The 57,671-nt window shown below is 61.2% G+C and carries 46 protein-coding genes (1 of these 46 only partly in view); 18 read left to right on the top strand and 28 right to left on the bottom strand.

Annotation, left to right across the window (positions count from 1 at the left end):
* Nucleotides 1-35: 35 nt before the first annotated feature.
* The gene (locus tag HNQ36_RS03195) at nucleotides 36-947 is read left to right on the top strand and encodes an alpha/beta fold hydrolase (protein ID WP_347339938.1); all 912 of its coding nucleotides are present in this window, start codon (nucleotides 36-38) and stop codon (nucleotides 945-947) included.
* Between the two features lie 117 nt (nucleotides 948-1,064).
* Here HNQ36_RS03195 and HNQ36_RS03200 read toward each other — a convergent pair whose 3' ends face one another.
* The 4 genes from HNQ36_RS03200 to HNQ36_RS03215 all read right to left on the bottom strand — a co-directional run bounded on the left by HNQ36_RS03200 (nucleotide 1,065) and on the right by HNQ36_RS03215 (nucleotide 7,912).
* The gene (locus HNQ36_RS03200; protein ID WP_184082483.1) at nucleotides 1,065-4,307 is read right to left on the bottom strand and encodes a bifunctional cytochrome P450/NADPH--P450 reductase; all 3,243 of its coding nucleotides are present in this window, start codon (nucleotides 4,305-4,307) and stop codon (nucleotides 1,065-1,067) included.
* A 130-nt stretch (nucleotides 4,308-4,437) separates the two neighbouring features.
* On the bottom strand, nucleotides 4,438-5,439 hold the full coding sequence (locus tag HNQ36_RS03205; RefSeq protein ID WP_184082777.1) for an alpha/beta fold hydrolase: 1,002 nt from the start codon (nucleotides 5,437-5,439) through the stop codon (nucleotides 4,438-4,440).
* Between the two features lie 14 nt (nucleotides 5,440-5,453).
* On the bottom strand, nucleotides 5,454-6,995 hold the full coding sequence (locus HNQ36_RS03210) for a WS/DGAT/MGAT family O-acyltransferase (RefSeq protein WP_184082484.1): 1,542 nt from the start codon (nucleotides 6,993-6,995) through the stop codon (nucleotides 5,454-5,456).
* A gap of 116 nt (nucleotides 6,996-7,111) precedes the next feature.
* Nucleotides 7,112-7,912 carry an esterase/lipase family protein gene (locus tag HNQ36_RS03215; RefSeq protein WP_184082485.1) on the bottom strand — a complete coding sequence of 267 codons (801 nt, stop codon included), beginning with the start codon at nucleotides 7,910-7,912 and terminating at the stop codon, nucleotides 7,112-7,114.
* Nucleotides 7,913-8,189: 277 nt separating this feature from the next.
* Between HNQ36_RS03215 and HNQ36_RS03220 the strand changes: the two genes are divergently transcribed.
* On the top strand, nucleotides 8,190-10,892 hold the full coding sequence (locus tag HNQ36_RS03220; protein WP_184082486.1) for a bifunctional acetate--CoA ligase family protein/GNAT family N-acetyltransferase: 2,703 nt from the start codon (nucleotides 8,190-8,192) through the stop codon (nucleotides 10,890-10,892).
* Between the two features lie 134 nt (nucleotides 10,893-11,026).
* On the opposite strand, the gene HNQ36_RS03225 is transcribed toward HNQ36_RS03220, so the two are convergent.
* On the bottom strand, nucleotides 11,027-12,079 hold the full coding sequence (locus HNQ36_RS03225) for an alcohol dehydrogenase (protein ID WP_184082487.1): 1,053 nt from the start codon (nucleotides 12,077-12,079) through the stop codon (nucleotides 11,027-11,029).
* Nucleotides 12,080-12,278: 199 nt separating this feature from the next.
* On the opposite strand from HNQ36_RS03225, the gene HNQ36_RS03230 reads away from it, so the two are divergent.
* Nucleotides 12,279-13,187, top strand: coding sequence for a LysR family transcriptional regulator (locus tag HNQ36_RS03230; protein WP_184082488.1), 909 nt, complete (start codon nucleotides 12,279-12,281; stop codon nucleotides 13,185-13,187).
* A 64-nt stretch (nucleotides 13,188-13,251) separates the two neighbouring features.
* Here HNQ36_RS03230 and HNQ36_RS03235 read toward each other — a convergent pair whose 3' ends face one another.
* The 3 genes from HNQ36_RS03235 to HNQ36_RS03245 all read right to left on the bottom strand — a co-directional run bounded on the left by HNQ36_RS03235 (nucleotide 13,252) and on the right by HNQ36_RS03245 (nucleotide 17,543).
* Nucleotides 13,252-14,169 carry a FecR family protein gene (locus HNQ36_RS03235; RefSeq protein ID WP_184082489.1) on the bottom strand — a complete coding sequence of 306 codons (918 nt, stop codon included), beginning with the start codon at nucleotides 14,167-14,169 and terminating at the stop codon, nucleotides 13,252-13,254.
* An 11-nt stretch (nucleotides 14,170-14,180) separates the two neighbouring features.
* The gene (locus HNQ36_RS03240; protein ID WP_184082490.1) at nucleotides 14,181-15,542 is read right to left on the bottom strand and encodes a tetratricopeptide repeat protein; all 1,362 of its coding nucleotides are present in this window, start codon (nucleotides 15,540-15,542) and stop codon (nucleotides 14,181-14,183) included.
* A gap of 126 nt (nucleotides 15,543-15,668) precedes the next feature.
* Nucleotides 15,669-17,543, bottom strand: coding sequence for a glycosyltransferase (locus HNQ36_RS03245; RefSeq protein WP_246395225.1), 1,875 nt, complete (start codon nucleotides 17,541-17,543; stop codon nucleotides 15,669-15,671).
* Here HNQ36_RS03245 and HNQ36_RS03250 point away from each other — a divergent pair.
* From HNQ36_RS03250 to HNQ36_RS26635, 6 genes are all read left to right on the top strand, one after another.
* A complete protein-coding gene (locus HNQ36_RS03250) occupies nucleotides 17,542-18,720 on the top strand; it encodes a glycosyltransferase (protein WP_184082491.1) in 1,179 nt (392 codons plus the stop codon). The two genes, HNQ36_RS03245 and HNQ36_RS03250, sit on opposite strands and share 2 nt — an antisense overlap.
* A 134-nt stretch (nucleotides 18,721-18,854) precedes the next feature.
* The gene (locus HNQ36_RS03255) at nucleotides 18,855-19,268 is read left to right on the top strand and encodes a Zn-ribbon domain-containing OB-fold protein (protein WP_184082492.1); all 414 of its coding nucleotides are present in this window, start codon (nucleotides 18,855-18,857) and stop codon (nucleotides 19,266-19,268) included.
* Nucleotides 19,269-19,273: 5 nt separating this feature from the next.
* Nucleotides 19,274-20,413 (top strand): thiolase C-terminal domain-containing protein, encoded by a 1,140-nt coding sequence (locus HNQ36_RS03260; RefSeq protein WP_184082493.1) that lies wholly within the window; start codon nucleotides 19,274-19,276, stop codon nucleotides 20,411-20,413.
* Nucleotides 20,414-20,436: 23 nt separating this feature from the next.
* Nucleotides 20,437-21,357, top strand: a complete 921-nt coding sequence (locus tag HNQ36_RS03265) for an SDR family NAD(P)-dependent oxidoreductase (RefSeq protein WP_184082494.1) — start codon at nucleotides 20,437-20,439, stop codon at nucleotides 21,355-21,357.
* 120 nt (nucleotides 21,358-21,477) lie between these two features.
* A complete protein-coding gene (locus tag HNQ36_RS26630) occupies nucleotides 21,478-21,858 on the top strand; it encodes an amidohydrolase family protein (protein ID WP_430641339.1) in 381 nt (126 codons plus the stop codon).
* The gene (locus HNQ36_RS26635) at nucleotides 21,789-22,136 is read left to right on the top strand and encodes an amidohydrolase family protein (protein WP_430641340.1); all 348 of its coding nucleotides are present in this window, start codon (nucleotides 21,789-21,791) and stop codon (nucleotides 22,134-22,136) included. Before HNQ36_RS26630 ends, HNQ36_RS26635 begins: the two co-directional genes overlap by 70 nt.
* 26 nt (nucleotides 22,137-22,162) lie before the next feature.
* On the opposite strand, the gene HNQ36_RS03275 is transcribed toward HNQ36_RS26635, so the two are convergent.
* From HNQ36_RS03275 to HNQ36_RS03295, 4 genes are all read right to left on the bottom strand, one after another.
* Nucleotides 22,163-22,951 carry a crotonase/enoyl-CoA hydratase family protein gene (locus tag HNQ36_RS03275; RefSeq protein WP_184082495.1) on the bottom strand — a complete coding sequence of 263 codons (789 nt, stop codon included), beginning with the start codon at nucleotides 22,949-22,951 and terminating at the stop codon, nucleotides 22,163-22,165.
* Nucleotides 22,952-22,975: 24 nt separating this feature from the next.
* The gene (gene ppc, locus HNQ36_RS03280; protein WP_184082496.1) at nucleotides 22,976-25,789 is read right to left on the bottom strand and encodes a phosphoenolpyruvate carboxylase; all 2,814 of its coding nucleotides are present in this window, start codon (nucleotides 25,787-25,789) and stop codon (nucleotides 22,976-22,978) included.
* 174 nt (nucleotides 25,790-25,963) lie between these two features.
* A complete protein-coding gene (locus HNQ36_RS03290; RefSeq protein ID WP_184082498.1) occupies nucleotides 25,964-27,511 on the bottom strand; it encodes an acyl-CoA synthetase in 1,548 nt (515 codons plus the stop codon).
* 12 nt (nucleotides 27,512-27,523) lie between these two features.
* On the bottom strand, nucleotides 27,524-28,336 hold the full coding sequence (locus tag HNQ36_RS03295; protein ID WP_046829374.1) for a crotonase/enoyl-CoA hydratase family protein: 813 nt from the start codon (nucleotides 28,334-28,336) through the stop codon (nucleotides 27,524-27,526).
* Nucleotides 28,337-28,607: 271 nt separating this feature from the next.
* Here HNQ36_RS03295 and HNQ36_RS03300 point away from each other — a divergent pair, with 271 nt between their 5' ends.
* The 5 genes from HNQ36_RS03300 (at nucleotide 28,608) to HNQ36_RS03320 (ending at nucleotide 34,445) form a co-directional block, all read left to right on the top strand.
* The gene (locus HNQ36_RS03300; protein ID WP_184082499.1) at nucleotides 28,608-29,480 is read left to right on the top strand and encodes an SDR family oxidoreductase; all 873 of its coding nucleotides are present in this window, start codon (nucleotides 28,608-28,610) and stop codon (nucleotides 29,478-29,480) included.
* Nucleotides 29,481-29,525: 45 nt separating this feature from the next.
* A complete protein-coding gene (locus tag HNQ36_RS03305) occupies nucleotides 29,526-30,752 on the top strand; it encodes an ABC transporter substrate-binding protein (RefSeq protein WP_184082500.1) in 1,227 nt (408 codons plus the stop codon).
* Between the two features lie 121 nt (nucleotides 30,753-30,873).
* Nucleotides 30,874-32,298 (top strand): amidase family protein, encoded by a 1,425-nt coding sequence (locus HNQ36_RS03310; protein ID WP_184082501.1) that lies wholly within the window; start codon nucleotides 30,874-30,876, stop codon nucleotides 32,296-32,298.
* A gap of 56 nt (nucleotides 32,299-32,354) precedes the next feature.
* Nucleotides 32,355-33,650: an O-acetylhomoserine aminocarboxypropyltransferase gene (locus HNQ36_RS03315; protein ID WP_184082502.1), complete on the top strand. Its 1,296-nt coding sequence runs from the start codon at nucleotides 32,355-32,357 to the stop codon at nucleotides 33,648-33,650.
* A gap of 3 nt (nucleotides 33,651-33,653) precedes the next feature.
* Entirely contained in the window at nucleotides 33,654-34,445 is a 792-nt protein-coding gene (locus HNQ36_RS03320) for an alpha/beta fold hydrolase (protein ID WP_184082503.1), read from the top strand.
* On the opposite strand, the gene HNQ36_RS03325 is transcribed toward HNQ36_RS03320, so the two are convergent.
* The 6 genes from HNQ36_RS03325 to HNQ36_RS03350 form a co-directional block, all read right to left on the bottom strand.
* Entirely contained in the window at nucleotides 34,434-35,141 is a 708-nt protein-coding gene (locus HNQ36_RS03325; protein WP_430641341.1) for an ABC transporter ATP-binding protein, read from the bottom strand. The two genes, HNQ36_RS03320 and HNQ36_RS03325, sit on opposite strands and share 12 nt — an antisense overlap.
* Nucleotides 35,131-35,865 (bottom strand): ABC transporter ATP-binding protein, encoded by a 735-nt coding sequence (locus HNQ36_RS03330; RefSeq protein WP_184082504.1) that lies wholly within the window; start codon nucleotides 35,863-35,865, stop codon nucleotides 35,131-35,133. The genes HNQ36_RS03325 and HNQ36_RS03330 overlap by 11 nt, the downstream gene beginning before the upstream one ends.
* Nucleotides 35,862-36,869 (bottom strand): branched-chain amino acid ABC transporter permease, encoded by a 1,008-nt coding sequence (locus tag HNQ36_RS03335; RefSeq protein WP_184082505.1) that lies wholly within the window; start codon nucleotides 36,867-36,869, stop codon nucleotides 35,862-35,864. Before HNQ36_RS03335 ends, HNQ36_RS03330 begins: the two co-directional genes overlap by 4 nt.
* A complete protein-coding gene (locus HNQ36_RS03340) occupies nucleotides 36,869-37,747 on the bottom strand; it encodes a branched-chain amino acid ABC transporter permease (RefSeq protein WP_046829366.1) in 879 nt (292 codons plus the stop codon). Before HNQ36_RS03340 ends, HNQ36_RS03335 begins: the two co-directional genes overlap by 1 nt.
* Nucleotides 37,748-37,839: 92 nt before the next feature.
* Nucleotides 37,840-39,081 carry an ABC transporter substrate-binding protein gene (locus tag HNQ36_RS03345; RefSeq protein ID WP_184082506.1) on the bottom strand — a complete coding sequence of 414 codons (1,242 nt, stop codon included), beginning with the start codon at nucleotides 39,079-39,081 and terminating at the stop codon, nucleotides 37,840-37,842.
* Between the two features lie 83 nt (nucleotides 39,082-39,164).
* On the bottom strand, nucleotides 39,165-39,989 hold the full coding sequence (locus tag HNQ36_RS03350; RefSeq protein WP_184082507.1) for a putative hydro-lyase: 825 nt from the start codon (nucleotides 39,987-39,989) through the stop codon (nucleotides 39,165-39,167).
* A 110-nt stretch (nucleotides 39,990-40,099) separates the two neighbouring features.
* On the opposite strand from HNQ36_RS03350, the gene HNQ36_RS03355 reads away from it, so the two are divergent.
* The gene (locus HNQ36_RS03355; RefSeq protein ID WP_184082508.1) at nucleotides 40,100-41,056 is read left to right on the top strand and encodes a LysR family transcriptional regulator; all 957 of its coding nucleotides are present in this window, start codon (nucleotides 40,100-40,102) and stop codon (nucleotides 41,054-41,056) included.
* Here HNQ36_RS03355 and HNQ36_RS03360 read toward each other — a convergent pair.
* Entirely contained in the window at nucleotides 41,007-41,264 is a 258-nt protein-coding gene (locus HNQ36_RS03360; protein WP_046829362.1) for a DUF6894 family protein, read from the bottom strand. The two genes, HNQ36_RS03355 and HNQ36_RS03360, sit on opposite strands and share 50 nt — an antisense overlap.
* Nucleotides 41,265-41,387: 123 nt before the next feature.
* Between HNQ36_RS03360 and HNQ36_RS03365 the strand changes: the two genes are divergently transcribed.
* On the top strand, nucleotides 41,388-42,146 hold the full coding sequence (locus tag HNQ36_RS03365) for a TSUP family transporter (RefSeq protein WP_184082509.1): 759 nt from the start codon (nucleotides 41,388-41,390) through the stop codon (nucleotides 42,144-42,146).
* Here HNQ36_RS03365 and HNQ36_RS03370 read toward each other — a convergent pair.
* Genes HNQ36_RS03370 through HNQ36_RS03400 form a run of 7 tightly spaced genes read right to left on the bottom strand, consistent with a single transcriptional unit; the run spans nucleotide 42,143 to nucleotide 52,254 of the window.
* Nucleotides 42,143-42,982: an aldo/keto reductase gene (locus tag HNQ36_RS03370; protein WP_184082510.1), complete on the bottom strand. Its 840-nt coding sequence runs from the start codon at nucleotides 42,980-42,982 to the stop codon at nucleotides 42,143-42,145. The genes HNQ36_RS03365 and HNQ36_RS03370 overlap by 4 nt on opposite strands.
* An 11-nt stretch (nucleotides 42,983-42,993) precedes the next feature.
* On the bottom strand, nucleotides 42,994-44,082 hold the full coding sequence (locus HNQ36_RS03375) for a lipocalin-like domain-containing protein (RefSeq protein ID WP_184082511.1): 1,089 nt from the start codon (nucleotides 44,080-44,082) through the stop codon (nucleotides 42,994-42,996).
* The gene (locus HNQ36_RS03380; protein ID WP_184082512.1) at nucleotides 44,072-46,537 is read right to left on the bottom strand and encodes an ABC transporter permease; all 2,466 of its coding nucleotides are present in this window, start codon (nucleotides 46,535-46,537) and stop codon (nucleotides 44,072-44,074) included. The genes HNQ36_RS03375 and HNQ36_RS03380 overlap by 11 nt, the downstream gene beginning before the upstream one ends.
* Nucleotides 46,534-47,202: an ABC transporter ATP-binding protein gene (locus tag HNQ36_RS03385; RefSeq protein WP_184082513.1), complete on the bottom strand. Its 669-nt coding sequence runs from the start codon at nucleotides 47,200-47,202 to the stop codon at nucleotides 46,534-46,536. Before HNQ36_RS03385 ends, HNQ36_RS03380 begins: the two co-directional genes overlap by 4 nt.
* Before the next feature lie 50 nt (nucleotides 47,203-47,252).
* The gene (locus HNQ36_RS03390; RefSeq protein ID WP_184082514.1) at nucleotides 47,253-50,336 is read right to left on the bottom strand and encodes a MexW/MexI family multidrug efflux RND transporter permease subunit; all 3,084 of its coding nucleotides are present in this window, start codon (nucleotides 50,334-50,336) and stop codon (nucleotides 47,253-47,255) included.
* Nucleotides 50,337-50,357: 21 nt separating this feature from the next.
* Nucleotides 50,358-51,551 (bottom strand): efflux RND transporter periplasmic adaptor subunit, encoded by a 1,194-nt coding sequence (locus tag HNQ36_RS03395; RefSeq protein ID WP_184082515.1) that lies wholly within the window; start codon nucleotides 51,549-51,551, stop codon nucleotides 50,358-50,360.
* Between the two features lies 1 nt (nucleotide 51,552).
* The gene (locus HNQ36_RS03400; protein ID WP_184082516.1) at nucleotides 51,553-52,254 is read right to left on the bottom strand and encodes a TetR/AcrR family transcriptional regulator; all 702 of its coding nucleotides are present in this window, start codon (nucleotides 52,252-52,254) and stop codon (nucleotides 51,553-51,555) included.
* A gap of 354 nt (nucleotides 52,255-52,608) precedes the next feature.
* Between HNQ36_RS03400 and HNQ36_RS03405 the strand changes: the two genes are divergently transcribed.
* Nucleotides 52,609-54,624, top strand: a complete 2,016-nt coding sequence (locus HNQ36_RS03405; RefSeq protein ID WP_184082517.1) for a TRAP transporter permease — start codon at nucleotides 52,609-52,611, stop codon at nucleotides 54,622-54,624.
* Nucleotides 54,625-54,649: 25 nt separating this feature from the next.
* Complete coding sequence (locus HNQ36_RS03410; RefSeq protein ID WP_046829352.1) at nucleotides 54,650-55,618, top strand: TAXI family TRAP transporter solute-binding subunit; 969 nt, start codon at nucleotides 54,650-54,652, stop codon at nucleotides 55,616-55,618.
* 56 nt (nucleotides 55,619-55,674) lie between these two features.
* Here HNQ36_RS03410 and HNQ36_RS03415 read toward each other — a convergent pair whose 3' ends face one another.
* Both HNQ36_RS03415 and HNQ36_RS03420 read right to left on the bottom strand, forming a co-directional pair.
* Entirely contained in the window at nucleotides 55,675-56,925 is a 1,251-nt protein-coding gene (locus HNQ36_RS03415) for an NAD(P)/FAD-dependent oxidoreductase (protein ID WP_210311893.1), read from the bottom strand.
* 79 nt (nucleotides 56,926-57,004) lie between these two features.
* On the bottom strand, nucleotides 57,005-57,671 hold the final stretch of the coding sequence (locus HNQ36_RS03420) for a tripartite tricarboxylate transporter permease (protein ID WP_184082519.1). Its footprint extends 842 nt past the window's final position; the window shows 667 of its 1,509 coding nt (coding positions 843-1,509); its start codon lies beyond the right edge, outside the window; its stop codon occupies nucleotides 57,005-57,007.

The following is a 57,671-nucleotide window of genomic DNA, read 5'->3' on the forward strand; positions in this document are numbered from 1 at the left end:
GGGTATTAACTTTATTCATTTCGAGGGATGCCGCCGTGAACGCACATCAGCCGCCGCAAATGGCAAAGGCCAACGGAATCGAGCTTTGCTACGAAATCTTCGGCGCGTCTGACGCGGAACCGCTGGTTCTGATCATGGGCCTCGGCGCCCAGATGATCCATTGGGACGACGACTTCTGCCGGGACCTGGCGGGCCGCGGCTTCCGCGTCATCCGCTTCGACAACCGTGATATCGGCCAGTCGACCAAGATGTCCGGCGGCAAGCCGCTGCGTCCGATGGAGTTGCTCAAACTCCGGATCTTCAAGATCGCGCCGGAAGCTCCCTACAAACTATGGGACATGGCCAGTGACGTCGTCGGTCTGCTCGACGCGTTGGGCATCCGGAAAGCGCATATCGTCGGCGCGTCGATGGGCGGCATGATCGCGCAGGAAATCGCGATGCAGTACCCGGACAGGGTCTTGTCGCTGACCTCGATCATGTCAACAACCGGCAATCCGAGATTGCCGCAACCAACCCGCGAAGCATCCGCCATTCTGCTCGCGCCGCCGCCGACCACCAAGGAAGAATATCTCACGCGCTTCGGCCAGACCTGGAAGGTTTTGCGCGGCGCGAGCTTTCCACTCGACGAAGCGAAGGACCTCGAGCGCGCCGAGCGAACCTACGCACGCGGCCTCAATCCCGCAGGGGTTGGACGGCAACTGCGCGCGATCCTCGCCTCTGGCAATCGCAAGGACCGGCTGAGATCGGTCAAGGCGCCAACGCTGGTGATTCACGGCACCATTGATCCGCTGGTGAAGATGGAAGCGGGCAAGGATACCGCCGCATCGATCCCCGGCGCAAAACTTCTGCTGATCGAGGGCATGGGACACGCGCTGCCGATCCCGATGTGGCCGACCATCATCGGCGCCATCGCCGAACACGCGCATGGAGCGACGAAGCGCGGATAGCTCACGTTGCGTTGACTGTCATACGCGAGCTTGACCCGCGTATCCATCTTCTGAAGAGAGGATGGATTGCCGGGTCAAGCCCGGCAATGACGTGCGGCTTAGTGCACAAACAGCGCCCTAACTTCCCGCCCAGACGTCGAGCACGTAACGGTTCTGAGTTCCCATGCTGTCAATCCAGCGCAGCGCCGCAGCCTCGTCGGCACCGGACCGCTCGCGGTAGATCGTCGTCAGCACGCGCTTGACGTCCGGCTCCATCTTGCCGCCGTCACCGCAGACGTAAATGATCGCGCCGGCTTCGATCAGTTTCCAGACCTTGTCCTTCTGGGCCGCGATCAGATCCTGCACGTAGCTCTTCGGTGTATCTGCCCGCGAGAACGCAACGTGCAGATCGGTGATGCCCTGATCGGTAAAACCCTTGAGCTCATCGGCATACAGAAAATCCTGCTCCGGATGACGGCAGCCGAAGAACAGCATCGAAGCGCCGAACGACTTGCCCTTGGCCTTCATCGCCGCGCGTTCCTGCAAAAATCCGCGGAACGGCGCGAGTCCCGTACCAGGACCGACCATGATGATCGGCGTCGACGGATTCTCTGGAAGACGGAAACCAGCCTTGGTTTCGCGAACGATGGCATAAACCACATCGCCCGCGCGGCGGCTTGAGAGATAATTCGAGCAGACGCCCTTGTAGATGCCGCGCCCCGAACTCGCCGGCGCATCAACCACGCCGACAGTCACACTGCATTTCGAAGCTCCCGCCACCGCAGGCGACGAGGAGATCGAGTAGTAGCGCGGCGACAGCAGCGAGAGCATTTCCAGATAGGTATGGAACGGCAACTCGCACGCTGGATATTCCTCAAGCAAACTGTACACTGACCTGCGCTTGGCAAGAATTTCCGAACGGTAGAGCTCGGTTGAGGCAGGATCGTCGCCGATCAGCGCCTCCAGCTTCGGCTTGGTCATCGGGCAGCGTGTATGCTCCGACATGATCTGGATTTGCTTGCGGGTCGCGACCTGCTGCAACTCTACGAACTCGGTCAGCAATCGACCGACCGATACCGCGTTGTCGACAGGCAATTGCGCCCGGCGGCCGGTAGCAACATGCAGCCGCACCTGATCGGCGGGAAGGAAACCGAACCGCCGCGCCACTGCGTCCACCAGAACCGGATCGTTGCGCGGAATGACGCTGAGATGGTCACCAACGCGATAGGTGACATTTTCCGGCAACTCGACTTCGATATGCCGCGTCGAGCGCGTGGACGGATTGGCGCCAGACTTGTTCTGCAACTCGTCGTTGATCAGCAGCTTCACCGGGACCGCGCCGCCGGACACTGCGACCGTATTGACTGCGCTATGTGCCACCGGCTCGATCTTGTAGAGCGGCTCGTCATTGGCTTCGCGCGTGAATCCAGTGTCGATTGCGAATTCCTTTACTGCGATTTCGCGCACAGACTTGAACCACTTCTCGAACTGTCCATCGAGATCGTCGCGGGCGTCGCCCTCGCCGCGTGTCACGGCTGGCGTCCCGCCGTGCGCTGCAAGCCGCTCATCGATCATGCGGGGAATCGACTGATAGGTTGCAAGCCAGTCACTGTTACCGCAACCGAAGACGGCGTAGCGGACACCCTTGAAGGCGTCCTTGGGCAGATCGCTGCTCAGCCATTTGACGAACTGGGTGGCGTTATCCGGCGGCGCACCGTTGTAGGACGCACAGAAAATTATGACGCCGCCCTGATCGCTCAAGTTTCCGACATATTCATCGAGCGGCGCGAGCTTGGTCGCGAAGCCATTGACCTCCGCCAGATCCGCGACACGATGCGCGAGATCCTCGGCCGTGCCGAGATTCGAGCCGTAGAGAATAAGCAGCGGCGTGTTGTGACCAGGACGTACGCGCGCCGGCGCAGCCGCGCCCGCGCTGCTGGCAACGGCGGCGGCGCCCGGACGATTGGCAACGATGGTCCGGTCCTTGTCGGAGCGCGCACGCACCTTGATCTTGAAGCCGTCGGGCTTGATCGTCAGCGTTTCCTTCAGATGCATCTGATAGCGCGTGTGGTCGAGCAGCTTGAATCGCTGCAGGATCATGCCGAGCGCCAGCGCCGCCTCATGCATCGCAAAGCCGCGGCCGATGCAGGCTCGCTGGCCGTTACCGAACGGTTTCCATGCGTTGGCGGGCCGCTTGGTCTCCGCCTCTCGGCTGAAGTTTTCCGGATCGAAGACATCCGGGTTCGGACCCCACACCGACGGATCACGATGCAACGCCATCACCAGAACCGTAACGAAGGTGCCTTTCCGCAGCTTGTACTTGCCGCCGATCGTCTCATCCTTGAGCGGTGACACGCCATAAGCTGGCGCAGGCGGCCACATCCGCAGGGATTCTTTCAGGATCTGCGAAATGTAGTGAAGCTGCGTCACCTGCTGGAAGGTTGGCTTGGCGTCGACATCGGGACCCAGAACCCGATCGACTTCCTCATAAGCTTTCTTGAGCACCTCCGGGTGCTTGAGCATTGCGTAGATGGCGCAAGACAACAGGCCGCTCGTGGTCTCGTGGCCCGCGATCAGGAAAGTGTTGATCTGGTAGCGGATGTTGACGTCGTCGAGCTGCTCTCCGGTCACCTTATCGATGCCGGTCATCATCGCGTTGAGCATGTCTTTCTTGGCCGCCGCATCGTCGGCATTCTTGCGCCGCTCGGCGACGATCTCATCGACCATGTTGTTCATGAACGCGACGTCCGCCGCCATGTCGGCTCGGCGCGCGCGCATGAACAATCCCTCAAGCGGGATGCCGCGAGTCATCATGATGGTTTCGAGCGAGCGCACCAGCGCACCCACGAACGGATGATAGTCCTCGCGATAGAATGAATTGAAGCGATAGTCGAAGCCGCACAGCCCGATGGTATCGAGCGTCAGCGCGGTCATGTCATGGACGACATCGATTTCGTCGTCGGCGTTGAGCCGCTCCCATTTCTTGACGAGCTGTTCGGCGATATCGACCATCATCGGGTGATATGACTGCATCGCCCGACCGCCGAACGGCGAAAGCAGGATATTGTGCGCCTTGTTCCAGTTTGGCTCGGTCGTGTCGGCAGTGAACAGTCCGTCGCCGCCGATCGAGCGAACGCGACGCAGCGCACCGCGCACCGCCTTGTCAAAACGCTTCTCGTCACTCAGTTCGTTGACGAGTTCAAATCCCGAGACGATCACCAGCGGCTGGCCCATCATGTCGAGCCAAAAGATCGGTCCCAGCTCCTTGGTCTTGCGCACCAGATCCTGCACCGGCGCGGTCGAATCCAGCGACAGCATGTTGCCGACGACCGGCTTCTTCGGCGGATGCGGAATCGGATTCAACTTGTTCTGGGACGACATCGCTCGGGTATCTCCTGCCCACGTGACTCTGATGCCCGGTTGGCCCGGAGCTTTTCGCCCAAGCTACTGTTCCGGCGCTTCTTTTGCAAAGAACTTATAGTGCAAAGGTTTTGGCTGCAGCCTCCCGGCGTTACCCGAAACGCCGCCTGCGCCATTCAAGGATTTTGGCGCTGACCTCGTCGGGCTGCTCCTGCTGGGTCCAGTGCCCGCTGTCCTTGACCAGGTGTTTTTCGAGATCCGGAACAATATTCTCCATCCCGTCGCATGACGACGGCGGAAGCACCGCATCGTTCTCCGCCATGATCATGAGCGAGGGCACGCGCACGGTGTGGTCGATATGCGCCGAACGTTCCCAGTTACGGGTCATGTTGCGGTACCAGTTGATCCCGCCGGTGAACCCCGAGACCTTGAACGCATCCACGAACACTTGCATTTCCTCAGGCGTCAGGATTTTCTCGCGCGGATCGAGCTTACCGTCGTAACCCGCGACCATCTGCGGGAACGCCATGTTTAGCTTTGGCGACGCACCGAGACCAGCCGCAGGCGGCCCCTCGCCGGCTTCCAGTGCTTTCTTCTGCGGCATCGGCTTGCGCATGAAGAAATCGAAGGCTTGTTCGACACGGCTGTCGAATATCTTGTCGGCACGGCGTTCAGGGTCCTGGAACTGCGCGATGTAGAGGTGATCACCGTACCGCTTGCGGAGCAGCCCGATCGGATCGCTCGGGGTGCGCGGCGTATGCGGCGTATTAACGCCAATGACCCCGGCCACGCGCGACGGATGCCGCAGCGGCATCTGCCAGACGATAAATCCTCCCCAATCGTGACCGACGAAGATCGCCTTGTCGATTTTCAGGTGATCGAGCAATCCAACGAGGTCGCCCGTCAGATTTTCGATGTCATAGGCCTCGACCGGCTCCGGACGGTCCGTCGCGCCATAGCCGCGCTGGTCCGGCGCGATAACACGTACGCCCGCTTCGCTCAGCGCCTTGATCTGGTGCCGCCACGAAAACGCGATCTCAGGCCAGCCGTGGCACAACACCAGCGGCGGCGTGTCTGTTTTCGGACCGGCTTCGTAGAAGCCCATGCGTATGCCGTTGACCTGGGCATACTGAAGCGGCGGCATTTCCATCATTGCAGGTGCCACGTTCAGCTTGCGGCACTTGCGCGATTGCCGGGCGCGGCAAAGGCCGCGGCTAGAAGTTCGAATTCCTTGGGCAGCATATCCGCCAGCACCTCGACATGAGGAATGATGTTCGCGCCGGCGATGAAACCAAAATCGAGCTGATCGCGATAGCTCTGCACCGTGATGTTCAACGCAAGGCCATGTGTCGAGATCGACACCGGGAAGATATGCAACAGCTCGGCGCCTACCGCATAAAGTGTCTGCCGCGGACCGGGCACGTTGGAGATCGTTACATTCGCCGTCGGCGGAAGCACATCGGACAGGTTGGAGCGGCTGTAGAGCAGCGCCAGCACCTGGATCAGCATCGGAGCACCCAGCATCGCAACGTTGGAAACCGACGGCATCAGCGCGCGCAGCGGATGCGACATTTCCTTTGATTTCGCCGACTGCGCGATGATGGCCTCGAGGCGCTCCTTCGGGTCCTCGATGTTGGTCGCCAGCGAGCAGATCATCCCGAACACCTGATTGTTGGCGTCGGTGTTGCCTTCCTCGCGCAGCGAGATCGGGACTGCTGCTGTCAGCGAGCGGCTCGGCAACCCGCCGTGTTCGAGCAGATACCGGCGCAGCACGCCGCTCGACAGTGCCATCACGACGTCGTTGAGCTTTCCGCCGGCCTGTTTCCCGATCGCCTTGGCTTCCGGCAGCGAGATCGAGACGCCCGCGAAGCTTCGCTCCGAAGAGATCGACTTGTTCAGCATGGTCGGGGGTGACACCATGCTGGCAAGGCTTTCCCGTGACTTAGGATCGGAGACCTTCGCCACCATGTCGCGGATACTTTTGACGGTTTCGGGAACACCGCCAATCATCCTGATCCCGCTCTCGATCTGGAACATCGCGTTGTCAAATAACACAGAGCCAAGATCGCTCTTGCCGGTGCGCGGCAGATCGAAGCTTTTCGCCTTGGTGGCGTCCAACGGCTGGCGCCAGAGCTGGGTATAGGAATCGAGCATGTTGGCTGCAATATCGCGCGGTTCATTCGCTGGCTTATTCGGAACGGCCTTTGGAAATTCGCGCGGCACCGGCGTGATGTCATAGATCATATTGGTCAGTGCAGCACCCGCGCCACCGTCGATGCAGGCATGGTGCATCTTGGAGTAAAGCCCGACCTCGTTGTCCTTCATGCCCTCGAAAACATAAAACTCCCAAAGCGGGCGAGCCCTGTTGAGAAGCTTGGCATGGATCCAACCGACGGTCTCCTCAAGCGTCTTTCGATCCGCGGGTGCCGGAAGACTCGCGCGGAATATGTGACGGTTGATGTTGAACTGATCGTCCTCGACCCAGCTTGGATTGTCGATGTCGAGGGGCGCCTTCTCCAGCCGCGCCTTAAGGATGGGAGCTACATGAAGCCGGCCCGCAATCATCTTCTTAAAGTCTTCGAAGAAGTTGCCCTGATAGCCATCCTTCAGCTTGAAGATCGCCATGCTTCCGACATGCATCGGCATCTCGGGCGTTTCGAGATAGAGAAACGACGCGTCCATCGAGGACAGCTTCTTGGCGTGGCTCATCTAACCCTCCCGTTTCAACGAGACCATGACGCTTGCGGGTTCTTGCCGCGTTTCGCGCTTCATGATCCGATTTGCCGTTGTCGCCTTTCCGGCGATTCTCGCTCGGCCGTATTCTTTTATGCGCCGACTTTCTCCGGACGCGCATAGGCCAGTGCAAACGGCCCCGAGCGATCGAACGGATGAAATTCGCCTTCCCGTTGCGCAAGACGATCGGCTACAGCCCACAGCGCCGCGGCATTGACGCCAATTCCGATATGGCTCGCGAGCGAGATTTCGATGTTTTCCGCCGTATCGTTTTCGCGGACAAGGCAGGTCCGCCAGTTCACGATCCCATCGGCACGGGTAAAGAGCGACGACGTCGGCACCGGCAGATCACCAGCCAGCGACTGAATGTCTTTCATGTCGGCCTCTTCGATGGTCTCGCCCGACACCATTTCGTAGACGCGCTTGGCATTCGTCGCGGTGATATCGCCGGCAAACGGGGTGCCTAACGTCACGACATAACGAACCATGTCCGGCATCCGCAAAGCCAGATCACGGGCGTAAATCCCTCCCAGACTCCAGCCGACGAGACTGACCTTGCGGCCGGTCGCAGCGTGAACACTGGTCAGCAATTTGCCGAGCTTGTCGCGCATGCTGTAGACGCCACCGGTGTTCCGTCCGAAGCCCCACGGATGGGTGGAGAATCCGAGCAGGTCGAGATAGCGCCGCAGGATCAGGGTGGAGACATCGCTGGCCAGCAGGCCCGGCAAGACCAAAACCGGATGGCCGTCACCGCGCGGGGCTGTCAGAAGCGCAGGCGCCATCAGCAATGTCGCATTCAGTTCGAAAACGCCCCGTCCCTCGGCAAGAAACAAACCGAGATTTGGCGGGCGTAGCCGGCCCTTTTCGGCGAGGTGGCTCTCGTTAGCTGTCATTGCGACCTGCCCGGGCAAACAACTTCACTGAACACGCCTTTTACTGCTCCGCATTGAGGCAGTCCGCTCAGTCTAGAAGCATGTCAGGCCTCATGCCAATCGGCTTTCGTTGAAAACGGCGGCGTGGTGAATTTTATTGCTCTGCAGCATGTTCCGGAACATGTTGCACAGTGCCGGCATACGGGGAATCGCATGCGACCCGATGCCCTTGGACCGCCTCCGACGCATTTCCCGCACAATTGCGATAGCCTGTGACGACGATGGCCCGAGACCTTTCATGAGCACGTACCGCCTCGACCACCTTTTTGCGCCGCGCTCGATCGCGCTCATCGGCGGAAGCCCGAAGCATGCCTCCGTTGGCGGTTCAACGCTCCGCAACCTGCTCGGCGGAGGCTTCAGCGGACCGATCCATATCGTCAACCGCAAGTATGCCGAAATCGAAGGCATCAAGACGCTCCGCGATATCAAGGACATTCCGGGGACGCCCGACCTCACGATCATCTCCACACCGCCCTCCGCCATTCCAGGGGTCGTGAAAAGAGCCGGCGCGCGCGGGTTTCCGGCTGCGATGGTGCTCTCCGCCGGTCTGGGTCTCGGCACCGGCTCGTATACGGAAGCCATCGCACAGACCGCACGAACGACAGGGTTGCGCCTGATAGGCCCATCGCTGGGCGTGCTGGTGCCGCGTATGAAGTTGAACGCCAGTTTTGCGTCGCGCCTGCCGCAGGACGGCGACCTTGCGCTGATTTCACAATCCGGAGCGATCTCGACCACGCTGGTCGAATGGGCCGCAAACCGAAACGTCGGATTTTCCGCCATCGTCTCGATGGGTGAGAATCTCGACGTCGATTTCGCCGACCTGCTCGACTATTTCGCGCTCGACTCCGACACCCGTGCCATCCTGCTTTACGTCGAGTCGATCAGCGATGTGCGAAAGTTCATGTCGGCGGCGCGGGCCGCTGCGCGCGTGAAACCTGTAGTGGTCATCAAGTCCGGTCGTCACACCCAGGGCGCGCGCGCGGCAGCAACCCATACCGGCGCATTGGCTGGATCGGACGCCGTCTACGATGCTGCGTTCCGACGGGCGGGACTGCTGCGCGTGCTCGACCTCGACGAACTGTTCTCCGCTGCGGAAACGCTAGGCCACCTGCAATCGTCACATGGCCACCGGCTTGCGATCGTCACCAACGGCGGCGGACTTGGCGTCCTCGCGGTGGATCGCCTGATTGATCTTGGCGGAGAACTCGCTGGTCTTTCCGAAGACGTCAAGAAAGGCCTCGACAAAGTTCTGCCGGAGCGTTGGTCAGGTGCCAACCCTGTCGACATTCTCGGCGACGCCGACGGCGAGCGTTACGCGAAAGCCTGCGAACTTGTGCTGGGCGACACCGCCAACAACGCGGTTCTGATCATGAATGCGCCGAACACACTGGCGCCTCCGGTTGAATCCGCGCAGGCCGTGGTCGCCGCAGTTAAAAAGTATCGTGCCGAAACCTACTCCCGTAAACCGGTGTTCGCCGCCTGGGTCGGCGATAGCGGCGCCAGCAGTACTGTCTTCGGCGAAGCTGGCATCCCGCACTTCTCCAGCGAAGCCGATGCTGTGCGCGGCTTCATGCATATCGTCCGTTATCGTGAAGGTCTGGACGTTGCGATGCAGACGCCGCCCAGCCTGCCGGAAGACTTTGCACCGGATGTGGCGGCTGGGCGCGCAATCGTCCAGAACGCGTTGAAGGATAAACGCGGCTGGCTTAATCCGATCGAGATCACCGAACTGTTCGCCGCCTACGCGATCCCGATCGCCTCGGCCACGCTGGCGCGTGATCCCGATCAAGCCGCACGCGCAGCAACCGCGATCCTGGCCGCAGGCAACACCGTCGTCGTCAAGATCAGTTCACCCGACATTTTGAACAAGTCCGACGTCGGCGGCGTGCGGCTGAACCTGACCAGCGAGCGCGCAGTCCATGCCGCAACCGAAGAAATCCTGCAACGCGCCGCCAAGATGCGGCCCAAGGCCCGTATCGATGGCGTCACCATCCATCCGATGATCCTGCGCCCACGTGCGCGCGAACTGATCGCCGGTCTTGCAGACGATCCGAGCTTTGGTCCCGTCGTGGTGTTCGGGCGCGGCGGCACCGCTGTGGAAGTCATCAACGACAAGGCGCTTGCGCTTCCACCGCTCGATCTCAATCTGGCAAGGGATCTGATTGCGCGTACCCGCGTCTCACGCATTCTGAAGAGTTACCGCGACGTCCCGGCGGCGGATGAAGGCGCTGTCGCGCTGCTACTGGTGAAGATCGCGCAAATGGCAGCGGATTTGCCCGAGATTCGCGAGCTCGACATCAACCCCCTGCTCGCAGACAAGGATGGCGTGATCGCTGCGGATGCCCAGGTGTCAATCGCGCCGCTGAGCGATGCGATCCGTGGCTCCGGCCATTACCGCTTTGCGATCCGGCCCTATCCAAAGGAATGGGAACGGCACATAACGCTCAAGGATGGCAAGCACATCTTTGTGCGCCCGGTCAGGCCCGAGGACGAGCATCTCTATCCGGAGTTCTTTTCGCACGTCAGCCAGGAAGACATCCGGCTGCGGTTCTTCTCCGCGATGAAAGAATTGACCCATCCGTTCATCGCCCGCCTGACGCAACTCGACTACGCACGCGCGATGGCCTTCGTCGCCATCGAGGAAACCACCGGAAAGATGCTGGGCGTGGTGCGCCTTCACACCGATGCTGACTTCGCCAGCTCGGAATTTGCCGTGCTTGTGCGGTCCGACCTCAAGGGCGTCGGCCTCGGCTTGCTGTTCATGAAAATGATTATCGAGTACGGCAAAGCGGAAGGCGTCCGCGCTATCCGGGGCCAGGTGCTGAGCCGAAACAACAGAATGCTGGACATGTGCCGGCGGCTCGGATTCGAGGTTCGTCCCGATCCGCAGAACTCGGATATTTCACTCGTCGTTCTGCCGCTCGGTATGCAAGCGAAATAGATTCCGCTTCCCGGAGATTGTTCATGGCGCGAACTGTGATTTTCGCAGCGATCGCACTGAACACCGTTCTCCGGGCTTACACCAATATCCTGACGCGTTGAGCGGCGCCGCAGCGCCGCTCTTAACGCACATCATCAGGGCACCAGCACCGCACGACCAACCAGCTTGCCCTGCTGAAGATCCTTCAGCGATGCGTCGGCTTGAGAGAGCGGCCGGGTGGTGACCGGGATCGGCGCAATCCCCTTCTCGCGCACGAGATCGATCAACTCCTGCGTCTCACGCAGGTTGCCGACATAACTTCCCTGAATCGTAATCGCCTTGATCGGAATGAGCGGCAATGCCCATGGCGCGCCGCCGCCGAACAGACCGACAACGACAAGCTTTCCGCCCTTGCTCAGGCAGTCGAATCCCAGTGCCGCGGTCGCTGCATTGCCGACGAGGTCAATCACGCCCAGAATCGGTCCGCCCGCTTTCGACATGATCTGCTGCAAGGCATCCGGTGCGGCGCCGTCAACCGATGCCAGCGCGCCCGCCTCCTCGGCAGCCTTGCGCTTGTTCGCATCGATGTCGACCACGATGGCACCTTTGCCGCCCATCGCTTTGAGAAGCGACAACGCCATTAGTCCAAGCCCGCCCGCACCGAAGATCACAATGGGTCGGTCCAGAACGGTCTCGAGTTTCTTGATCGCGCTGTATGTCGTGACGCCCGAGCACGCATATGGCGCAGCCGTGACCGGATCGAGACCCTTGAGATCGAGCAGATAGCGCGGATGGCGAACCGTGATGTGATCGGCATAACCGCCATCGCAATAGACGCCGATCGAATTCGGTTTGACGATACACATGTTCTCGTCGCCGGCGAGGCAGGTGTCGCACTTGCCGCAGCCGAGCCACGGATACACCAGCCGGACGTCGCCGACTGCAACGCCTTTGGCCTCCGGCCCGAACGCCACGACCTCGCCCACCGTCTCGTGTCCCATGGTCAACGGCAGCGAGACGCCGCGATCCTTCAACGACAGCTTGCGGCCATGGCCGAGATCGTAACCGCCCTCCCAGATATGCAGGTCGCTATGGCAGACGCCGGCAGCCTTGACCTTCAACAGGACCTGCGTGCCCTCCGGCTTTGGGGTCGCGATATCCACTTCGGTCAATGGAGCGTTGAATTCGGTGACCCTGAAGCTCTTCATCGCGTATCTCCCGTTTCTTTTCCAGCCGCCTGGCGCGCGGATTCTGTTCGGGCGGGAGTAGAGGCGAGCGGAGGCAGGCCTGTCAATACGGGCCACGCCATGCCCGCCGCCGCCAGATGAAACTTGGCCGCGGGCACCGGATGGACTACGCAAGGCGGACCGGCAGAGGCTTCGCCGGCGAATATCGAGAGCAACTGCGATGACCGACCAGTTTGACTGGAATCTCGTTCGATCGTTTCTGGCCATTACACGCACCGGCAGCATGACCGCGGCCGCCAAGCGCCTGAAGATCGATTATTCGACGCTCAGCCGGCGGATTGCCGCGCTGGAAGCGTCGCTGGGCTCCCAGTTGTTTGATCGGCGCACCAGCGGGTCGTCTCTCACTGAGGCCGGCGAACGGCTGCTCGAGATGGCCGAACAGATGGATCAACTTGCGACCTCGGCGGCGCAGTCGATCGGCGACTCGAAGCTTCAGGCCAACGGCGCGGTGCGGATCGGCACGCCGGACGGCTTTGGCACTAAATTTCTGGCGCAGCGTCTTGGCGACCTCAGCGACCGCCATCCCGATCTCACCATCGAACTCGTCGCAATGCCGCGCGAATTCAACCTCTCCCGCCGCGAGGCCGACATTGCGGTGAGCCTGACGCAACCGAGCGAAGGGCGGCTGCACTCGCGCAAGCTCACAGACTACGAACTCGGGCTCTATGCATCGCGCGAGTATCTCGCCATGCATCCTGCCATCGAAACCGCCACGGACGTGCCGTCCCACCGGTTCATTTCGTACATCGACGACCTGATCTTTTCGCCGGAGCTGGAATACGCGCATTTCGTGTCACCCGACCTGCGGCCTGCGATCAAGAGTTCGAACCTGATTGCGCAACTGAATTCCACCATCGCCGGCGCAGGCCTTTGCGTGCTGCCGTGCTTCATCGCGCAAACGGAGCCGGAACTCGTTCGGGTATTGCCGAGCTTTCGTTTGATCAGGACATTCTGGCTGTTGCTGCACAGCGACCTGCGCAACATCGCGCGCATCCGGGTCACGGCAGACTTCATTGCCGAACAGGCGGCTCAGGCTCAGGCGCTCTTCCTGCCCAAAAGCCAGAAGTGAAAAACTGGCCACCGCTGCCGTTATGCAGACTTCGAACGGCAACGCCGTTACCGCAACCGGGAGATCAGTTGCCGTAGCAATACCCATAACAACCGCCTGGATTTGTATTCGGCGGCGGTTGGACCTGATTGGTCTGGTTCGACTGCGACTTGTTCTTGGCGATGGCGTTGCCACCATCGAAGATCGAGAAGTATCCGAGCGGATCCGTGCCCGGCGGCTTCGCCGGGTCGGTGACGATCGTCTTGCCGAAGCCGAGCCGCGCGGCCATCTGGTCGGTCGGCAGATCGCTGATACCGCCGGTCTGCCCCGGCCCGCTGGTCAGCGCAGCCATGATCTTCTGCAACAGGAAATCGGGGATCGGGAACGGCTCCGGAATGGGATCGTTCGGACCGGACACCCAGGTCATGTAGCCCGGCCGGACAATCACCGAACCGACATTGTTCTTGATGATGACCGAACCGACATGGCCGATGACGATCTCGCCCTTCGCCTGCGACAGTTTAGGATCGGAGCCTGTGAAACCCGGCGGGATCGGATAAACAACCGTAGCGACGCCGCCGCGAATACCAAGCGTCGCAACCGGGGTCTTCACCGTGACGCCTGCAGTGTGGCTGATCTGCCCGCCGACAAAGCGCATCACGCCTTTGGAGACGGTCGCCACCATCTTGCCGGTCCCGGCAGCCGGATCGTAGACGTACTCGTCGATCACGATATTGCTGTTGCGGCCGACATTCAGCGTCGAGGTGTCGGGGAACATGATCTGCGTCGACCCTTGCGCCGACGTCTGCACCCTCTCCTTGTAGATCACGTTGGTGCCGATGGTGAGCGTGCGCTTACCCGCGCCCGGCGGCGTCCCGGTCGCGTCAAGATTGACAGCACCGACCCGCCCCGAATTTTGGGCCTCGGCGGCGGGAATAAGTGCAGTCGTGGAGAGCAGCACCGTCAGAAACGACGTAAAATATGTCTCTTTGGAAAATAACATCTGCTGCTCCCTCAGAAACGGGCGGTCGGGCCGAACATCACGGAGAAATTCTCCAGGCGATAGTTCGGCAGCGAGGAATTGGTCTTGTCGTACTGAACCGCAGCCGAAATGCCGAAATTCTTAGTCACGGGCGCGTTAAACAGGGCGCCCACCGACCACTGGTTATCGTTGCGTGCAATCAGCGGATCGATGAACGGATTTGGCGCGTCGAAACGGGTTTCGATCCACCGGACGAACGGCGCCACGCTCCAGTTGCGTGACATCCAGACGAATGGCGGGCCGAACTCGAGCGTCAAGGCGGCTTCCATTGCCCACTGATCAAAAGACTGGAACGCGAATGCCGAGTCGCCCCGCCGATAAAGCCCGCGCGCATCAAGCTTGATCTGTTGTGCGATGTTCCAGCTCGCCACAAGGCTGGTTGTGTACCAATCGCCGGAATTGAAGCCCGCGACAGGATCGATGGTCCTGAAATCTGAGCGACGCCATTCGAAGTCGGGGCCGAAGGTGAACCTGTCGTTCACCGGAATCTTCACGCCGACGCCGGCGCCTGCCGTCGAAAAGTACGACGAGCCGCCGACCCAGGTGTTTCCGCCGACCACATAGGGCTTGATGGTAACGCCTGGCAGAAGTTCCGGTGCGAGCGCAAGCCGAGGACCGAAGCTGACATCGACGAAGCCGACGTTGAGGTCCTTCAGGCGCGATTGCTCGGTGAGATATCCAACCGCGCGCGTTTCGATAATGTCGCCACGCTGGTTCTGTAAATCATAATCGTGGCTGAGGCCAACCAGCCCGAACCAGTTGATGTCGCTTTTCTGCCGTGCAGTCGGCAACAACGCGAGATCCTGACCACCGAGACGCAGCACGCCGCCGCCCGGCGCGAAGCTCGCATTGCTCTGCGAGCGGATGCCTGTCTGCGCGAAACCGGAGAACCGGCTTGGCTGAAGCTGCTTCTCGGTATCCGGAAGATAGGTTTCGACGCGCTCCTTGGTGATGGCATCGATATCCGGACTCGCGAGAGCTTCCTTGAAATAGCGTTTCGCCATTTCATAGGAGCCGAGCCGGAAATACAGCGCGCCGAGTTCATATTTCACGCGCGTCAGCTTGGGATTGTAGAACAGCAGCCGCTCGAGGGCGCCGATCGCGGCTTCGTAGTCCCCCCGCGCAGTCGCAACCTTGACGTAAGCGAACGTCACTTCGTGGTTCGCGGGACTCCGCACCATCTGCTGAAACAGTTGCTGCTGCTCTGCCGCATCCTGAGCACGCGCGCTGTTCACATCAGCAAACACAACAAGTGCGCAAACAGCCCAGATACTACGGGCCGACACAGCCTGCGTCCGTGACCCAGCCAAAAGGGGCAATACTCGAAACCACATATCAAAAATTCCCGTCGCCAATGACTCCGGTAGAACCATAAAAGCGGCATTTAATCAACGCTGTACCACCCGTACCGCGTGGCCGAATTGATACAACTGGAAGAAAAGCAGGACGGCGGAACTCGGCTATGTCTGCCTCTGGCTTAGGCATTGGTACATGTGCGCGACCCATCGGTTCAATTCGCGGAAAGAAATTTTTGCCGGAAAATCAGCACCTACGCCGTACTTCTGGGTTTGACCATCAAGGAATGAGCCTTCAGGTGGAGCAAGATCGTGCGGTATCCCGGCACGGCGCCACACATCGTCATGAAGGTGCAGGAAATGAAAATCCTTGCACAATCGACTCAATCTCTCGGCGCTGTCCGGATCGAACAAGTCCGGCACATCGAACCATGAGACGGGACCGAGAGGCGTCCGATTCTGAATTTTACCGCCCAGCTTGTGCCGCTCGACAAGCGATGTGAGCAAAGTAGACCCGGATTGTTCCCAGCCTTCCAGCGAACCGGAAAGACTTTCAACTTCCGCCAGCGCTTCCGTTAGCAAGCCGTGCCCTGCTGGAAACTTCAGAACGCCGGTCGGCACGCGGCCGAACACATCCAAACCGGCGAAGAAAACATTGCCTGGCGGAAGATCAGGCTTCAGCAGCAAGACATCGGGATCGATCCACCATCCACCCAGTTTCTGAAGCAATGCATAGCGGAACAGATTTGCGTGAATGGCGAAAGCGCCCTCTTCACCCAATGGCCTAAGGACAACCTCTCGTGGCAGGATTTCGGCTGCATCCTCAACAGATACCCAGTCCGGGACGTTCAAGTCGCGATTGTAGGAAAATACCTCGACGCGATGTCCGCTGGCCGCGAAGCTCTTCAAGCACATCAACTGATAGGGACCGATCGTCTCACCGTGCCAGAGTGTTTTCAGCGTTTGAGGCTCGCCGGCGAGTAGATGATCTCCTTGCGGCGAAGTCTCGGCATTGCCTAAAGACCGCACGCCGGGCCGCCAGCCGCTAATCTGGATTGATCGGGCCAAATGATCCAATGCATCGTACGGTACACTCTGCGTGGAGAGCTTCTGCTTGAGCTCCTTCATTATCCAGAATTCACGAAACCATCCTTCAACGGCCTCAAAGGAGAGACGCGCTCCCTGCGGAACATCGATTCCAAAACGCTTGAACAGTGTATCCAGAAAGCTGCCTTCGGGTGGCCCAAGGTTTTTAGGGATGCGCAACGCACGCCACAGATCATTCCAGAGATGCACGAAGTCGCTTGAGGCCAGCCGTTCAAAAACGGCCTCACATTGCCTAGGATCGAAGAACATTAGAACTTCGTTGGGATGAATCTCGTAAGCGCTGACTTTCGGGCGAACCAAATGGTCGATCGCATACTCGGACGAGAGGCGCGTGATGAGTTTCGGTCCGACGATACCGTGATCGGCTCCCGGCGCGGCGGTCCCTGCTGCCGGCAGAAGCCTCATCGCCTCTTCGATGGCAGCCGTCATGATCGGCGACTGCGCGGGGAATTTCATGACGGCGGCATTGGCGACGCCGTCTTCCTGGTAAGCGAGATAGATCTTGTCGTCCGGCAACCCCGACGCCATCACGACGATGTCGAGATCCATATACCAGCCGCCGAATTTCTGGATAGCGAGATATCTGAAAAGATCGGAATGCAGCGCGAGCGAAAGATCGCCGTCATTATGATGAAATTGGTAGAGCGGGCCGGACAGAACCTCACGCGCATCAACAAGTTCAACACCTTCGGGCACGGTCAGACTTCTATTGTAGGTGTACAACAATACACGCGCACCTGACGCGACCGCGCTCCGCAGCGACAGCTCTTCGTAGTAGCTGGGATCTGGTCCTGTCCAAAAAGTCCGCACTTCCTGGCGGGGCTTCATAAAAGACGGCTGCATGCGATGTTCGATTGCCTTTTGATATTCAATCATTATAGCCAGTATTCCGATCTGCGTTGTCAAACGCAAAGTGGAAAGAAAACTCGCCATGAAGACGGTTCTTTTTGCCTGGGAGAACGGCGGCGGGTTTGGCCATATCGCAAATCTGGGACGCTTTGCTGCGCTGCTGAGGCGCCACGAGATACGCCCGGTTTTTGTGCTGAAGCATCCGGAAACCGCGCGTCTACTGGAGACCGACGCAGAGATACTTCAGGCTCCGCCGTGGTCGGTGACTGCTTCTGACGAAAATTCCTTTCGCTCGACAGCGACGATGCACGACCAACTGGCTTCAGCGGGTCTGGCCGATGAGTATGGCTTGCGATCGTTGCTGCAAGCGTGGGATCACATTCTCAAAACTATTGCTCCGGACCTTGTCGTCGCGGACTCTGCGCCCGCGGCAAGCATGATGTCGCATGGCCGGATTCCGCTGATCGTGGTCGGAAACGGCTACACAGCCCCTCCCGGCGAAATGAAACGTTTTCCGCCGCTCCATCGTGTCCATCCACCACGCTGGTGTGAAGAAGAAACGCTGGGAACGGTCAATCGCGTGCTGCAATCTCTGGGCCGGCCTCCCCTTGAACGGCTGCCGCAAATATTTTCCGGCGATGCGCAGATCGTTCTCACCTTTCCGATACTCGATCCTTATGATCTGCAGAGATCTAGCCCGCTCGCTGGCCCGATCTTCGACAGTCCGCCGCTTGAAGGCCGGAAAGATGCGGACCACATTTTCGTCTATCTGTCGCGAGGCGTGTTATCCAAACTGCCTTTCGACATCGTTCCGGCGCTGCTCCCCCTTGCCAGCCGTCTCATCATTTCGGCTCCCGACATTGCGAGCGAGCAGTCGGACGATCTGTTGCGTCGCGGAGCGCAGGTTTATGTACAACATTTGCCGTTGAGCGAGACGTTGGCATCGACACGGCTCGTTGTTCATTTCGGCGGAGGCGGACTGGCAGCTCACGCAATCGCCGCAGGTATCCCCCAACTCGTCGTAGCAACTCACATCGAGCAGCTTCTGAACGGGCTCCAGCTCGAAAAGGCACGCCTCGGAAAGGTCATCGATAGTTTCGAACCACAGGCCGACATCTCCAAGTCGCTGGATGCGATCCTCGCTGACGAGGGTCTGCGACAGCACGCGGCGCGAGCGGGTCGTGCGCATCGCGACATGCTGACGAACATGAATCCGCTTGAAACCTTCGAAGCGGCCGCCCTGAAACTCCTCGGCAAATAGCCGAGCGCCTTCAGCAAGCGTGCATGCCAGCCCCTATTTTTCGCTCCGGGGACGCCACTTGCCTGCGGCAGGGATTACCGGCATAAAGTTAATCGACCAATTAACAAAAGCCAATGATCAGGGAGAGACTGCAGATGGCTGCACCTTCGCGCGCCTTGCCGGTACCTACGCCGGAAACCAAACACTTCTGGGAAGGAACCCAGGCGAATGAACTCCGTCTGCAACGCTGCGACGACTGTTCGAACGTCTATTTCCCGCCCCGTCCGTTCTGTCCGTCATGCGCCTCGCGCAAGGTCAGCACGTTCAAGGCCAGCGGCAAGGGCAAGCTCTACAGCTACGTGATCAATCACCGTCCCGCCGCGCCGGGTTTCACTCCGCCTTATGCCATCGCCGTCGTCCAACTCGATGAAGGTCCGCGGATGATGAGCAACATTCTCGATTGTCCGCAGACGCCCGAAGCTCTCGTGCTCGACATGAAGCTCGAAGTCGCGTTCGAGAAAGTCAGCGACAAGATCACCCTTCCCCAGTTTCGTCCGGCGAAGGGTTAAACATCATGCGTAGAAATCAGGTTGCCGTCGTCGGCGCGGCAGAAACCACCAAACTCGGCGTCATTCCCGACATGTCGCAGATCCAGTTGCACGCAGATGCCGCGCTGAACGCACTGGCGGATGCGGGGCTGAAGCTGTCGGACATCGACGGTATCGCGACCGCGGTCGAGACGCCGCAGCAACTGGCTCACTATCTCGGCATCACGCCGACCTGGGTGGACGGCACGTCGGTCGGCGGCTGCTCGTTCATGCTTCACGTTCGCCACGCGGCAGCGGCGATCGAAGCCGGTCTGTGCAAGACGGTGCTCATCACCCACGCCGAGAGCGGCAAGTCGATGATCGGCAAGCTGCCGCGCTCGATTCCCGCAGACAGCCTGCAGGGCCAGTTCGAAGCTCCGTTCGGTGTCTATGGCCCGCCCAGCATGTTCCCGATCCCCGTGCTGCGCTACATGAAAACCTACGGCATCACCCACGAACAGATCGCGATGGTGTCGGTGGTTCAGCGCGAATGGGCGGCGAAGAACCCGCGCGCCATGATGAAGGACCCGATCACCGTCGAGGATGTTCTGAATTCGCGGATGATCGCCTATCCGTTCCGCATCCTGCAGTGCTGCCTCGTCACCGACGGCGGCGGCGCGCTGATCCTGACCAGCGCCGACCGCGCCAAGGACTTCCCGCAGAAGCCGGTCTACATTCTCGGCACCGGCGAGAGCGTCGAGACCCCGATGGTCAGCCAGATGGAAACCTTCAACTCGTCGCGCGCGTTCAAGGTGGCGGGCCCCACCGCGTTTCGCGAGGCCGGCATCGCGCACAAGGACGTGGATCACCTCATGATCTACGACGCGTTCGCGCATCTGCCGCTGTTCGGTCTCGGCGATATCGGCTTCATGCCGCATGAGGAAACCGGCAAGTTCATCGCCGACCGCAACACCGCCATCGGCGGCAAGCTGCCGATGAACACCAACGGCGGCGGTCTCAGCTACATGCATTCCGGCATGTACGGAATGTACGCATTGCAGGAAAGCGTCCGGCAGATGCGCGGCATCGCGCCGGCACAGGTGCAAGACGCGAAGATTTCGGTCTGCCACGGTGTCGGCGGCATGTTCGCCGCCAGCGGCACTATCATTTTCACCAACGAACGCTGACAGCGAAAACAGGAGTCAAAGCAATGTCACAGAAGAAATCGCTGGACGGCAAGGTCATCATCGTCACCGGCGCGGGCCGCGGTATCGGCCGCGAAATCGCGCTGCTCGCCGCCGCCGAAGGCGCCAAGGTCGTGGTCAACGATCCCGGCGTTGCAGCCGACGGATCGGGCACCAATGCGGCGCCCGCCGAAGAGGTCGTCGAGGAGATCAAGAAGCGCGGCGGTACGGCCGTCGCGAACTTCGAGACGGTGGCGGAAGCGATTCCGGCCAGCAAGATCATCAAGCAGGCCATCGACACCTACGGCAAGCTGGACGGCGTCGTGAACAACGCCGGTATCCTGCGCGATGCAATCTTCCATCGCATGAGCGTCGAGGCGTTCGAGTCCGTCATCAAGGTTCACCTGATGGGCTCGTTCTACACCTCGCACGCAGCTGCCCGCATTTTCCGCGAACAGGAGAGCGGCGCATTCGTCCACTTCACCTCGACGTCCGGCCTGATCGGCAATTTCGGCCAGGCGAACTACGCTGCTGCCAAGCTCGGCATCGTCGGCCTGTCGAAGTCCATCGCACTCGACATGGAGCGCTTCAACGTACGCTCGAACTGCGTGTCGCCGTTCGCATGGAGCCGCCTGATCGGCACCATTCCGACCGAGACCGAGGAAGAGAAGGCCCGCGTGGCCCGCATGCAGCAGATGGGACCGGAGAAGATCGCGCCGCTGTCCACGTTCCTGCTCGGCGACGCCGCCAAGGACGTCACCGGACAAATCTTCGCCGTGCGCATGAACGAGATCTTCCTGATGGGCCAGTCGCGTCCATTGCGGTCGATCCACCGCGCCGAAGGTTGGACGCCGCAGACCATCGCCGAACACGGCATGCCCGCGCTCAAGTCGTCGTTCTACAAGCTCGACCGCTCGGCGGATATTTTCAATTGGGATGCGATTTAGCGCGCTCCAAAACGATCAGAGGACTAGCCTGCAATCGGTCTTGCGTCGCGGCGCTTCTTCGGCAAGCCATCGCGCGCCGAGGAATACGGCGCGACCTTCATCGCCGATGGCCGCGACGAAGTGCTGACCGCGACGCGCGAAAATCTGCGCATGGGTGCAAGCCAGATCAAGCTGATGGCGGGCGGCGGCACATCATCCGCTTACGATCCCATCGACGTGACGCAATATACGTCGGACGAAATGAAAGCCGCCATCGAGGCCGCCGACGATTGGAACACCTACGTCGCTGTACATGCTTACACGCCTCGCGCGGTGCGCCGCGCCCAACGCGGAATCTGGCTGAGCGCGCAGAATCTGATCCCGGACAGTCCGAATATGACACCGGAGCGGCGCAAGAAGCGCGCGGGGATCCTTGAGGGCAACACGCGTTTATGGCCGATGGCAAAAAACACGGCGTCAAACTTGCGTGGGGCACCGATCCTCTGTTCGAGCCGGAACTGAATGCCCAACAGAACGCCCTCATCCTGGCTTTGCGGCAATGGTTTACGCCGGCGGAAGTCCTCAAGATGGTGACCTATGACAACGCGCAACTGCTGGCGTTGAGCGGTCCCCGCACGCCCTACGAAGGCAAGCTCGGCATCGTCGAGCAAGGCGCGCTTGCCGACCTGATTCTTGTGAGCGGCGATCCGCTCGCCAATCTCGATCTGATTGCGGACCCGGCAAAGAACTTCACTATGATCATGAAGGATGGCGTGATCTACAAGGGACTACAGCGCTAAGAAGAAAAGCTGCCTATAGTCTCGCTCTATCGAAATGATCCATGTCGTCCTTGTCCGCCGGCGAAGCGCGTGGCTCCTTCAAGCGTTTCGCCGGACGCGATGACCCCGAGACCGCCCTGCATCTCGTCGTTGATCGCGTCTTCTTCTTCGAGATCCCACTGACGCAGCGCCGAGCGCTTGTCGTTGCGTAGGCAGCCTTGCGGAAACCGCGCCAGTTCCTGCGCCAGCACAACGGCATGTGCTCGCGCCTCGCCCTTCGGCACAAGGCGATTGGCGATCCCGATATCGAACGCCTCCTTTGCATCGACCGGACGTCCTGTGAGGATCAGATCCATCGCGCGCGAATGCCCGATCAGCCGCGGCAACCGGATGGTGCCGAGATCAATCAGCGGCACACCGAAGCGGCGGCAGAAAATGCCGAAGGTCGCGCCTTCCCCGACCACGCGCATATCAGCCCACAACGCCAGCTCCATACCGCCCGCAACCGCATGGCCTTCGACCGCCGCGATGACCGGCTTGTTCAGGCGCAGACGGCTCGGCCCCATCGGCGCGATGGTGCCGTGGCCGCCTAGTTCGCGCTTCTTCTCGCGATCGCCGAGCGCGACGGCTTTCAGATCGGCGCCCGCGCAGAACGCGCCGCCGGTCCCCGTGAACACCGCGACTGAAGAATTCGGATCGGCATCGAAGGCGCGGAAGGCATCGAACAGGCGGCGCGCCGTCGCGCCATCGACCGCGTTCTTGCGCTCCGGCCGGTTGATGGAAACGATGGTGACGGGTCCCTCGCGCTCGACAAGAATCGTGTCGGTGTCGGTCATCATTCCCTCCGTTGTTTTTGATTGTCAGCCGCTGTTGCGCAGCCCTGCCGAAATACCGTTGATGGTGAGCTGAATGCCGCGCAGAACCTGTTCATCCGTGCTTTGCGCACGATGCGCCTGAAGCAGTTCGACCTGCACGTGATTGAGCGGATCGAGATATGGAAAGCGATTACGGATCGAGCGTTCGAGCAATGGGTTTCCCTGCAACAGCCGGTCGTGCCCCATGATCGTCAGCAGCGTCTCGATCGAGTCATGCCACTCGGCACGAATGCGGCTGAAGATGGCGGTGCGCAACTTCTCGTCCGGCACGAGATCCGCATAGCGCGAGGCGATCGCAATGCTGCTCTTTGACAGCACCATGTCCATGTTCGACAACAGCGTCTGGAAGAATGGCCACTCGCGGTACAGTTCCTGAAGAAACGCGATGCCTTTGTCGGGATGCTGCCTGACCCAAGCATCGACTGCGCTGCCGAAGCCATACCATCCCGGCAACATCAAGCGGCACTGCGCCCAGCTGAACACCCACGGAATCGCGCGCAGGTCTTCGATCCTCCGCGTCTTGGTGCGGGAGGCCGGGCGGCTTCCGATATTCAGCGTCGAGATTTCCGAAATGACGGTAGACGCCCAGAAATAATCCTCGAAGCCTTCGGTTTCATAAACGAGGTTGCGGTAGGCTGCATAAGCGAGATTCGAGAGTTCTTCCATCGCGGCGATGTATTCGTCGCGCGGCGCGGAGTGCTTCGGCTGCAACAGGCTCGCTTCCAGCGTCGCGGCCGCGAGAATTTCAAGATTATGACGGCCAACGTCGGCATTGGAGTATTTGCTGGAGATGATTTCGCCCTGCTCGGTGATGCGGATTTGCCCGTTCACCGCCCCGCCTGGTTGCGCCAAGATCGCGTCGTAGCTCGGCCCGCCGCCGCGACCGACCGAACCGCCGCGTCCATGGAACAGACGAAGCCGCACGCCATGACGCTCGAACACCTCAACGAGACTGATCTCGGCCTTGTAAAGTTCCCAGCCCGAGGTGACGAACCCGCCGTCCTTGTTGCTGTCCGAATAGCCGAGCATGACCTCCTGGATGCCGCCGCGGCTGTCGACCAGGCGGCGATATTCCGGCAGCGAGAACAGGCTGTCCATGATCTGTGCGCACTGCCGCAGATCGTCGATGGTTTCGAACAACGGCACGATGTTGAGGCGGCTGGTGCCGTCCGGCGCCACCAGTCCCGCTTCCTTCAAGAGTACCGCGACCTCGAACAGATCGGACACGCCCTCGGTCATCGAGATGATGCACTGGGGAATGACCGCGCCGCCGAACACCGCATGCGCTTCGGCGGCCGCGCGCAGCACGGCGAGTTCCTTGATCGTCTCCTCGCCATAGACAACAAACGGCGACGCCAACGGGCGCGCGGTGTTCAACTCGCGCGACAGCAACGCGATGCGCGCATCTTCCGGCAACCCCCGATAGTTCGTACCGGGCGCAGCCGCTTCAAAAAGCTCTGCAATGGTGCGCTCGTGCACGGCGGAGTTTTGCCGCATATCGAGCGCGGCAAGATGGAAACCGAAGCAATCCACTGCGCGGCGCAAATGCCGCAGCCTTCCGCGTGCAATCACTAGCGAGTTGTTAGCGACCAGCGAGGCGTGCAGCACATCAAGGTCGCGGGCCAGTTCCGCCGGCCCCGCATAGGCCTCGGCATTTCCGACCGGAGGCCGGCTGGTTTCGATCTTCAACTTCAACGCAGTCGCGGCAAGGCGCGCGTAGATGCCGGACACAGCCAAACGGTAAGGCTCGCCGCTCCGGTGCGGCGACGGGTCAGGCGACTGCTGCGCCAATGCGCGCAATTCAGGTGACACGTCCGCGAGATGGGTGGCCAGCGACAGCTCGCCGCCAAGTTCATGCAGTTCGGCAAGATAGAAACGAAGCACGCGCGTGCTCTGCATTTGCAGCGTGCCGCGCATCACCTCTGCGGTGACAAAGGGATTGCCGTCGCGGTCGCCGCCGATCCAGCTTCCCATCTTGAGGAACGTCGCAAGCCCTGGCGCATCCTGCGCATCGGCGGCGCTGCCGCCCTCTTCCGCCAGCCGATCCTCCAGCGAGCAATGCAGCCGTGGGACCTCGCGCAGGAACGTATAGTCGTAGAACGACAGGCCGTTGGCGACCTCGTCCAGCACAGTCAGCTTGGTCCGGCGCAGCAGGTTGGTTTGCCACAGCGTCACCACGGCGCGGCGCAGCTGTTCATCGCTCGCCGCGATTTCATCGGCCGTCATCTGGGTCCGCTCACGCGTATTGAGCACGGACGCGATTTCCATTTCGCGGTCGATCGTGCTCTTGCGGCGGACCTCGGTGGGATGTGCGGTCAGAACCGGACTCACCAGCGCCTTGGCGAGGAACGTCCGCAGCGCGTCGGCATCGATCCCGGCCTCCGTTGCGCGCACCAGCGCACGCGACAATGTACCGGGGCGTGACGCCGTTCCCGCCATATCCTGCGCGCGCCGCTGGCGGATGTTGTTCTGGTCTTCGGCTATATTGGCCAGATGCGAGAAATAACTGAACGCGCGCACGATGCGGACGGTTTCGGCAATCGACATGCCGTCCAGAATGGTTTCCAGTTCAAGCCGCGCCGGCTTGTCGTCGTCGCGATGGAAACGGATCGAGGTCTGCCGGATGCGCTCGACCAGGTCGAAGACATCGGCCCCCTCCTGATCGCGCACGGTATCGCCGAGAATGCGCCCAAGCCGCCGGATGTCAGCGCGCAGCAGCGCATCATCGTCGGATAACGGACTATCGCCGTCCCGAAGTCGTGTGTCGCGCGTTCTGGACGAAGATGTCTCGGACGACATGGATAATCCGTTTGCGCAAGAATTGACCGGGGTCTCTCCAGTCGCAATTTTTGCACAACGGCGCAAGCGCCGGAATACTCATCTCCGGCGCATTTTACCCAACAATTTCGGCGGTCATCTTGCAATGCTGCATGCTTCTCGCAAGAAACGGCAAGCGTTCCGCCTGAAAACGCGCTAAATCTTGCGTCCGGCGCGCTCCCAATACGGATCGCGCAGCCGCCGCTTGAAGATCTTGCCGGAATCCTCGCGCGGAAGATTCTGCTGGACTTCAATATGCTTGGGCACCTTATAGCCCGCCAGCGAGAGCTTCAGCTGTTCACGGATCGCGGCAACGTCAAGTTTGGCTTCCGGTTGGGGCTCGACCACCGCCATCAGCGCCTCGCCGAACTCCTCATCGGGAATTCCAAACACGGCGCAGTCGTGCACACCGGGAAGTCCGTGCAGCACGGCCTCGATTTCGGCCGGATAGATGTTGACGCCACCGGAGATCACCATGTCGCGCTTGCGGTCGCAGATGAAGACATAGCCGTCAGCGTCGATATAGCCGACATCGCCGCTGGTGATGAAACCATCCCGTTCGATTTCGGAGCGTTTCTCGGGCCGGTTGTGATAGGTGAAATCGGGATTCCCGGCGATGCGCGAATAGATTTCGCCGATCTCCCCCTGCGGCAAAATCCGGCCATCGTCGCCGATGAACCGCAATTCGGCGCCGGGGGAAATCTTCCCCACCGTGCCGGGCTTCTTCAGCGCATCCTCGGAGTTGGCGAACGTCACCGCGCCGGATTCCGTGCTGCCGTAGAATTCGTAAATCACCGGGCCGAACCACTCGATCATGGCGCGCTTGACGTCGGCCGGGCATGGCGCTGCGGCATGGATGATATGACGCAGGGAAGAAACGTCGTAGGACTTGCGAACATGCTCGGGCAGCTTCAGGAGCCGGGTGAACATCGTCGGCACCATGAAGACGTTGTCGATCTTCTGCTGATCGATGATCTTCAGGAACTCTTCGGCGTCGAAGCGCGGCATGATCACCAGCAGATCGCCGAGCCGCCCGGCGCGCAAGCCGAATGCATTGGGCGCGGAGTGATACAGCGGCCCCGGCAACAGCGCACGCACGCCGGGCTTTAGTCCATAGATCAGCGCGCGCATCGCTTCCATCGACGCGCTTTGCTCCGGCGTGGGCGCATAGCGCTTGACGCCCTTGGGGTGCCCGGTGGTGCCGGACGTGTAGATCATGTTCTGCGGCTGCGGCAGCGCGGGACCGTCATATGGCGTTTGCTTGGCAAGCCACGTGTCGAAATCGATGGTGCCACGCGCAGCCACGCAAAGCGCAGGATCGATCCGGTTGCTTGCGACGATTTCGGGCGGAGGCGGCAGGCTGAGCATGGTGACACCGGCGGGAACAACGCCATCGAGCCCGTGCAGCAGATCGGCGTGGCCGATCAGCACGCGCGCGCCGGAATCGCCCATGACATAGGCAACTTCATCGGCCTTGAAATGCCAGTTGATCGGAACCGCATAGGCCCCGAGCGACATGACAGCATATGCCGACTCGAGAAACGCGATGTCATTGCGCATCAGGATTCCGACGCTGTCGCCCTGCTTGACGCCGAGCGCGGCAAGCCCGCCTGCGATCAGGCCCGCCCGCTCGTTGACCTCATCACGCGTCTTGCGGCGGTCACCGCTGACGATTCCCGTCTCACGTTTAACCGAAGCTGACATCCATTCACCCGTTCAGTTCGAGCCGTCAGCAAATTTCGGCGCGCGTTTTTCGATGTTGGCGCGCACCGCCTCGGTCTGGTTGGGCGTTCCCATGAGTTTCATCTGCTCGACCGATTCCGCCAGCAGCGCCGGTCCGGGATTGCTGGTGGACAGGCTGTTCAGCATCCGCTTGATGGCGCGGATGGCGTCCGGGCTCTTGCCGGCAATGTCGCGCGCGGTCTCGAGCGCAACCGAACGAGGATCGTCGCAGATCCGCGTCGCAAGGCCGTAGCTCATGGCCTCCTGCGCGGAGAAAATCCGGCCGGTGAAGGTCAGGTCGCGCAAGATGTCGTCGCGGACCAGGCTGGCGAGAATCGGTGTTCCCGCCATGTCGGGCACCAGCCCCCACTTGATTTCCATGATCGACATGCGCGCGTCCGGAGCGAGGAAGCGCATGTCGGCGCCAAGCGCAAGCTGGAAGCCGCCGCCAAACGCAACGCCGTGCACGGCGGCGATTACCGGCACCGGCAACTGCCGCCAGCCCCAGACTGCCTGTTGCGAATGATTGGTGAGGCCGTGCGTGCGCTTGGCAAGATCACGCAGATCGCTGCTGCCGTCGCCCATCGCGGAAAACCGCCCCATATCGAGACCTGCGCAGAACGCACGGCCTTCGCCGGACAGCACGACCGCGCGCAGCCCCTTTTCGTTCTTGAGCCGGGCTGCCGTGTCGACCAGTGCATTGAACATCGCTGCATCCAGCGCATTCATCTTGTCAGCGCGGACCAGGCGAACGTCGGCCACCCCCTCCGACATTGAAACCGTGATGCGATCGCTGGTGGCGGACATGGCATTCTCTCCCTGATTGTTTTTGATCTCTTCTCTTTACAGAGTTAGCCCACCCTGTTTTAATTAATCAACTAACTAATCAACAAATTCTATCTAGTGTGGCGGTTCGCAAGTCCGCATCAATCTTGAAGCAAGCACCGGTTGCGGACTTGCGAACCAAAGCCACACTAGGATTGTATTCTTGTTGGTGTCCTTTCGAATCCGAAGTTCGTACGGAAGGCACTGAAAATAAAACGAACTTCGGATTCGGGACACCAAGGCAGGATTGCACATGTTTACAGATCGACTTCTCGCGGGCCGCAAAATCCTGGTAACCGGCGGCGGCACAGGGCTCGGCAAGGCCATGGCCGCGAAGTTTCTCAGCCTTGGCGCGGAAATCCACATCTGCGGTCGCCGAAAAGGCGTCTGCGAGGAGACCGCCGCCGAATTGATGAAACTGCACGGCGGCAAGGTCACGGCCCATGGCGTCGACATTCGCGATTCCGCTGCTGTCGATGCCATGATCGAGGAAGCATTCAAGGGCAGCCCCCTCACCGACCTCATCAACAATGCGGCGGGAAATTTCATTTCACGCACGCAGGACCTCTCGCCGCGCGGCTTCGATGCGGTCGCCAACATTGTGATGCACGGCACGTTCTATGTCACCCATGCGGTCGGCAAGCGCTGGATCGCGGGCGGCCATCGCGGCAACGTTGTGTCGATCACCGTGACGTGGGTGCGCAACGGCAGCCCCTACGTGGTCCCCTCAGCCATGAGCAAGTCCGCCATTCAAGCCATGACCATGTCGCTTGCCACCGAATGGGGCCGTTACGGCATTCGACTCAACACCATCGCGCCTGGTGAAATTCCGACCGAAGGCATGAGCAAGCGCATCAAGCCGGGCGACGAAGCGGGTGCGCGTACGATCGCCCAGAACCCGATGGGCCGCGTCGGTCAGATGAGCGAGTTGGAAAACCTCGCAACATTTTTGATTTCCGGCGGCTGCGACTGGATCAACGGCGAGACCATCGCGATGGACGGCGCGCAGGCGCTGGCCATGGGCGGCAACTTCTACCAATTGCGCGACTGGAAGGATTCCGACTGGAGCGCAGCACGCGACGCCATCATGGCGCAAAACGAAAAGGACAAGGCGAAGCGCGCTTAAGCGTTCGCCGCGTCCATCCATAAAAATCAAACAGGGAGAAACTGAATGCGTTTCACGAAACCGCTATGCGCTGCTGTTGCGGCAGGATTTCTGGTCGCCGCGACCGGAAGCGCCATGGCCCAGAAAAAATACGATACGGGCGCAACCGATACAGAGATCAAGATCGGCAACATCATTCCCTATAGCGGCCCCGCTTCAGCCTATGGCGTCGTCGGCAAGGCGATGGAAGGCTATTTCAAGAAGATCAACGAAGAAGGCGGCATCAACGGCCGCAAGGTCAACTTCATTTCGTATGACGACGCCTACAGCCCGCCGAAAGCGGTCGAGCAGACCCGCAAGCTGGTCGAAAGCGATGAAGTGCTGCTGGTGTTCGGTGCGCTCGGCACGCCTTCGAACTCGGCGATCCAGAAATACATGAACGCCAAGAAGACGCCGCACCTGTTCCTCGCGACCGGCGCGACCAAGTGGAACGATCCAAAGGCGTTTCCGTGGACCATGGGCTGGCTGCCGAGCTATCAGAGCGAAGGCCGCATCTATGCGAAGTATCTCCTGAAGGAGAAGCCGGACGCCAAGATTGCCGTGCTCTATCAGAATGACGACTTCGGCAAGGATTACCTGAAGGGGATTCAGGATGGCCTCGGCGCCAAGAAGTCGATGATCGTCGCGGAAGAAAGCTACGAGCTGTCGGAGCCGACCATCGACTCCCACATCGTCAAGCTGAAGTCGCTGAACCCCGACGTTCTCGTCATCTTCACGACGCCCAAGTTCGGCGCGCAGACCATCAAGAAGGTCGGCGAGCTCGGCTGGAAGCCCACGATGATCATCGCCAACGTCAGCGCATCGACGGCGACCGTGATGAAGCCCGCGGGTTTCGATAATGCCCAGGGAGTTATCTCCGCTTCCTACGCAAAGGATGCATCCGATCCACAGTGGAACGACGATCCCGGCATGAAGGAATTCAAGGCGTTTCACGCCAAGTATGTGCCCGAAGCCAACGTCGCGGACAGTTCCCTGCTCACCGGTTACAACATGGCCCAGACCATGGCGGTGCTGCTCAAGCAGTGTGGCGATGACCTCACCCGCGCCAACGTCATGAAGCAGGCTGCCAACATCAAGGGGCTCCAGCAAGGCGGCTTGCTGCCCGGCATCAAGATCAACACCAGCCCCACGGACTTCTCGCCCATCGAACAGCTCCAGTTGATGCGGTTCAAGGGCGAACGCTGGGAACTGTTCGGCGGCGTCGTTGACGGCGAAGCTGGCGGCGAACGCTGAGCCACCATGCACGGTGCGCTGACTTGAGTTGAGCGAGGCGAATATCGCTTAATTTCGCCTCGCCATTCGAACGCCTCCCGTTATATTGGCTCCAAGAAACCAATAAACGGGAGGCGACTTCGTGGGATCCAGTGAAGAACTCGTGCGGGCAACAGCCTGCGACATTGTCGAGCGGCTGCGCAAAAACAACATTACGCCCCACGATCTGCTCGACGCGCTGGAATCCCGAATTCGCAAAGTCGATGGTCAGGTCAACGCCCTGCCCACGCTCTGTTTCGACCGCGCCCGCGCCCATGCCGACAAGTTGATGAAGAAGCCCGCCAGCGAGCGCGGTCTGCTCGCCGGTATGCCGGTGCCAATCAAGGATCTGACCGACGTCGCCGGCGTGCTGACCACGCAGGGCTCACCGATCTTCAAGGACAGCATTGCGACCAAATCCAACATCGTCGTCGAAAATCTCGAGACGAATGGCGCGGTGATCTACGCCAAATCCAACACGCCGGAATTCGGCGCAGGCGCGCAAACCTTCAACGAGGTCTTCGGGGCGACGCTCAATCCGTGGAACCTGTCACGCTCGGCGTCCGGATCGTCCGGCGGCGCGGCGGCGGCGCTCGCAACCGGCACCGCGTGGCTCGCCCATGGCACCGATGTGGGCGGATCGCTCCGCAATCCGGCCAGTTTCTGCGGCGTCGTCGGCATGCGCCCCAGCATCGGCCGAGTCGCCCATTCGCAGGCCGCCAAGATCGACCGAACACTCAGCGCCGACGGGCCGATGGCCCGCAATGTCGAAGATCTCGCGCTGATGCTGGACGCCATGTCGGGCGAGCATCCCGGAGATCCGCTGTCGCTGCCGGTTCTGCCCACATCCTTTCTCGCCGCCGCGCGCTCCGGCAAGAAGCCGAAGCGCATCGCCTATTCCGCCAATCTCGGGATTTCACCGGTTGATCCGGAAGTCGCCGAGATCACGCGCAAGGCCGCGCAGCGATTTGCCGAAGCCGGCGTGATCGTCGAGGAAGCCCACCCGGATTTCAGCGAGGCGGTTGCATGCGCGCACGTGCTGCGGGCCTACGACTACGTGCTGACCAAGGGTAAACTTCTCAAGCAGCACCGCGAACAGTTGAAGCCGGAAGTGATCTGGAACATCGAGGAAGGCCTTAAACTGACGCTGGCCGATATCGAACGTGCCGAAGCCCAGCGCGTCACGCTGACGAACCGCGCCCTCGCCTTCTTCGAGACCTACGATCTGCTGCTGTGCCCGACCACCATCGTCGCGCCGTTCCCGGTTGAACAGCGTTATCTCGCCGAATGTAACGGCACAAAGTTCGACAACTACGTCGGCTGGCTCGCCATTGTCTCGGCGATCACGGTTGCCTGCTGCCCGGCGATGTCGATTCCTTGTGGATTCACGCGCGAAGGCCTTCCGGTCGGACTGCAGATTGTCGCGGCACCCCGCGGCGAGGCTCGCGTGCTGGCGGGCGGGAAACTGCTCGAAACCATACTCGGACTGGGAGCCCTCACCCCGATTGATCCGCGGCCGGGTACCTGAGCTTGCAATCGGCGACCTTGCATGAAACATATCCCGCTCAATCTGTGAGAGAATAGATGGCAGCGCCAAAACCTCCTGCGTTCGACACGCTCAGCCTGCATGCGGGCCAACATCCCGATCCGGTCACCGGCTCACGCGCCGTTCCGATCCATCAGACCACGTCCTACGTGTTTCAGGATGCGGATCACGCGGCGGCGCTGTTTAACCTGGAACGCGCCGGCCACATCTATACCCGCATTTCCAATCCGACCATTGCGGTGCTGGAAGAACGCCTCGCTGCGCTGGAGAACGGCGTGGGCGCAGTCTGCACCGCCAGTGGCATGGCGGCGATGCATCTGGCCATCGTGACGCTTCTTGGCGCCGGCGATCACATCGTGGCCTCTGCCTCGCTCTATGGCGGCACCATCAACCTGCTGACGCACACACTTCCTCGCTTCGGCATCACCACGACCTTCGTCAAGCCGCGTGATCTCGATGCCCTCCGCGCCGCGATCAAGCCGAACACCAGGCTCGTGATCGGCGAAACCATCGGCAATCCCGGCCTCGAAGTGCTCGACATCCCCGCCGTTGCGAAGATCGCGCACGACGCCGGCATCCCGCTTCTGATCGACAACACCTTTGCAACGCCCTACCTCGCCCGCCCGATCGAGATGGGCGCGGACATCGTGATGAACTCGATCACCAAATGGATCGGCGGCCACGGCATTGCTATCGGCGGCGTGATCGTCGATGGCGGTCACTTCGACTGGGAGAAGTCCGGCAAGTTCCCGACGCTGACGACGCCCTATGCCGGCTATCACGGCATCGTCTTCAGCGAAGAATTCGGGCCGCAGGCCTTCATCATGCGCGCTCGCGCCGAGGGTCTGCGCGATTTCGGCGCCTGCATTTCGCCCACCAATGCCTTCCAGATCCTGCAAGGCGCGGAGACGCTGCATGTCCGTATGCAGCGGCATGTCGAGAACGCCACCGCCGTGCTGGCTTTCCTGACCGCGAACAAGGCCGTCGAGTGGGTGCTGCATCCTTCACTCGAGAGCCACCCCGATCATGCGCTGGCGAAGCAGTTGCTGCCGCGCGGCGCGGGCTCGATCATCACCTTCGGCATCAAGGGCGGGCGCGACGCCGGACGCAAGTTCATCGAAGCGCTGAAGCTCGTCAGCCACGTCGCCAATGTCGGCGACGCCAAGACGCTGGTCATTCATCCCGCCTCTACCACGCACCAGCAGATGAACGCCGAGCAGTTGAAGGTCGCAGGCATCGGCGAAGAACTCATTCGCCTCTCCATCGGCATCGAAGCCGCCGACGACATCATCGGCGACCTCGGCCAGGCGCTTCGCTTTTCGCAGAAAGCTTGAGACATGATTTTGACTGTGGACGGCGCTGAGGTATTCGCGACGACGGGCGGCAAGCCCTTCAATCCGGAACTGCCGCTGGTGGTCTTCCTGCACGGCGCCGGGTTCGATCATTCGATGTGGGCACTGTTCAGCCGGTGGTTTTCTCATCACGGCTACAGCGTGCTGGCACCGGATCTTCCGGGGCATGGACGCTCCAAGGGACAACCCATTGCGTCCATCGCAGGCATGGCGGACTGGACGATCAAGCTGATCGACGCCGCACGCGCGAAGAAGGCCGGCCTTGTCGGTCATTCGATGGGTTCACTGGTCGCGCTGGATGCCGCCGCGCGCTATCCCGACAGGATTTCCGCGCTCTCGCTCATCGGCGTCGGCGGGGCGATGCCAGTGTCCCCCGACCTGCTCAACGCCGCAAAGGACAACAACCACGATGCCGTCGACATGGTATCGATCTGGGGCTTCGGATTCGCCGCGGGCCTCGGCGGCTCGCAGGCGCCGGGCCTGTGGATGATGGGTGGCGGCCAGCGCGTGCTTGAACGCGGCAATCCCGGCGCGCTCCATAACGATCTCGCCGCCTGCAACGACTACAAGGACGCACTTGGTGCTGCGGCGAAGGTCACCGCACCAACCACACTCATTCTTGGCGAGCGGGACATGATGACGCCGCTCAAATCGGGCAAGCAGCTTGCGGCCGCGATTGCGGGCTCAAAGCCAGTGGTGCTGCCGGGCGCAGGCCACATGCTGACCGCGGAACGGCCGGACGATGTGCTGAAAGCGCTGATCGCTTCACATGCCTAGGTAGATGCGCCGGACTTCCGGATTGGATCTGATGTCGGCGGCCGGACCACTCATCACCACCTTGCCGGTCTGCAACACATACGCACGGTCGGAAATCTCGAGGCTTTCGGACAGACGCTGTTCGACCAGCAGAACGGTCACACCGTTGGCGCGGATCTGCTGAACCGCCCGAAAAATCTCATCGACCAGCTTCGGCATGATGCCCTGCGACGGCTCGTCCAGCATCAACAGGCGCGGCCGTGTCATCAGGGCGCGGGCAATTGCCAGCATCTGCTGTTCGCCGCCGGATAACGTCGCCGCGCGTTGCGACAGCCGTTCTTCGAGGCGTGGAAACAGCTTGAACACGAATTCAAGCGGACCGTCGCGATCCGGGCTGCCGCGATGCAAGTAGCTACCAAGCCGCAGATTGTCCGCCACGCTAAGCCGGGGAAACAGCCGCTTGTTTTCCGGCACGAAGGCCAGCCCGCGCGCGGTGATGAGGTGCGCCGGAATGTTGTCGATCCGGTCGCCGACAAAACTGACCGTTCCCGATTTCGGCTTTTCCATCCCGGCGATGGATTTCAGCAATGTCGATTTTCCCGCGCCGTTTGCGCCCGCGACGGTGACGATCTCGCCGGAATCGACGTTGATCGAAATATCCGAGATCGCGATCAGGCCGCGATAGGCTGTGGTGAGGTTCGCTACTTCAAGCAACACGGTGGCGATCCCCCAGATAGGCGGCGATCACCTTCTCGTCGCGCACCACTTCTTTGGGCAGGCCCTCCGCCAGCACCTTGCCGAGATGCAGCACCACGGCGCGATCAACCAGCGGCATGACGACTTCCATCACATGCTCGACCATCACGACCGTGACACCGGTTTCCCGGACCTTGCGGATCAGATCAACGCCGGCCGCCGCTTCGCTTGGCGTCAACCCGGTCAGCACTTCGTCGAGCAGCAGCAGCTTCGGTTCGGTCGCTAAAGCACGCGCCACTTCGAGTCGACGCTTCTGCGGCGGCGTCAGGTCCGCCGCCGACGCATCGGCATGCGCCGCAAGGCCGACATAGTCGAGAACATCGAGTGCCTTGGCGCGGGCCTGCAGAACACCGGGATAGCGCACGAACGCGCCGACCGTGACGTTCTCAACCACGGACATGGAATCGAACGAGCGAGGCACCTGATAAGTCCGCGCGATGCCAAGATCGCAGCGATCGGCAGCAGGCAGCGGCGTAATATCCCGCCCATCAAATTCGATAACACCGAACGACACCGGAAACGAACCGGCGATCAGGTTGAACAGCGTCGATTTGCCCGCACCATTGGGGCCAATGAGCCCGAGAATTTCGCCGCGCTTGACGTCGAGATCGATGGAATCATTCGCGACCAGCCCATCGAAACGACGCGTCACACTGCGGCAGCTGACAAGCGGATTGTCGATCATGTCGTCGCCTCGCGTTTCACCGCAGGCTTGATCATGCTGAGAATGCCCTCAGGCCGCGTCAGCGATACGATCATGATAAGGCCGCCGTAAATTACGAGATCGAGCCCCGAACCGGCGCCGCCGAGATACGAGCGTGTCAATTCTGCCAACGGGATCAGGATCAATGCGCCGATCGCCGGTCCCCACAGCGAGCCGACGCCGCCCAGCACCGCAGGCAGTGCCATCAGCAGCGAGAAACGGAAATGCATCACGCTGTCCGGATCGATGTAGGACACGAACGCCGCATAGAACCCGCCGCCGACGGCTGTAAAGAATGCCGAGATCGCGGCCGCCGCCATCTTGGAATGGAAGATCGTAACGCCGAGGCTTTCCGCCGCATCCGCGCTGTCCTTCACTGCGCGCCACCAATAACCCCACTTCGATTCGACAATGGAGAAAGTAACCAGCCATGTGACCGCGAAGAGGCCGAGCGCGAAATAGAAATAAGGCGCCTTGTCGCGCGCGAATTGCAGCGTCCACCACGAGTCGGGCGTGAACGGCCACTGGATGCCGAGCGCGGCGCCCGCATAATCCCAGTTGTGGAACAGCAGCAAGCCGATTTCGGCAATGACGATGGTCGCGATCGAAAAATAGTGTCCCTTGAGCCGAAAGCACGGGTAGCCGAGCGCCAGCGCGATCAGCGCGGCGATAATCCCGCCCGCGAGAAGCCCACCCCACGGCGTGATGCCGAACTTCACGTAGAGAATACTGGTCGCGTATGCGCCGATTCCGAAATACAACGCGTGCCCCAGCGAGACCTGCCCGCAGTAGCCGCCGAGCAGATTCCAGCTTTGCGAAAGTGCGGCGAACAGCAATGTCAGGATCAGGACGTTCATCATGTAAACGTCAGTCACCAGCCGCGGCACCAGCGCGATCAGTGCAAACACGACAAACGCGGTTATAAGCTGACGCCGCCGGCTGGCGACGAACGCGGACATCGATGAGGCTGCAGCGCTCTGGCTCATTACAGCCTCCCGAACAGGCCGCTTGGCCTGACGAACAACACCAGAAGATAGAGCGAATACACGCCGACCGATTTCAGCGACGCCGGAAGGATCAGCGTGGTGAGCGCCTCCACCAGCCCGACGATCACGCCCGCAACCAGCGCACCGAAAATACTGCCGAAGCCGCCAAGCGCGACTGTGACGTAAGCGATCAGCGCGAAGGTGCCGCCGACCTGCGGATGGATGTAATAGAAAATCGCCAGCACCGCGCCCGCGATTCCTACCAGCGCGGCACCAAGTCCCCAGCCCAGCGCAAACACACGATTGCGGTCGATGCCGACCAGCGCCACTGCACCCTGATCCTCCCGCGTCGCCTCGAGCGCCTTGCCGAAATCCGTGCGCGTGATCAGCCAATAAAGTCCGGCGAACACCGCCAGCGACACCGCTCCGCCGAAAATCTGCGGCCACGGCAGAAACACGCCGCCGAGGTTAAGCGTCTTACCACCCAGCCATGTGTTGGCGATGTTGCGATAGTCCGGCGTGAAAAAGTACTGCGCGAGGCCCTGGATCAGCAGCGCGAGGCCGAAGGTCGCGAAGATCTGCACCATGCCGGGATTGGCCTTGGCGCGCATCGCATAACGGATAATCCCCGCATAGACCGACACGCCCAGAACGAACATCAGCGCCACCACCAGCGGCATGAGCACAACCGGATCGAGCGTCGTTGCGAGCACCAGTCCGAAGGTCGCATACATCGCGAGCATGAGGAACTCGCCGTGGGCGAAGTTCACCACGTCCATCAACCCGAAGATCAGCGAGAGGCCGACCGCGATCAACGCGTAGATCAGCCCCAGCAAGAGGCCGCTCGCGATCACCTGTAGAAAGGCCTGCGTTGTCACTCTGCACTCATTCCGTCAAAGGGGGCGCTGTCCGCCGGGCACGGCAAGGTTCAAGAAAATGGGCGCTGCCAGTGACGACAGCGCCCTTTGTCTCAGCCATTCATCGGCCATTTCGGCTCGGCGATTGCGGCCTGCGCCGGATACACGGTCACGAACTTGCCGCCGAGATACTGCAGCAACACCGGATCGGCATCGTCGTTCTGCCCTTCAGGGGTGAACTTGATCCGCTTCCACGGCATGATCGTCTTCTCGCCGGGCGTATCGGTGGCCGCAAGCGCCGCGCGGATTTTCTCTCCGTCGGTAGACTTCGCCCGGTCAATTGCATCGGCGAGAACCAGGATGCAGGTCAACTGCCGTGAAGTATTATCGTTCAGGTCGCGGTTGGCGCGCGCCTTGAACATGTCATTGACCTTGCCGACCGACGGACGCTTCGCCGCGAGATCGAGCGAGAAGCTGGCGCGCGAAATCATGCCGTTGAGCTTGTCGCCGACCGCATCGAACGTCGCCTTGTCGGAGAAGCCCGCCGCCTGCGCCAGAATGTTGTTCGGCTTGTAGCCGAGTTCATCCATCGTCTTCATGAGAAGAATGGTGTCGGTGGTGTAGCTCGACGGCAGCAGAACAGCCGGATTGGCGCTCTTGATTTGCTGCACTTCGGCGGTCAGCGACGGCGAACTGGCGCGATACTTGATGTCGACGGCAACCTTGTAGCCGCGGTCCTGCGCCAGCTTGCGCTGTACGTTGGAGGAGTCGGTTCCGAAGATCGTGTCCTCGAAGAACAGACCGACGGTATCGATCTTCTTACCCTTCTTCTTCAGTGCATCCATGAACTCGAACATCGCGAGAGAGAACATCTCGTCATGGGCTGCGGGGCGGAAGAAGAACTTGAGACCCCGGCGATGCAGGCTCGGCGATGAGGAGTCGGCGGCAATATAGGGGACGCCATAGCGTTCGCAGGATGCGCTGACCGTCGCCGAGACTGACGAATGGAACGCGCCGCAAATAGCGACCACCTTGTCCTGGGTGATCAGGCGCTCGGCTTCGGCGCGGCCCTTCTGCGGATCGCCCTGATGATCGGCGAAAACCAGCTTGATCTTGGCGCCGCCGAGGCCCGCAAGCCCGGCGTTCTTGGCGGTCGGCAGATCGAGATCATGCGAGTTGTTGACGATATCGACCGCGGTTTCCAGCGCATGACGCGCATCCGCGCCGATCTGGGCCGTCGGTCCTGTCAGAGGCCAGATGCAGCCGATCAGGATTTCCTTGCCGGCTTGCGCAAACGCGCGCGTTCCCGCCAACGACAGAGCGACACCGGACAACAATACTTCGCGACGATTCATCGACAATACTCCCTGGTTTAACGCAGCCTCATGTCTTGGCAGAGGCTTCGCGGCTGATCTGTCGTAACTCGCAGGCAAGGCTCTTACTGAATCGAAAATTCCGAATTGCGAACGTCTGTCACCAGCATGAAGCCCGGCGCGTGGGTGATTGCGAAGGCTGGCCGCGACTGCAGGATGACCGATTGCGGTGTGACTCCGCACGCCCAAAATACCGGCATTTCATCCGGCTGAATGCTCACTGCGTCGCCATAGTCGGGCTTGGCTATATCCTTGATGCCGATCAGTTCCGGCTTGTCGATATGCACCGGCGCGCCATGCACCGCCGGGAAGCGTGTGGTGATCTGGATCGCGCGGATCGCTTCCGCAGGCTTGAACGGACGCATCGAGACCACCATAGGCCCTGCGAATGGTCCCGCAGACGCGCAGGGAACGTTGGTGCGATACATCGGGACGTTGCACTTCTCCTCGATGTGGCGAATTTTCAGTCCGTCCGCGATCAGCGCTTCCTCGAATGAAAACGAACAACCAATGACGAAGGCGACGAGATCGTCCCGCCAGTGCGCCATGATGTCCGTTGGCTCCTCACTCAATTGCCCGTCGCGCCAGACCCGGTAGCGCGGAATATCCGTGCGGATGTCGAGGTCGATGCCGAGCGCGGGAATCCGCGGATCGCCGACTTCGGACATACCGATGATCGGACACGGCTTGGGATTGAGCTGGCAGAAACGATGAAAGGATGCCGCGAGTTTTTCCGGCACGACGGCGAGGTTGCCTTGAACATAACCGGGCGCAACACCCGCGGTGACGTCAACCTTGCCGGATCGATAGGCCAGCCGCGCGTCCCGGCTTGGCAGGCCAGCGCCGAGACTATGAACCGATCGAGACACCTGTTCGGCCGCCGAGAGCATAGGACCCCTCCATTTCTCGTCAAAAGAGTGGATCATTGCCCCACGATAAAGTCTAGTCGCGTTTTCTTATAAGAAACGATAAGCTGGACTAATAGGTGTGGGGCTACGGCATGGTGGATTTCAAATCGATCGAGACATTCCTCTGGGTGGTGACGCTCGGGAGCTTTGGCGGCGCGGCGCGCAAACTCAACACCACCCAGCCTGCGATCTCGCAGCGCATCTCGCAGCTCGAAGCCGAGATGGGCGTGAAGCTGCTGCAGCGTGACAGCCGCTCCGTGATGCCGACACCGAGCGGACGGCAGATGATGCAATACGCCGAGAAGCTGATCGGGCTTCGCGCGGAAATGCTGGCCGCCGTGATGGATCGCTCGGCGATGCGCGGCGTGCTGCGTCTCGGCGTTTCGGAAACCATCGTCCACACCTGGCTGCCGAAACTGATCGAGCGCGTCGCCAGCACGCACCCCAATCTGTCGCTTGAAGTCGAAGTCGACATCACACCCAATCTTCGCGCGCGTCTGCTGGCGCAGGAAATTGACCTCGCCTTCTGTCAAGGGCCGTTGTCGTTATCGAACGTGCGCAATCGCGTCCTGTGCGATTACCCGATTTCCTTTGTCGCCAGCCCGTCGCTCGGTCTCGGCAGCGGTGTTCTGACAGTTCATGATCTCGCGCGCTTTGCGATCATCACGTTCGCGCGCAAGACGCAACCTTATGAAATCGTGCGCTCTCTGTTTAACCGGCCCGATCTGCCGCAGACCCGGCTACACGCCAGCGCCTCGCTGGCGACCGTGATCCGGATGGCGACCGACGGCATCGGCGTCGCGGTGATCCCGACGGCGATCGTCGAGCGCGAACTCGCGGAAGGCCAACTGCGTCTTCTGTCCACAGATCTCCAGGTGCCGACGCTCACGTTCGCCGCAAGCTGGCTCGCCTCACCCGACACGCTGGCCGCCGAACTGGTTGCCGATCTTGCCGTGAAACTCGCACAAGGCGAAGTCGACACGGCCGCCACGCGCAATGTCAGTGCTGCGACGGTGGCGGCTCGTCCGGTATCTCCAGCGCTTCCGTGAACGGAAATTCGAGCACGATCTCACCGGCAGCGTCAGTGACTTCCAGAGATGCCGACAAGAGGCTCGGGTCCTTACCTTCCTCCTGAAGAATTTGCCGGATGGTCGCGCGCGCCACACGCCAGGCGTGATCGGGATCGCGCAATTCAGCGCCTTCAGGGTCCGGAATAAGCGTCTGGCCGATGCGGGTGTTGAAGAAATAACGGGGCATATCTGAAACCTAGGACTGACACCGCAAACCCACAAGGGCGGCCTGCATTTCCGCGCGGCGATAGCAGTTGATCTGGATGGGCCTTTTGATGCCTAAGTGAAAGGTATCTGACGGAATCATGACGTGCATACTATCATCACCGAGCCGTTGTTCTATTTTGTGGCGGTTCCGGCGGTGGTCCTGCTGGGACTGGCCAAGGGCGGTTTTTCGGGTCTCGGCATCGCATCGACACCATTGCTGGCGCTTTACCTGCCGCCGCTGGAAGCCGCAGCCCTGATCCTGCCGATCCTGATCACGCAGGACATCATCTCGATCTATGTCTACCGGCGCGACTGGGATGCGTGGAACCTGAAAGTCATGTTGCCCGGTGCGATTGCCGGCATGGCGCTCGGATGGCTGCTGGCCTCGCACCTGTCGGATGCCTTTGTGCGGATCATTATCGGCCTCATCGGACTGGCGTTCGTCGCCAACACCTGGCTGCGCCGCAACAGGATCGAACCGCATTCGGCGACCACAATCAGCGGGGTATTCTGGGGCGGCATCTCGGGCTTTACGTCGTTCATGACCCAGGGCGGCGGACCACCATTTCAGGTTCATGTCCTGCCGCAGCGCCTGCCAAAGCTGACGCTGGTCGGCACCACCACGATTTTCTTCGCAGTGGTCAATGTCCTGAAGATCGGCCCCTACTTCGCGCTTGCGCAGTTCACGACAAAGAACTTCGCGACGTCGTTGCTCCTGCTGCCAATCGCGGTGCTCGCGAACTTCGCCGGCATCTGGCTGGTCAGAAAAACACCGACCGGATTGTTCTATAACATCGCCTACGTGCTGTTGTTCGTCATCTCGCTGCTGCTGCTGTGGCAGGGCGTGGCGGCGGTGGTCTAGATCATCGGCAGGCTGCGCGGCTCACGGCCCAGCGGAAATACCTTTTCGAGTGCGGCAATGTCGCTCTCCGTCAACGTCAGGTTGCCTGCCCCTGCGTTGTCCGCTGCATGGCCCGATGAGGAAGCCTTGGGGATCGCGAACACCGACGGCCACCGCGTCAGAAACGCGAGCGCCACCTGACGCGGCGTTGCGCCATGTCGCGCCGCGACCTCCTGCAGCACCTTGCCGCTTGCCGACTGCACGTCGGGGAAGTCGTCATGGCCGAACGGCGAGTAAGCCACGACCGCGACGCCATGCGCTTCGCACCACGGGATCACCGAATGTTCGATGGCGCGTTCGTTCAGATGGTACAGCACCTGATTGCAGGCGATGCGGCCCTCGCCCGCGACATCGAGGACCTCCGCAAGATCGCCCGCGTCGAAATTGCTCACACCCCATGAGCGGATCTTTCCGTCGCTCACCAGCTGTTCAAGGGCCGCGACTGTATCTTCCAGCGGATATGACCCGCGCCAATGCAAGAGATAGCAATCCAGCCGATCGGTCTGGAGCCGTTTCAGCGAGCGTTCGCAGGCCTGCACCGTGCCCTTGCGCGACGCATTGCTCGGCAACACTTTTGAGACCAGAAATACCTCATCGCGCCGACCGGCCATCGCCTCGGCAACAACCAGCTCCGCATCATCATACATTTCCGCGGTGTCGATATGGGTCATGCCGAGGTCCAGACCATTGCGCAAGGCCGCGATAGCGGATGCGCGATGACCCCGATCGATGTACCAGGTGCCCTGCCCGATGACCGAGACCTGCTTGCCCGTCTCGCCGAATGATTTGTTCTTCATGCCATACGCTCTCAATAGCCCGTCATTTCCAGATAGCCGATGCCGGTGTGGCTGCCTTTGAAGCTGATCGGGCCTTCCCAATAGGCGAAGCGCGTGCCCATCCAGCTTTTCGCGTTCAGCGGCACGCTGTCGATCTTCAACCCTCGCTCGGGAACTGCGACGCTCCACGTTGTCGGCAGCTTGCGGCCGTCGATATCGGTCGAACTGGTCGGCGTCATTGTTATCGCAGTCGATGCAAGCGGCACCGAGTGCCCGCCGCCATCAATCCAGTTTCCGGCGAAATAGTTCCGCCCATCCTTCTGTCGCAGGCGAAACAGCATGACCTTCTCGCCTGAATCGAGATGCAGCGAGAACCAGTCCCACCCGGTCTGGTCGGACGCCAGCGGCTGGCTACTCCATTCGCGGTCCATCCACGCACGGCCCGTGACGGCGACCTGTTTATCGCCCAGCACGATCGTGCCCGTCGCTGCAAAGTACGGCTGGCTAAAATAGTACGACGCCTGCCCGCGCTCGGATTTCTTGCTGTAGCCGCCATCACCTTGCAGCACCAGCGGACGATCGGCTGCGAGATCTAAGGCGTAACTGAAATCCGAACCCGATGCCGAGACTGCGAGCGGCGCGACGTTCTGCGCGTTGAAACCGTCAAGTCCGCGCGTTTCCCATGAATCGATCCAGGCACGAAACGGCGTCGCCTCCGCGCTCGCCTGACCGACGCCGCCGCGCGCGAACTTCTCGGCATAGCGATGCACGGTCGCACTGGTGACCGCCGCATGCCCCATCCAGATTTGCTGATTGGCCCAGCCGTCCTGCTGTGCGCCGGGTGCCATGGCCTGCCTGAACAGCGTCCATTGCGCGCCCCACTGTGCGCCGATGGCGTCGCTCAAATTCGCGGTGAGATACCACCACTCGATCCGGTAATCCGGATGCGGGCCATGATCGCGCGGAAATTCGAGCGTTCTTCCCGGAACGACCGCGGCAAATCCCTCGCTTTCGCCGCCCAATCCGGCAAAGCCCTGCGCGCGCGCGAACCCGCCACTGAGCGTTGCGAGCAAACTGCCACCCACGAAGGCGCGACGGTCGATATGAGTTTTATCGCTCATTGGCGAAAATCTTCGCAAGGGTTGCGGGTTGCAACCGGATCAGCCGGAGAATCGGCAGGCACGTCGCCAGCAACGCTGCCAGCATCGCAACCGCAAGCAGTTCCAGCAACTGCGCAGGGAAAACATGCAGCGGCAGACGCCAGCCGAACGCCTTGACGTTCACCACGGCCACCAGACACCACGCCACCAGAATTCCGAGCGGCAGCGCCAACAGCGCCGTGATGAACGCAACCGACATGGTTTTCAGCAGTTCGATCCCCGCGAGCCGCCGCCGCGTCAGCCCGAGCGCCCACAGCGGCGCCAATTGCGGAAGCCTGCTGTTGCTGAGCGTCAGGAGGCTTGTGAGCAGCGCGATCCCGGCAACACCGAGCGTGAAGGCGTTCAGCGCCGACGTCACCGAGAAGGTGCGGTTGAAGATGCGAGTGGACTCGGCCTTCAACGTCGCCTGATCCAGCAAGCGGCTGGTATCGAGTCCGAATTTGTCGCGAATGGCCGCGACGAGTTCGGGTACTTTGGCCGGCGTCACACGCAGCCCAAATCGCGTGCGGGCAATCTCCGGCCATCGTTTGGCGAGCGCGTCGATGTCGATGCCGATCTGACCTTTCGGGTTGCCGTAATCGGGATAGATCCCGGCAACCTCAACCTGCCACTGTCCCGTCGTCGCCGGAAGCACGATGCGCTCGCCGAGGCGAACTTTGAGCCGCCGCGCCAGTTGTTCACTGACCAGCGCCCCCTCGCCTGCGCGCACCTTGTCCCAAATGTGCGGCATCGACTCCAGCAACGGCCAGCGTTCGCGATAGGTCGCGTGATCGGCAAAGCCAAGAACTTCGACGGGCAACGTGTCCAGCGTCACGTCGGTGCGCCATGCCGGCAGAATGGCTTCCACTTCGGGCCGTTGACGCAGCCACGTCAAAATCTCCGCGCCTTGCGCATCGCTGTTTGCATTCAGATAAACCTCGGCCGCGAGCCGGTCGTCGAGCCAGTTGGTGAACGTCCGCGAGAAACTCTGCACCATGGTGCCGACCCCGACATTCACGGCGAGCGCGAGCAGCAGCGCCATCAGCGCCAGCGACAATCCCGGCAGTTGCTGCCGGCTGTCAGCCCAAAACCATTTGACCAGCGGACGCTCCGTGCCGCGCTGACCGAAGCTCAGCATAGCGCCAAGGAGCACCGGCAACGCCAGCGCCGCCGCCAGCAGCAATCCCGCCAGCACCAGAAATCCAGATGCAAGGGAATCGCCGAAGTAGAAGCATCCCGCAGCGGCGATGACGACAGCGAGCGCAAGCAAGCCCTGCCGCTTCAGCCATCGTTGCTGCTCCTGTTGCCAGGCATAGGGCTGCGCCGCAGCCAGAACAGGAAGGCGATAGATGCGATAGAGCCCCGCACCCGCTGCGAGCAGCGCACCGAGAATGCTCATGCCGAGACCCGACAGCCACCAGCTTGCTTTCAGCGTGAGCTGTCCCGGAACCTGTGCGCCATAAAGCCCGCGCAGGCTTGCGGCGACATCGGGCAGCAGGAACGCCGCGACGAAATAACCGCAGATCAACCCGACAATGCCTGAGACGATCGCCAGCGATACCAGCTCAATCACCAGCACAACGGTGAGCGCCCGCGCCGACACCCCGCAGGCGCGCATGGTCCGCAACATCGGCAGCCGCTGCTCGAACGCGAGCCCAACCGCCGAGTGCACGATGAAGAGCCCAACCACGAATGACAGGAGGCCGAATGCCGTGAGATTCAGATGGAAGCTGCTGGTGAGACGCTCAAGATCGCTCGGCGCGCCCGCTTCCGTCAGTCGCAGCCTGTCGCCGACGACCTGCTCGAGCGTCGGCCGCTTTCCACTACTCTGTTCGCCGACCAGAAGCCGCGACACCTGATCCGGTATTTTGAGAATGCGCTGCGCGACGCCGATGTCGACCACCAGAACACCCGGCGCGAGATTGTCCTGCACAGCCAGCGGCGGCAGCGATGTCGCGCCGCCGATCACCGGCGAGGCGCCTTCGGATAACTTCAGGTCGGACAATGTCTCCGGCGCAACAAGCGTTTGTCCGGGCGGCATGAGGAACGTTTGCAAGTTCGCCTGGCCGATATCCGGCGCAGGCCCCGCGCCCGCAGGCAGGGACACCGGCTCGATGCCGAGCAGCCGGAATGACCTTCCGCCGATCAGGACGCGGCCTTCCACCACCGGCGACACCGGCCAGTTGGCGCGGCGCAGATCGACAAAGAGCTGCTGCGAAAACGATGGACTGTCGCGGCCAACCAACATCGCCGTGTTGCCGCCGCCAAATGTTGCTGCCGCGCGGTCGTAGCTGCTGCGCGCCTGTTGATTGAGCGCCTGCACGCCGCTCCACAGCGCGGTGGCTGAAATCAATCCGACCAGCAAGGTAGTCAGTTGCATCCGGTGCCGTTTCCAGTGGCTCAACAGACCCACGAAAATCCACAGCGGGCGCGTCATGTGATCCGTCCCGCGGTGAGATGGACCCGCCGGTCGAGCGTCGCGGCGAGCCGCTCGCTGTGCGTCACCATAAGAAAGCCGCAGCCGGTGCGCGCGACCAGGTCGCGCGCAAGCGCCAGCACATCGTCGGCGGTTTTCTCGTCGAGATTTCCAGTCGGCTCGTCAGCCAGCAGCACCAGCGGCTTGATCGCCAGCGCGCGCCCGATCGCGACGCGCTGCTGCTGTCCGCCGGACAGTTGCTCCGGATAACGGTCGAGCAGCGCGCTCAACCCAAGGCGCTGCACCAGTTCGTCCTGCCACACCGGATCGTGACGTCCCGCGATCCGCGCCTGAAACGCGAGGTTATCGTCGACTTGAAGGCTTGGGATCAGGTTGAATTGCTGAAACACGAGGCCGAGCCGGTCGCGCCGCATGGCCGCACGATCGCCGTCCGAGAGATCGGATACCAACGCGCCGTCGAGCCAAACTTCGCCGCTGTCCGCCTTGTCGAGACCTGCGATCAGATGAAGAAGCGTGCTCTTGCCGCTGCCGGACTCGCCGGTAAGCGCCACGCTTTCGCCTGCGGCCAGCGCAAGATCGACGCCGCGCAAAACCGCAAGCTGCTCCTCCGACGTCCGATAGGATTTGGTGAGGTTGCGAACCGTCAGCATGATCGCGGCGATCATACACTCCCGCGAAGGGAGCGTACAATCGCCGCGACGTTCATATCAGCGTATCAGGTCAGATTGAGTTCATACTTCTCGATGTCCTTGGCCCGCTCGGAGCCTGCTGCCGCCCGGTGATCGGTCGCGATCATGGTGTACACCGCTGGCAGCACGAACAGCGTGAACAGCGTGCCGATCGTCATGCCGGCCACGACGACGAGGCCGATGGAGAAGCGGCTCGCGGCACCCGCGCCGCTGGCCGTCAGCAACGGCAGCAGGCCGGCGACCATCGCCGCGGTCGTCATCAGGATCGGCCGCAACCGGACCCGCGCAGAGTGTTCGATCGCGGTTCTGCGATCCAGACCTTCCTTCAACTGGAGCTCGTTGGCGAACTCCACCATCAGGATGCCGTGCTTGCTGATCAGTCCGATCAGCGTCACCAGACCGACCTGCGTGTAGATGTTGATTGTCGCGAGGCCGAAGTACAGCGGAAGCAACGCGCCCGAGATCGCCATCGGCACCGAGATCAGGATGACCAGCGGGTCGCGGAGACTTTCGAACTGCGCGGCCAGCACCAGGAAGATGATGATGAGCGCGAACAAGAAGGTGACAGCGAGCTGATTTCCTTCCTGCACGTATTGTCGCGAGTCCGCGAGAAAGTCGCGGCTGAAGCCCGCGGGCAGTTGCTTGGCCTGCTCCTCGAGGAATTCAACGGCCCGGCCGACCGTGACGCCCGGCATTGGCACAGCCTGGAAGGTTGCCGAGTTCAACTGGTTGAAATGCGTCAGCGCGTTCGGATTGGTCTTGGTTTCGATGCTGACAATGGTCGAAAGCGGAACCTGCCGGCCACCGTTCGTTGCGACGTAATACTTCTCCAGCGATTCCGGCGACAGTCGAAGATCACGCGGCACCTGCGGGATCACCTGATAGGAGCGCCCTTCCAGATTGAACCGGTTGACGTAGTTACCGCCAAGCAGCGTCGACAGCGTGGTGCCGACCGCCGCCATGTTGATACCGAGATCGTTCGCTTTCGACCGGTCGATGTTGACGCGCACCACCGGCTGGTTGAACGCCAGATCGCTGTCGGCCACGATGAACAGGCCGCTCTCGCGCGCCGCCTTCTTCAGCTTTTCCATCTGCTCGAAGACCGCCTGGAATCCGCTGGTGGTGCTGATCACCATCTGGATAGGCAAGCCGCCCGGCCCGCCTGGCAATGGCGGCAGGTTGAACGCGAACGCGTTGACGCCTTCAATCTTGCTCAGTTCATTCTGAACCAAGGGTTTCAGCGCAAGCGACGACCGCGTCCGCTCATCCCACGGTTTCAGGATCATGCCGGCGATGCCGTTGGCAGGTCCGCTGATGCCGTTGATGATGAAACGCAGATCGGTTTCCGGGAAACTTCCGAAAGCCTTGTCGAGCTTGGTGCCGTAATAGTTGCTGTAGTCGATATTGGCGTACTGCGGCGCCTTGGTCACCGAGAAGAGGATGCCCTGATCTTCTTCCGGCGCCAGCTCCTTGCTGGTGTTCATGTACATGAAGCCGACCAGGAACAGGATGGTCGCGCAGAAAAGAACGGTGATCGGGCGGTAGTCCAGCGAGCGGTCGAGCTTGCGCCCATACCAGCGGGTCACCTTGCCGAACACGTTATCGACGATCTTGGCGAACTTGCCGTGATCGCTGCCGCTCTTCAGCAGCACCGAGCACATCATCGGCGATAGCGTTAGCGCAACGACGCCGGAGATGATCACGGAGCCCGCGAGCGTAAACGCGAATTCACGGAACAATGCACCGGTCAGACCGCCGAGGAATCCGATCGGCGCATACACCGCCGCCAGCGTGATGGTCATGGAGATGACCGGCCCGACGATTTCCCGCGCGCCGACCAGCGAGGCTTCAACGGGCGATTTGCCCTCCTCCAGATGCCGGTGGATGTTTTCGACCACGACAATCGCGTCGTCGACCACAAGTCCGATGGCGAGCACCATCGCCAGCAGCGTCAGCAGGTTGAGCGTAAAGCCCATCGCCAGCATCAGGATGCAGGCGCCGACCAGCGATAGCGGAATGGTGACGACCGGAATGATGACCGAGCGCAGCGAGGCTAGGAACAGGAAGATCACGACGACCACGATGACGACCGCCTCGACCAAGGTGTTGCGCACCTCGTCGATCGACGACTGAATGAACTTGGTCGAATCGTAAGCCACCCGCATTTTCAGCGACGGCGGCAGATTGCGCTCGATCTCCGGGAACAGCGCGCGAACGCCCTTCACGATGTTCAGCGGGTTGCCCTGAGGTGTCGACTGCACGCCGATGAAGATGGCCTGCTGGCCGCTCAGCGACACGCTGGAATCCGTGCTCTGCGCCCCCAGTTCGACGGTCGCGATATCCTCAAGCCTGACGAATCCGCCATCCTTGGCCTTCACGGTCATCCGCTTGAACTGGTCGATACTGGTCAGGTCGGTATTGGTCGTCACGTTGGAGACGATGAAATACCCTTTGGTTTGACCGGCAGCGGCCTGGAAGTTGTTGGCCCTGATGGCCGCCTGGACATCGTCCGGCGACACATTGCGGCCGGCCATACGCGCCGGATCGAGCCAGATGCGAGTCGCCAGCGTCTGCGCGCCGAGAATATCGGCCGACGCGACGCCGTCGACTGTCGCCAGGATCGGCTGCACCACGCGCGCGAGATAGTCGGAAATCTGCGGTCCGCTCAGTTCGTCGCTGGCGAAACCAAGATACATCACCGCCGTGGTCTGACCGGTCGATTTGGTGATGACGGGATCGTTGGATTCTCTCGGGATCAGATACCTGACCGAGCTTACCTTCGAACTGACTTCCGTCAGCGCCGAATTCGGATCGACGTTGAGCTTGACGTAGACCGTGATCGTGCTCAGGCCCTGCACCGACGACGACGTGATGTAATCGACGCCTTCCGCCGACGCCACCGCCTGCTCGATCGGCTGCGTGATGAAGCCCTGCATCAGATCCGGCGACGCGCCGGGATACGACGTCGTGATGGTGACAACGGTATTCGATAGCTTGGGATACTGACGAATTCCCAGATGCGTCGCCGCCTGGAAGCCGATCAGCAGTATCAGCAGGCTGACGACAAGCGACAGCACCGGCCGCTTGATGAAGATATCAGTGAAGGCCATGAGCGGCGCTCCGTTCAAAAATCAATTGCGCGGCGGCTGCGCGGGAATCGGCGGCGGCGGATCGGCCGAGATCGCGACGGCCGAACCGGACTGGAGCTTGAGCTGTCCCACGGCGACGACACGATCGCCGGGTTTTACGCCGCTGGTAATGACGACCCGCCCGTGAATGCGAGGACCGGTCTTCACAAAGGTCCGGTCCGTCTTCAGCGAAGCCTTCCCGTCCGCATCCTTGGTTTCGGTGATCAGCCAGACGGAATCGCCGTAGAGCGTGTAGTCAACAGCGGTCTCCGGCACGGTGACCACCGCAGGCTTCGGCGGCAGTTCAACTGTGGTGGTCGCAAACATGCCGGGTTGCAGGATACGGTCCGGGTTCGCCAGCGTGGCCTGAATCCGCACGTTGCGGGTGTCGGCACTGATCTGCGGCTCGATCGTAGTGATCTTGCCCTCGAAGGTGCGGCCCGGATAGGCGTCCACAACGATGCGAACGGTCTGGCCGACATTGAGAACCGCGCGGTCCTTTTCAGTCGCCGTGAAGTTCAGGAACAGTTGCGACAGATCGGTCAACGAGACGATCTGCGTTCCGGCGCTCAGATACTGGCCGAGTTCGACCATACGCACGCCAAGGTCGCCGTCGAACGGCGCCTTGATCCGCTTCTGCGAAATGATCGCTTCGGTCTTGGCAACCGCTGCCTGGGCCTGATCGAAAGCCGCCTGGGACTGGTCGACGGTCGCCTGCGGACCGAAACTCTTCGCTGCCAACGCCTTGGCACGATCAAGCGCAAGCGAGGCAGCCAGTGTCTGTGCCTTGTAGCTGGCAAGGTCGCTCTGGTCCGGCGCATCAAATATTTGAAGGAGCGGATCGCCCGCCTTCACCTTCGCGCCTGCCGTGAACAGTATCTCGGTGACACGGCCGTTGACGTCGGTGGTGACGTTGACCTGATGAACCGCGGCGAGATCGCCGACGCCGGTCAGCAGGTTCGGCAGTACTTCCGATTTCGCTTCAGCAACGGCAACGTTGGTCGGCGGCGGCTTCATGCTGGCGAAGTATTTTTTGATTCCTTCGCTACGAAGGTGGTTGAAGCCGACAATGACCACCAGCAACAGCGCAAGTGCGCCGCCGATGATGATCATCCAGCGCCGCATACGCACCGGCTTGTGCTGCGTCTTTTCGCTCGACGAAGGGGGCTGATGAGAAGGTGTGCTCTTGGCGTCCATGTTATGCACTTTCCGCAATCCGGACCGCCGCATCCGAGAGCGGTGGAACGGTATCCAAATAAGAATTGATAGCCCGGCCGCTCATTCCGATTCCTCGCAGAATGAACTGGCAAATCTGACGTTCGAAGTCCGGTGCGCTGGGATACGTCAACGAGGGAGTCGCAGGAAGCCTTGCCAGGGCAATCATGTGAACAACCTGATGCGCGAACCAGAAAAGGTTTAGCGATTCTCCCTCGACCCGCTCCACGTCGCCCGCTTCGATGGCGCTTTCAAGCGAGGCCTTGAAGATGGGGCCGATCAGGTCTCCGATTTTGTCATAGAGCAGCCTTGCGAATTCGCCATCGGTCAACTGGCTGGAGATTAGCAGCCTGACGCGCTGGGCGTCTTCCTGATCCGGCGCATCGGTGGCGCGTATAAAATGCACAACCATTTCGCGGATAAGAATGACTAGCGTCGCCGTCGATGGTTTCAGCTCGCGCAGCCGAATCAGCTCCGGATCCGCCTCACAGGCTTCCGCGAGAATTTCGGTATAGAGTGCGGCTTTAGTTGGGAAATGCTTGAACAGCAGCCCCTCGGAGATGCCTGCGGCCTGCGCGACGCTGCGCGTCGTCGTCCCCGCAAAACCGTACAGGGCGAAACAACGTTTGGCCGCTTCCAGGATTTGCTCCCGGCGGAGATCGCTTGTCAGTCTGATGGTGCTCATTCGGCGTGTGAGTAAGCACTCACTTAGCCCAAAGTCAATCGGATTTGCTGCTCTGCAGCGCGCAATTCCGCCACATTTGAACCACTGCGCGCCCCGCCGCACAGGGCACCGGCACCGCATACTGATCCGTCGGCGTGGAACAGCGCGTCATCGCGACGAACGCGCCGGTTCCCTGTGTTGATTGTCCCGCGTTCGGCTCACAACCAACCCGCGTTGCAATGTTCTGACGCTGCCCAGAAAGGAGGTCTTGCCTAAATCGATCGAACCCGCCTCAATGCGCTCCAACGAATGGTCCCTGCGTCAGCAGGAAGACCGCAAGGCCCGTAATGAACAGGGTCACGAGGGGGAGATGGTATGACGACGGTAAATACACCGCCGGGCAGTGACCCGACGGTCATTTCCGACGAGGCTTTGCGCAAGGCCGAGGAATTCATCGAAGCGGATGAGGGAGCGACCAACAGGCTCGGCGGACTGGCCGGCCAGACCGTCACCGTCATCGCCATCGCAATGAGCCTGTTTCATCTGTATGCGGCCTACGCGATCGTCCCGACGCAGGAACTGCGCTACACTCACGTCGCGTTCACGCTGGTGCTCAGCTTCCTGCTGTTTCCATTGGCCGCGCGCTTTCGCAACCGCGTGCGCTGGTGGGATGTGATCCCCGGCATTCTTGCCGTCGCGACCATCGCCTACGCATTGTCGGGCGGCGACGATTTCACCGACCGAGCCACGACGCCCGATCGCTGGGACGTTATCGTCGGCATCATCTTTATCGTCCTCGTGCTGGAGGCGACCCGCCGCACCACGGGCGCGATCATGCCAGTGGTCGCCGTCTTTTTCATCGCCTATGCGATGCTGGGCCCGCATCTCCCTGCCCCCTGGACGCACCGAGGCTATGACCTGTCGCGGCTGGTCGGACATCTATTCATCACGCTCGAAGGTATTTTTGGCGTCGCGGTCGATGTGTCGGCGACGCTGATCATCCTGTTCACGATCTTCGGGGCGTTTCTCCAGCAGTCGGGTGCCGGAAAATTCTTCATCGATTTCTCGCTGGCGATGATGGGCGGCAAGCCGAACAGTGCCGGGCGCACCGTGGTGCTGTCATCATTCCTCCTCGGCGGGCCGTCAGGATCGGGCGTCGCCACGACAGTGATGATCGGCACCGTCGCCTATCCGATGATGAAGAAGGCCGGCTTCGAGAAAAACGCCGCCGGCGGACTTCTCGCCGCGGGCGGACTTGGAGCCATCCTGTCGCCGCCGGTGCTGGGCGCTGCGGCGTTCCTGATCGCCGAGTTTCTCAAGATCAGCTATCTCGACGTGATCTGGATGGCGACCATCCCGACCTGTCTCTATTACCTCTCGCTGCTGATTATGGTCGAGCTTGACGCCAAGCGCTTCCATGCGCGCGACGTCGACTTCAAACCGGAGTTGTCGCTCGGCACAATGACCAAGCGGTACGGCTTCCACTTCATCTCCCTCATCGCCGTCGTCTTCTTCATGGTGATCGGTTATTCGCCGGCATTGTCGGTGTTCTACGCGATCATCACCACATTCGCGCTGAGCTTCCTGCGCAAGGATACCGCGCTGATGCCTCCGAAGCTGAAGCGCGCGCTGGCTGATGGATCAATCGGTGCGCTCAATGCCGCCACGACCTGCGCATGCGCCGGCATCGTCGTCGGCATCGTGACGCTGACGGGGCTCGGCCTGAAGTTCTCGTCGATCGTGATTGCCTACGCCGGCGGCAGCCTGCTGCTGACGGCGATCTACACGGCGCTGATCGTCTGGATCATCGGACTCGCCGTGCCTGTCACGGCGTCCTACATCATTTGCGCGGTGATCGCGGCCCCTGCCCTGATCAAGCTCGGGGTACCGGACTACGCCGCGCACATGTTCATCTTCTACTATGCGGTGCTCTCCGAGGTCTCGCCGCCGACGGCGCTTTCGCCTTTCGCGGCAGCCGCCATCACCGGCGGAGATCCCTACAAGACCACGCTGCAATCGTGGAAATACACCCTGCCCGCGTTCCTGGTGCCGTTCGTATTCGTGCTGGACCCGCAGGGCGTCGGACTGCTGCTCAACATTCCGAAAGGCGGCTCGTGGGTTGACGTCGCCGAAATCACCCTCAAAACCACGCTCGGCCTGATGGCGCTGGCGGCGGCTGCACAGGGCTGGGTCTTGCGGCGTACGACGTTGATCGAGCGCGGGCTGCTGATCCTCTCGGGGCTTCTGCTGGTGTTCCCGAGCCTGATCGAAGCTCTGATCGAAGCGGCGATTGGTCGCGATATCTCTTATACTTATGTACCCGGCGTCCTGATCGGATTGGGGGTATTGTTATGGCAGGCAAAGGGGCCGGCGCTTCAACGACCGGCCTGAACGTTTCACAGGGAGGAACACTGGAATGAAAAGAACGACAAAAATCGCTGCGGTGCTTGCCGTCGCGCTATCCGCTGGGCTGGCGCTGACCGCCCACGCACAGCAGAAGACGATGGCGATCGGAACGGGCGGCACCGGCGGCGTGTACTACCCGCTCGGCGGCGCGATCGCGAACGTCCTGTCTAAAAACCTGCCGAACGTGCAGGCCACCGCGGAAGTCACCGGCGGCTCGGTTGACAACCTCAAGCTCATCGGCACCGGGAAAAACGAACTCGGATTCACGATGGCCGATGCGGCGCTCGACGCCTACAAGGGCGAGGACAAGTTCAAGAGCGGAAAGATTCCGCTGCAGGCGCTCCTCGTGGTTTATCCGAACCGCATGCATGTCGTGACCGTTGAGAGCACCGGCATCAAGACGATGGCCGACCTCAAGGGCAAGCGCGTCTCCACCGGCTCGCCCGGCGGCGCGACCGAGGTCATGGCCTTCCGCGTGATCGAGGCTGCCGGTCTCGACAAGGACAAGGACATGAAGCGCGAACGCCTCGGCGTCGCGGAATCCGTCAACGCCATCAAGGACGGCAAGATCGACGCGTTCTTCTGGGTCGGCGGCATTCCCACCGCATCGGTCACCGACCTCGCCGCCACACCCGGCGTCAAGCTCAAGCTGATCGACCACGCCGACGTCGTCGAGAAAATGAATGCCAAGTACGGCAAGCTCTATAGCGCCGGCATCATCAAGGCCGGATCGTATCCAGGCTACGACGTCGACAACAAGATGGCCGAGGTCTGGAACATCATCGTCACCGGCGACAAGATGAGCAACGACGACGCCTACAACATCGTCAAGACGCTGGTGGAGAAGAAGGCCGATATCGTCGCCGTGCACAAGGAAGCGGAAAGCTTCTCGCTCGACAACCAGGTCCAGGATCGCTCCCCGGTTCCGTTCCATCCCGGCGCGATGAAATACTTCAAGGAAAAGGGCAAGGGCGGCTAGGCCCAAGCCAAATTGCTTCGATGAACCCCGGCTTCGCGCCGGGGTTTTTCGTTGCACTATAGAATGTCCTTCGGCGCATCCCGATCAATCGCGAAATCGTCGAACCACGGCTGATGGTTGCCTGCAATCGACGCTGCGATCATGCGCGAAGCGAGATAGCTGTAGGTGATGCCGTTGCCACCGTAACCGTACGCCGCATGAATACGCGGATGACCGGGCACACGCCCGATCAGCGGCAATCCGTCAGTCGTCGTGCCAAACGTTCCGGACCACACGAATTCGGCCACCGGCTCGGCATGCGACCACAGTCCGTTCAGCTTGCGCAGGATGGTCTCCGCCTTCGCCGGCATCAACTTGTCGCGTGCTTCCGGCTCGATCACCTGATCGTCGTCCTCGCCGCCCATGATGATCCGGTTGTCCCGCGTCGTGCGTGCGTAACTGTAATTCTCGGAAGCTTCCCAGATCAACGTGCCATCGCGCCAGATTGCGCCGGCCGCCTGCGGAGGTGTCGCGACGGCCCAGCTCGACGAAATCTTGTGAAGACTGGAGGTGAGAAATTCCGGCATCACATAGCCCGTCGCGAGAACGACCTGCTTCGCCTCGATCACATGACCGCTGTCGAGTTCGACAACGACCGCCTGCCCGCTGTTTTCATAGTTTTCAGCGCTGGCATCGAAGATCTTGGCACCATGCGACGTCGCCATCGCCAGCAGTGCCTGACACAGCAACAACGGGTCCGCATCCGCCGAGCCTATCGAGTGGATCGCTGCCTCCCGGTAGAGGCCGAACTGTTCCAGCAGCGTCAGGTGATCCAGATATTCGCCGGGCAGCCCGGCACGCATGCGAAGCGCGTGTTCGGCCTGCAATTCGCGCGCACCGACTTTGCCTGCCGCCAGATACAGCGAACGCTTGTGCCGCATGCCGCATGCGAGTTGGTGCTTATTCACCAGTTCAGCCAGCCCGCTGACCGCGCTGAAGCTGCGGCGATAGGCGTTCGCGGCACGCTCGAATCCATACATGGCGGTGAGATCGCTCAGGGAGCTGTCGATCTCCCACAGCAGCATCGCGGTGCTCGCTGTCGTGCTGCCGAGACCCGGGCGCTGCCGGTCGATGATACAGACCTCATGGCCCTGCGATGCAAGATGCTCGGCCGCCAGCGAGCCGGTGACGCCGGCGCCGACAACGAGAATCTCACAGCGGAAATCCCGGTCGACGGACGGGCGGACGGGCTGCACGAGCCGGTGGCTCCACGGCGACGTGCCTCCGCGCAAATCGTTTTGCCGAACTCTCTCTGGATCGAACATCATTCGCTTCAATCATGGCTGGAAACGGCACCCCCGTGTGCCGCAGCCATGATGACGCCAGAACGTGGCAAAAGTTCCGCCGTCAGGCCCCCTCGTCCAGCGCGACCAGCTCACGCTTCTTGCGCAGCGCCGGCAGCAGAGGCGCGATCAGCAGGATCGCGGCCACCGCGAGGCAGACCGCCGAGATCGGGCGCTGCACGAATGTCATAAGATCGCCCTGCGACAGGATCAGCGACTTGCGCAGGTTGTTCTCCATCAGCGGTCCGAGCACGAATGCGAGAACCAGCGGGGCCGGCTCGTATCCGAACTTGCGCATCAGGTAGCCGATGACGCCGAAGCCGACCATGACGTAGACGTCGAAGACATTGTTGCTGCTGCAATAAACGCCGACGATGGTGAACAGCAGGATCATCGGAAACAGCACGTTGTAGGGCAGCTTCAGCAACTGCACCCACATGCCGATCAGCGGCAGGTTGAGGATCAGCAACATGACGTTGCCGATATACATGCTGGCGATGATGCCCCAGAACAATCCGGGATTCTGGGTGATCAGCAGCGGTCCCGGCTGAAGACCGTGGATGACGAAGGCGCCGAGCAGCAGCGCCATCACGACGTTCGGCGGAATTCCCAGCGTCAGCAGCGGGATGAACGCGCCGCCAGCCGCGGCGTTGTTGGCCGCTTCGGGCCCGGCGACACCTTCGATGGCGCCCTTGCCGAAGCGCTCCGGCGTTTTCGACAGGCGCTTCTCC

It is taken from the genome of Afipia massiliensis (genome assembly GCF_014203115.1).
GTDB classification, from domain to species: Bacteria; Pseudomonadota; Alphaproteobacteria; order Rhizobiales; family Xanthobacteraceae; genus Afipia; species Afipia massiliensis.

Bases quoted from the DNA above. Each gene is read 5' to 3' on its own strand.
- HNQ36_RS03200 (WP_184082483.1), bottom strand. From the start codon at position 4,307: ATGTCGTCCCAGAACAAGTTGAATCCGATTCCGCATCCGCCGAAGAAG.
- HNQ36_RS03205 (WP_184082777.1), bottom strand. From the start codon at position 5,439: ATGATGGAAATGCCGCCGCTTCAGTATGCCCAGGTCAACGGCATACGC.
- HNQ36_RS03210 (WP_184082484.1), bottom strand. From the start codon at position 6,995: ATGAGCCACGCCAAGAAGCTGTCCTCGATGGACGCGTCGTTTCTCTAT.
- HNQ36_RS03215 (WP_184082485.1), bottom strand. From the start codon at position 7,912: ATGACAGCTAACGAGAGCCACCTCGCCGAAAAGGGCCGGCTACGCCCG.
- HNQ36_RS03220 (WP_184082486.1), top strand. From the start codon at position 8,190: ATGAGCACGTACCGCCTCGACCACCTTTTTGCGCCGCGCTCGATCGCG.
- HNQ36_RS03225 (WP_184082487.1), bottom strand. From the start codon at position 12,079: ATGAAGAGCTTCAGGGTCACCGAATTCAACGCTCCATTGACCGAAGTG.
- HNQ36_RS03230 (WP_184082488.1), top strand. From the start codon at position 12,279: ATGACCGACCAGTTTGACTGGAATCTCGTTCGATCGTTTCTGGCCATT.
- HNQ36_RS03235 (WP_184082489.1), bottom strand. From the start codon at position 14,169: ATGTTATTTTCCAAAGAGACATATTTTACGTCGTTTCTGACGGTGCTG.
- HNQ36_RS03240 (WP_184082490.1), bottom strand. From the start codon at position 15,542: ATGTGGTTTCGAGTATTGCCCCTTTTGGCTGGGTCACGGACGCAGGCT.
- HNQ36_RS03250 (WP_184082491.1), top strand. From the start codon at position 17,542: ATGAAGACGGTTCTTTTTGCCTGGGAGAACGGCGGCGGGTTTGGCCAT.
- HNQ36_RS03245 (WP_246395225.1), bottom strand. From the start codon at position 17,543: ATGGCGAGTTTTCTTTCCACTTTGCGTTTGACAACGCAGATCGGAATA.
- HNQ36_RS03255 (WP_184082492.1), top strand. From the start codon at position 18,855: ATGGCTGCACCTTCGCGCGCCTTGCCGGTACCTACGCCGGAAACCAAA.
- HNQ36_RS03260 (WP_184082493.1), top strand. From the start codon at position 19,274: ATGCGTAGAAATCAGGTTGCCGTCGTCGGCGCGGCAGAAACCACCAAA.
- HNQ36_RS03265 (WP_184082494.1), top strand. From the start codon at position 20,437: ATGTCACAGAAGAAATCGCTGGACGGCAAGGTCATCATCGTCACCGGC.
- HNQ36_RS26635 (WP_430641340.1), top strand. From the start codon at position 21,789: ATGGCCGATGGCAAAAAACACGGCGTCAAACTTGCGTGGGGCACCGAT.
- HNQ36_RS03275 (WP_184082495.1), bottom strand. From the start codon at position 22,951: ATGACCGACACCGACACGATTCTTGTCGAGCGCGAGGGACCCGTCACC.
- ppc (WP_184082496.1), bottom strand. From the start codon at position 25,789: ATGTCGTCCGAGACATCTTCGTCCAGAACGCGCGACACACGACTTCGG.
- HNQ36_RS03290 (WP_184082498.1), bottom strand. From the start codon at position 27,511: ATGTCAGCTTCGGTTAAACGTGAGACGGGAATCGTCAGCGGTGACCGC.
- HNQ36_RS03295 (WP_046829374.1), bottom strand. From the start codon at position 28,336: ATGTCCGCCACCAGCGATCGCATCACGGTTTCAATGTCGGAGGGGGTG.
- HNQ36_RS03300 (WP_184082499.1), top strand. From the start codon at position 28,608: ATGTTTACAGATCGACTTCTCGCGGGCCGCAAAATCCTGGTAACCGGC.
- HNQ36_RS03305 (WP_184082500.1), top strand. From the start codon at position 29,526: ATGCGTTTCACGAAACCGCTATGCGCTGCTGTTGCGGCAGGATTTCTG.
- HNQ36_RS03315 (WP_184082502.1), top strand. From the start codon at position 32,355: ATGGCAGCGCCAAAACCTCCTGCGTTCGACACGCTCAGCCTGCATGCG.
- HNQ36_RS03320 (WP_184082503.1), top strand. From the start codon at position 33,654: ATGATTTTGACTGTGGACGGCGCTGAGGTATTCGCGACGACGGGCGGC.
- HNQ36_RS03330 (WP_184082504.1), bottom strand. From the start codon at position 35,865: ATGATCGACAATCCGCTTGTCAGCTGCCGCAGTGTGACGCGTCGTTTC.
- HNQ36_RS03335 (WP_184082505.1), bottom strand. From the start codon at position 36,869: ATGAGCCAGAGCGCTGCAGCCTCATCGATGTCCGCGTTCGTCGCCAGC.
- HNQ36_RS03345 (WP_184082506.1), bottom strand. From the start codon at position 39,081: ATGAATCGTCGCGAAGTATTGTTGTCCGGTGTCGCTCTGTCGTTGGCG.
- HNQ36_RS03350 (WP_184082507.1), bottom strand. From the start codon at position 39,989: ATGCTCTCGGCGGCCGAACAGGTGTCTCGATCGGTTCATAGTCTCGGC.
- HNQ36_RS03355 (WP_184082508.1), top strand. From the start codon at position 40,100: ATGGTGGATTTCAAATCGATCGAGACATTCCTCTGGGTGGTGACGCTC.
- HNQ36_RS03360 (WP_046829362.1), bottom strand. From the start codon at position 41,264: ATGCCCCGTTATTTCTTCAACACCCGCATCGGCCAGACGCTTATTCCG.
- HNQ36_RS03370 (WP_184082510.1), bottom strand. From the start codon at position 42,982: ATGAAGAACAAATCATTCGGCGAGACGGGCAAGCAGGTCTCGGTCATC.
- HNQ36_RS03375 (WP_184082511.1), bottom strand. From the start codon at position 44,082: ATGAGCGATAAAACTCATATCGACCGTCGCGCCTTCGTGGGTGGCAGT.
- HNQ36_RS03380 (WP_184082512.1), bottom strand. From the start codon at position 46,537: ATGACGCGCCCGCTGTGGATTTTCGTGGGTCTGTTGAGCCACTGGAAA.
- HNQ36_RS03385 (WP_184082513.1), bottom strand. From the start codon at position 47,202: ATGATCGCCGCGATCATGCTGACGGTTCGCAACCTCACCAAATCCTAT.
- HNQ36_RS03390 (WP_184082514.1), bottom strand. From the start codon at position 50,336: ATGGCCTTCACTGATATCTTCATCAAGCGGCCGGTGCTGTCGCTTGTC.
- HNQ36_RS03395 (WP_184082515.1), bottom strand. From the start codon at position 51,551: ATGGACGCCAAGAGCACACCTTCTCATCAGCCCCCTTCGTCGAGCGAA.
- HNQ36_RS03400 (WP_184082516.1), bottom strand. From the start codon at position 52,254: ATGAGCACCATCAGACTGACAAGCGATCTCCGCCGGGAGCAAATCCTG.
- HNQ36_RS03405 (WP_184082517.1), top strand. From the start codon at position 52,609: ATGACGACGGTAAATACACCGCCGGGCAGTGACCCGACGGTCATTTCC.
- HNQ36_RS03410 (WP_046829352.1), top strand. From the start codon at position 54,650: ATGAAAAGAACGACAAAAATCGCTGCGGTGCTTGCCGTCGCGCTATCC.
- HNQ36_RS03415 (WP_210311893.1), bottom strand. From the start codon at position 56,925: ATGATGTTCGATCCAGAGAGAGTTCGGCAAAACGATTTGCGCGGAGGC.